Annotated in this window: 39 protein-coding genes and 1 pseudogene (1 of these 40 cut by a window edge); 12 read left to right on the top strand and 28 right to left on the bottom strand. The window is 63.7% G+C overall.

Annotated elements, in window-relative coordinates:
* Positions 1–328: 328 nt before the first annotated feature.
* Positions 329–1,105, top strand: coding sequence for a (Fe-S)-binding protein (locus tag C0617_RS17040; RefSeq protein WP_365888980.1), 777 nt, complete (start codon positions 329–331; stop codon positions 1,103–1,105).
* Between the two features lie 192 nt (positions 1,106–1,297).
* On the opposite strand, the gene C0617_RS06430 is transcribed toward C0617_RS17040, so the two are convergent.
* Positions 1,298–1,429: a hypothetical protein gene (locus C0617_RS06430; RefSeq protein WP_291316190.1), complete on the bottom strand. Its 132-nt coding sequence runs from the start codon at positions 1,427–1,429 to the stop codon at positions 1,298–1,300.
* 889 nt (positions 1,430–2,318) lie between these two features.
* Positions 2,319–3,536, bottom strand: coding sequence for a Fic family protein (locus tag C0617_RS06425; RefSeq protein WP_291316189.1), 1,218 nt, complete (start codon positions 3,534–3,536; stop codon positions 2,319–2,321).
* A gap of 645 nt (positions 3,537–4,181) precedes the next feature.
* Here C0617_RS06425 and C0617_RS06420 point away from each other — a divergent pair.
* From C0617_RS06420 to C0617_RS06405, 4 genes are all read left to right on the top strand, one after another.
* Positions 4,182–5,096, top strand: coding sequence for a transposase (locus C0617_RS06420; RefSeq protein WP_291316188.1), 915 nt, complete (start codon positions 4,182–4,184; stop codon positions 5,094–5,096).
* 304 nt (positions 5,097–5,400) lie between these two features.
* Positions 5,401–7,884 carry a YncE family protein gene (locus C0617_RS06415; protein ID WP_291316187.1) on the top strand — a complete coding sequence of 828 codons (2,484 nt, stop codon included), beginning with the start codon at positions 5,401–5,403 and terminating at the stop codon, positions 7,882–7,884.
* Positions 7,885–8,078: 194 nt separating this feature from the next.
* A complete protein-coding gene (locus C0617_RS06410; protein WP_291316186.1) occupies positions 8,079–8,555 on the top strand; it encodes a hypothetical protein in 477 nt (158 codons plus the stop codon).
* Between the two features lie 57 nt (positions 8,556–8,612).
* Positions 8,613–9,359, top strand: a complete 747-nt coding sequence (locus C0617_RS06405) for a DnaJ domain-containing protein (RefSeq protein WP_291316185.1) — start codon at positions 8,613–8,615, stop codon at positions 9,357–9,359.
* A 29-nt stretch (positions 9,360–9,388) separates the two neighbouring features.
* Here the strand turns inward: C0617_RS06405 and C0617_RS06400 are convergent, their stop codons facing one another.
* Positions 9,389–10,996, bottom strand: a complete 1,608-nt coding sequence (locus C0617_RS06400) for a PAS domain S-box protein (RefSeq protein WP_291316184.1) — start codon at positions 10,994–10,996, stop codon at positions 9,389–9,391.
* A gap of 292 nt (positions 10,997–11,288) precedes the next feature.
* On the opposite strand from C0617_RS06400, the gene C0617_RS06395 reads away from it, so the two are divergent.
* From C0617_RS06395 to C0617_RS06380, 4 genes are all read left to right on the top strand, one after another.
* Positions 11,289–11,885 carry a deaminase gene (locus tag C0617_RS06395; protein WP_291316183.1) on the top strand — a complete coding sequence of 199 codons (597 nt, stop codon included), beginning with the start codon at positions 11,289–11,291 and terminating at the stop codon, positions 11,883–11,885.
* 93 nt (positions 11,886–11,978) lie between these two features.
* Complete coding sequence (locus tag C0617_RS06390) at positions 11,979–12,695, top strand: DUF481 domain-containing protein (protein WP_291316182.1); 717 nt, start codon at positions 11,979–11,981, stop codon at positions 12,693–12,695.
* 408 nt (positions 12,696–13,103) lie between these two features.
* Positions 13,104–14,486: an MFS transporter gene (locus tag C0617_RS06385; RefSeq protein ID WP_291316181.1), complete on the top strand. Its 1,383-nt coding sequence runs from the start codon at positions 13,104–13,106 to the stop codon at positions 14,484–14,486.
* Positions 14,487–14,659: 173 nt separating this feature from the next.
* Positions 14,660–16,480 (top strand): chloride channel protein, encoded by a 1,821-nt coding sequence (locus C0617_RS06380; protein ID WP_291316180.1) that lies wholly within the window; start codon positions 14,660–14,662, stop codon positions 16,478–16,480.
* Positions 16,481–16,493: 13 nt separating this feature from the next.
* On the opposite strand, the gene C0617_RS06375 is transcribed toward C0617_RS06380, so the two are convergent.
* The 3 genes from C0617_RS06375 to C0617_RS06365 are packed head-to-tail and all read right to left on the bottom strand — an operon-like array spanning position 16,494 to position 19,091.
* Entirely contained in the window at positions 16,494–17,084 is a 591-nt protein-coding gene (locus C0617_RS06375) for a transglutaminase family protein (RefSeq protein WP_291316179.1), read from the bottom strand.
* A 20-nt stretch (positions 17,085–17,104) separates the two neighbouring features.
* A complete protein-coding gene (locus tag C0617_RS06370) occupies positions 17,105–17,710 on the bottom strand; it encodes a TetR/AcrR family transcriptional regulator (RefSeq protein WP_291316178.1) in 606 nt (201 codons plus the stop codon).
* A gap of 22 nt (positions 17,711–17,732) precedes the next feature.
* On the bottom strand, positions 17,733–19,091 hold the full coding sequence (locus C0617_RS06365; protein ID WP_291316177.1) for a radical SAM protein: 1,359 nt from the start codon (positions 19,089–19,091) through the stop codon (positions 17,733–17,735).
* A 327-nt stretch (positions 19,092–19,418) separates the two neighbouring features.
* Here C0617_RS06365 and C0617_RS06360 point away from each other — a divergent pair, with 327 nt between their 5' ends.
* The gene (locus C0617_RS06360; RefSeq protein ID WP_291316176.1) at positions 19,419–21,188 is read left to right on the top strand and encodes a diguanylate cyclase; all 1,770 of its coding nucleotides are present in this window, start codon (positions 19,419–19,421) and stop codon (positions 21,186–21,188) included.
* 469 nt (positions 21,189–21,657) lie between these two features.
* The gene (locus C0617_RS06355; protein ID WP_291316175.1) at positions 21,658–21,924 is read left to right on the top strand and encodes a cytochrome c3 family protein; all 267 of its coding nucleotides are present in this window, start codon (positions 21,658–21,660) and stop codon (positions 21,922–21,924) included.
* A 92-nt stretch (positions 21,925–22,016) separates the two neighbouring features.
* On the opposite strand, the gene C0617_RS06350 is transcribed toward C0617_RS06355, so the two are convergent.
* From C0617_RS06350 to C0617_RS06320, 7 genes and pseudogenes are all read right to left on the bottom strand, one after another.
* The gene (locus C0617_RS06350) at positions 22,017–24,326 is read right to left on the bottom strand and encodes an FAD-dependent oxidoreductase (RefSeq protein ID WP_291316174.1); all 2,310 of its coding nucleotides are present in this window, start codon (positions 24,324–24,326) and stop codon (positions 22,017–22,019) included.
* 77 nt (positions 24,327–24,403) lie between these two features.
* Positions 24,404–24,775: pseudogene (locus tag C0617_RS06345) on the bottom strand (glutamate synthase-related protein); the annotation flags it as partial.
* Between the two features lies 1 nt (position 24,776).
* Positions 24,777–26,020, bottom strand: a 1,244-nt coding sequence (locus tag C0617_RS06340) for a glutamate synthase-related protein (protein ID WP_365888976.1), incomplete at its 3' end; no start/stop codon positions are given.
* Positions 26,008–27,114 (bottom strand): glutamine amidotransferase family protein, encoded by a 1,107-nt coding sequence (locus tag C0617_RS06335; protein ID WP_291316173.1) that lies wholly within the window; start codon positions 27,112–27,114, stop codon positions 26,008–26,010. The genes C0617_RS06335 and C0617_RS06340, both read right to left, overlap by 13 nt.
* Before the next feature lie 305 nt (positions 27,115–27,419).
* Positions 27,420–28,697 carry an ammonium transporter gene (locus C0617_RS06330; RefSeq protein WP_291316172.1) on the bottom strand — a complete coding sequence of 426 codons (1,278 nt, stop codon included), beginning with the start codon at positions 28,695–28,697 and terminating at the stop codon, positions 27,420–27,422.
* 416 nt (positions 28,698–29,113) lie between these two features.
* A complete protein-coding gene (locus C0617_RS06325; RefSeq protein ID WP_291316171.1) occupies positions 29,114–30,181 on the bottom strand; it encodes a branched-chain amino acid aminotransferase in 1,068 nt (355 codons plus the stop codon).
* A 158-nt stretch (positions 30,182–30,339) separates the two neighbouring features.
* Entirely contained in the window at positions 30,340–30,516 is a 177-nt protein-coding gene (locus C0617_RS06320) for a hypothetical protein (RefSeq protein WP_291316170.1), read from the bottom strand.
* A 243-nt stretch (positions 30,517–30,759) separates the two neighbouring features.
* On the opposite strand from C0617_RS06320, the gene C0617_RS06315 reads away from it, so the two are divergent.
* Complete coding sequence (locus tag C0617_RS06315) at positions 30,760–31,047, top strand: J domain-containing protein (protein ID WP_291316169.1); 288 nt, start codon at positions 30,760–30,762, stop codon at positions 31,045–31,047.
* A 160-nt stretch (positions 31,048–31,207) separates the two neighbouring features.
* On the opposite strand, the gene C0617_RS06310 is transcribed toward C0617_RS06315, so the two are convergent.
* The 15 genes from C0617_RS06310 to C0617_RS06240 form a co-directional block, all read right to left on the bottom strand.
* Positions 31,208–31,831: a carbonic anhydrase gene (locus C0617_RS06310; protein ID WP_291316168.1), complete on the bottom strand. Its 624-nt coding sequence runs from the start codon at positions 31,829–31,831 to the stop codon at positions 31,208–31,210.
* 227 nt (positions 31,832–32,058) lie between these two features.
* Positions 32,059–33,177, bottom strand: a complete 1,119-nt coding sequence (locus C0617_RS06305; RefSeq protein WP_291316167.1) for a PAS domain-containing sensor histidine kinase — start codon at positions 33,175–33,177, stop codon at positions 32,059–32,061.
* Between the two features lie 117 nt (positions 33,178–33,294).
* A complete protein-coding gene (locus tag C0617_RS06300; protein WP_291316166.1) occupies positions 33,295–34,056 on the bottom strand; it encodes a ComF family protein in 762 nt (253 codons plus the stop codon).
* A 42-nt stretch (positions 34,057–34,098) separates the two neighbouring features.
* Positions 34,099–35,634, bottom strand: a complete 1,536-nt coding sequence (gpmI, locus tag C0617_RS06295) for a 2,3-bisphosphoglycerate-independent phosphoglycerate mutase (protein ID WP_363324346.1) — start codon at positions 35,632–35,634, stop codon at positions 34,099–34,101.
* Positions 35,635–35,642: 8 nt separating this feature from the next.
* The gene (locus C0617_RS06290; protein WP_291316164.1) at positions 35,643–37,007 is read right to left on the bottom strand and encodes a tetratricopeptide repeat protein; all 1,365 of its coding nucleotides are present in this window, start codon (positions 37,005–37,007) and stop codon (positions 35,643–35,645) included.
* A 56-nt stretch (positions 37,008–37,063) separates the two neighbouring features.
* On the bottom strand, positions 37,064–37,417 hold the full coding sequence (locus C0617_RS06285) for a TraR/DksA C4-type zinc finger protein (protein WP_291316163.1): 354 nt from the start codon (positions 37,415–37,417) through the stop codon (positions 37,064–37,066).
* 34 nt (positions 37,418–37,451) lie between these two features.
* Positions 37,452–37,928, bottom strand: coding sequence for a 23S rRNA (pseudouridine(1915)-N(3))-methyltransferase RlmH (locus C0617_RS06280; RefSeq protein ID WP_291316162.1), 477 nt, complete (start codon positions 37,926–37,928; stop codon positions 37,452–37,454).
* Complete coding sequence (rsfS, locus tag C0617_RS06275; protein ID WP_291316161.1) at positions 37,925–38,305, bottom strand: ribosome silencing factor; 381 nt, start codon at positions 38,303–38,305, stop codon at positions 37,925–37,927. The genes C0617_RS06280 and rsfS overlap by 4 nt, the downstream gene beginning before the upstream one ends.
* 4 nt (positions 38,306–38,309) lie before the next feature.
* Positions 38,310–38,966, bottom strand: coding sequence for a nicotinate-nucleotide adenylyltransferase (gene nadD, locus C0617_RS06270; protein WP_291316160.1), 657 nt, complete (start codon positions 38,964–38,966; stop codon positions 38,310–38,312).
* Positions 38,967–39,024: 58 nt separating this feature from the next.
* On the bottom strand, positions 39,025–40,281 hold the full coding sequence (locus C0617_RS06265; RefSeq protein ID WP_291316159.1) for a glutamate-5-semialdehyde dehydrogenase: 1,257 nt from the start codon (positions 40,279–40,281) through the stop codon (positions 39,025–39,027).
* Positions 40,282–40,316: 35 nt separating this feature from the next.
* Positions 40,317–41,438 (bottom strand): glutamate 5-kinase, encoded by a 1,122-nt coding sequence (proB, locus tag C0617_RS06260; protein WP_291316158.1) that lies wholly within the window; start codon positions 41,436–41,438, stop codon positions 40,317–40,319.
* Between the two features lie 79 nt (positions 41,439–41,517).
* Entirely contained in the window at positions 41,518–42,561 is a 1,044-nt protein-coding gene (gene obgE, locus C0617_RS06255; RefSeq protein WP_291316157.1) for a GTPase ObgE, read from the bottom strand.
* 113 nt (positions 42,562–42,674) lie between these two features.
* The gene (gene rpmA / locus C0617_RS06250; protein WP_291316156.1) at positions 42,675–42,929 is read right to left on the bottom strand and encodes a 50S ribosomal protein L27; all 255 of its coding nucleotides are present in this window, start codon (positions 42,927–42,929) and stop codon (positions 42,675–42,677) included.
* An 11-nt stretch (positions 42,930–42,940) separates the two neighbouring features.
* On the bottom strand, positions 42,941–43,249 hold the full coding sequence (rplU, locus tag C0617_RS06245; protein WP_291316155.1) for a 50S ribosomal protein L21: 309 nt from the start codon (positions 43,247–43,249) through the stop codon (positions 42,941–42,943).
* 87 nt (positions 43,250–43,336) lie between these two features.
* A protein-coding gene (locus tag C0617_RS06240) for an Rne/Rng family ribonuclease (RefSeq protein ID WP_291316154.1) crosses the window boundary here: on the bottom strand, positions 43,337–43,845 show its 3' end. It continues 1,000 nt past the right edge of the window; only the last 509 of its 1,509 coding nucleotides appear in the window; its start codon lies off the right edge, out of view — the gene reads right to left on this strand; its stop codon occupies positions 43,337–43,339.

Here is a 43,845-nt window from a genome sequence, read left to right as displayed (position 1 = left end):
CGCCATCGGTATCATCCTCACCGCTTTCTACCACGGCCTGGACAAGGCCGCAGAGCTGGTGCGGGCCTGTATCGGCTGCCGCGCCTGCGTCGCGGTCTGTCCGAGCCAGATCGACCTCGAGTCGATTATTCTCCACCTGCGTGAGACGGTGGGGGACGAAGAGGGGATCGGCGCCGGCAAGTCGATCGTCTTCCGCCGGGTGATGCGCAACCGCAAGCTCTTCCACTCCCTGATCCGCGCCGCCAGCCTGCTGCAGAAANCCCTCTTCTTCTCCTCCCTCACCGAGTGGCGGGCCCTGCCTGCGGTAGCCGACACGCCCCTGCGCGACATGTGGAAGGAGATTCCCCAGGAGGTGGAGAAGCCCCGCTACCGGGTCGCCCTGTTCGGCGGCTGCGCCAACGACTTCCTCTACCCCGGGCTCGGGCGCGACCTGGTCAAGGTGCTGAACCGGCTGGGGGTGGAGGTCTCCTACCCGATGAAGCAGAACTGCTGCGGCATCCCCGCCCTCTACTCGGGCGACAAGGAGACCGCCGTGGAGCTCGCCGAGCAGAACGTCGCGGCGATGCTCGAGGGGAATCCCGACTACGTCGTCACGACCTGCCCGACCTGCACCATGGCCCTGCAGCGGGACTTCGTCGACCACCTCAAGGACAACCCGGTCTGGGCCGAGCAGGCCGAGCGGCTGGCGGCCATCACCGTCGATATCTCGGGCTTCCTCGTCAACCAGCTCGGGGCCGGGGAGATTTTCAAGGGGCTGGCCTCCCCCGAGAAGGTCACCTATCACGACTCCTGCCACCTCAAGCGCGGCGCCGGGGTCTGGCGGGAGCCGCGCCAGCTGCTCGCCGCCTCGGGGCGGGAGCTGGTGGAGATGGACCACGCCGACCGCTGCTGCGGTTTCGGCGGCTCCTACTCTTTCACCAGTCACCCGGACATCGCCCGCAGCATCCTCGCCGACAAGCTGGCCGACATCGAGAAGAGCGGCGCCGCCTGCGTCGCCATGGACTGCCCCGGCTGCATGCTGCAGATCCGCGGCGGGCTCGAGAAGCAGGGCATCGCCGTGCGCGCCGCCCACACCGTGGAACTGCTGGCGGAGATGTTCGACTAGCCTTTTTCGAAAGAGCAGCTCTCTTCTTCGCCCCGGCCTCGGCCGGGGCGTTTTTTAATAGTGCAGTGGGTAAGATGATAGACGCGAGCGTCTAGGGCGCTTGCCAAGGTGATAAGAATTTGCTTTTTCGGGGTCGGCGCTGAAAGTGGTTGGCGAGCAGTGCCCAGGCGTAACAATCGGTTTCAGTCTCTTTCAGGAGAGAGGAGAGCGCAGGAGAAATCCTTCCCGGTCCTGGTCCTCACGAAAAATGTCGCGTCGCTCGATGCCTCTGACGATGACATGCTGCAACAGGCCGGGGCTGTCTATGCGGGCATTGCGTGGCATGGGATCCTGGCACCAGGAAAAGTAAAAATTTCAAGAACGTCCCCTTTTGCCTTTCCCAGTGCTCGTAGCACAGTCTTGCAAAAAAGGACTAACCTCGCTGACGACCCTATAAATGTAGCAGGGTTGTCTAGATACAAGTCCTGCACGTTTGTCACTTCGCCTGCAAAACCTGAGATAACACACAAAAAAACGCCTCAGGACCGTAAAGGTTCCGGAGGCGTTCTATTTGACTTTGGGCTCGCAGAAACGGGATGCGAAGCCGATGTAGCTTATGGGGGGAAATGGTCGGAGCGAGAGGATTTGAACCTCCGACCCCCTGCTGAGAGATAGGTATTATGTCCCCCGGATTTCGACCCTAGAAACCCTCCGATAATCAGTCGGGCCGGTTAGTCCGGTTAGTCAACAACGTCCCCTCAGGGTCCCCTGGTCTGAAAAATCGGCTTGGAAAAAATGTCACCCAACAGCTGCACCGCATACGGAGATCGCATCAGCGGGGCGAACTTCCCCTCATGTCATCCCATACCGTCCCATGATTTTTTTGACCTTGATACTGTTCTGTTTCGCCAGCCCCCTGCCGGCTGTTGGCACCAATTAAAGGCCTCTTTTTACCCCTAAAAAGGGGCATTTAATGCCAAAATCCACCTATTTGTCGGCCCATTTTAAAGTGATTCCAAGAGGTTGGCTCCGTCCGCCCCTAGAAACCGTCCAGCTTCTTCCGTTCGTCACTTCCGATTCTCAGACAGAGCGGCCAGCGGGGCAATTTCGGAGACATCCATGAAAAGTAAAGTTAAGAGAAAAATAGGGGGGGTGGCTTGCCCTCGCGGATGTCCCCCTAATAATGGCAGGGCTTCCGGGTCACTGCCGGGTCTTTCTGGCAATTTCGAAATGGTCATGATTCAGTCATCTCCACCCCCTCTGGGTAGAGTTGTGGGAAATAGTATCCAGCGACTTTGGTCGGGAATCCCAAGCGGACCGGAGCTCTTTCCGAATCCGAAGTTAGGAGTTTCTTTTCGAGCAAATCTTTGAGAATGCGGCGTGCACTTCGGTCGGGCTTACCAGTAATGCGTGCAACTTCTCCCCTCGGGACTTCTCCGCGAAGAAAAGCGTCTTGTAGTAAGTAGCCTGATTCCGGCTGCAATTCCCCAAAGCTTACCTGCCGTCCCACGTACCCATCTAAGCGACGCAGAATCCCATCCAACTCTAGGCGCCCTGACATGAACGAAATCTGGTCTAATGCTGTCTTTAGAAAGAAGATACAGAAATCGAGCAAGCCCTTGTTAGACAGATTTCCTCTACCATCCAAGTCGCCATGTCGGTGTTCGTCAGCTCCAGCCAAGGCTGCCATATAAGCACTTCGGTTTCGTGCAAGCCCTCTTGAAGCTGTCCACAAGCCATGGCCATCTATGCGTGCCTTGACTAGGTAGGCATGTGTGAAGAGGCGCGTCACTCGACCATTGCCATCGAGAAAAGGGTGAATCCAAGCTAGACGATGATGCGATGCTGCCGCCGCTATTACCTTTCGTATCTCTCCCAGGGTGACACTCCCGTAACATTCCTCGAAACGCTTCAAAAAAGACTCAAGGGTTGCGTAGGTAGGGGGAATGTGACGGCCAACTTCGACTTCGTCTTCGCGCAATTCTCCTGGAATAACCGTTTTGGTTTTTCCATTTGGGGTCTTGACCTCCCTGAATTCAACAGGAAGTCGATCATAAAATTCCTGGTGAATCCTGCACAAAAACGCAGGAGAGCATATAGTTTCATCCGGGTTTTCGAAGAGCCTTCGTTCGATTAAGCGCTGAACTTCTATATGGGCAACACTCTCCATTTGTAGAGCGCGCTTTGCGGGCTCATGTGAATAGTCGTGGTCCATGGCCCGTTCGATATCAACCGGATGGGTATTGTGTCCTTCAATCAGGTTAGAGTAGTAGCTGTTCATGGTGCGCACAAGCTCTACAACTCCCCTGCGAGTCACTGGATGGAGGCCTCCTCCCAGTGCTGCTGACTGACGGATGACCTCAACAGCAAGGTCGTTCAGCTCTTCACCCACGGCGGCGGGAAACATTGGTTCCATCTGTTGAATTTTCGTGTAACGAACATCTGGGGCCACAATGAGCTCCTTTCTCGGTTGCTGTCATCAATGTGACGGAAGCATAGCATGCAAAAACAGATTTGGCCAGCAGCTTGGCCACTAGCTTGGCCACTAGCCTGGCCACTAAGCCTGGCCACTAAGCCTTAGCTGTCTCACTTGTAGTCTTTTGGAATAAAACAAAAAACAAAGCTAGGCGCAACTAACCTTGTGATTCTGTGTCCATCTTGGCCACTAGATTGGCCACTAGATTGGCCACTAGATTGGCCACTAGATTGGCCACTAGATTGGCCACCAGATTGGCCACTAAGAATTAACTTAGCCGCCTATCGCTTCATCTCTCCCTTTTTCACGGCTCTCACCTCAGCGGGAATGGGAACAGGTTCCGCCTTCTCTGTAACCCAGGATGTCTGCTTACGTTAAACAAGGTGGCCCTCCAGCCAGCAGAGATGGCCAGACCGTCTTGTTTTTTGCTCCAGAATGATTCATTGCTGATCGCTGGTTATTTTCGAACGTTTCTTACTGTCCCTGCATTATGAGAAAAGGCCACTTGATCTGGTGATCAAAATGGCCCTGAAATATCTTCAAAATGTGGTGTTCGCCGAACATGAGGAGTACCAAAGGGTACGTTCTTGATATTTGTACATTTGAAGCTGTTCTTACCCCATGCCCCGCCATGCTCGCATAGATATTCCCGGCCTGCTGCAGCACGTCATCGTCAGAGGGATCGAGCGCAGGCCTGTCTTTCGTGATGAGCAGGACCGGGAGGGTTTTCTCCTCCGCCTCTCCACCCTCCTGAGGGAGACCGAAACCGACTGCTACGCCTGGGCACTGCCCGACAACCATTTCCATTTGCTGCTGCGCCCCCGCGGCGGCAAGTTGGGCGGACTGATGCGCCGCCTGCTCACCGGCTACACCGTGGTCTTCAATCTGCGCCACAACCGCTCTGGGCACCTCTTTCAAAACCGCTACAAGTCCATTGTCTGCGACGAAAACCCCTACCTGGTCGAACTGGTGCGGTACATCCACCTCAACCCCCTGCGCGCCGGGAAGGTCAAGGACCTCGACGGCCTCGACTATTTCCCCTGGTGCGGCCATGCCGAATTGCTGGGGAGATCGCCCCGCAATCTCATCCGGGCCGACGATGTCCTGGCCCTCTTCTCTCCCCGCCGCATTGTCGCTCGGGATCAATATCGATCCTTTCTGGCTGATGGCTGCCCGAAGGTCAAGCTGTTGCGGGGCGGCAGGGGCGTCAGCCGGGTCCTCGACCCTTCGCTGGCGAAGGATGCCATATTTGACGATCGGTGCCTCTGCGGAGGCGCGTTTGTAGAGCGGGTTTTGGAGGGGGAGGAGGGGGAAGCGGGGCGGAAGAGGCCTTCTCTTTCCGACTTGGAACGAGTGGTGGCCGAGCATTTCCAGATTCCCCCCGCTGTGCTACGCCGTCCCAGCAAGGAGCGCCCCGCTTGCCCGGTCGGCGTGGGGCAGGCAACCGGCGACTGCGTCATATCCCCCACAGTCGGCACAGTTTCTGCCCACGGGGCACGGCCCGCTCGCGCACCGTCAGGCTTTAAAATAAATTAATTATTTTATTCCTTCCGTTCGGGAACTCTACTAATCCGCTTGTTTAGAAGAAGGGTCGGCGACGGTTCAGATGCCCCTCTGCCGTGAGACAAGGGGTCGGTTTTTAGGTATGTGGGAGCTTGGAATGTAATTTGCTTATATTTTTCTTATTATAATGCGACCATTGATTGGTGTGCGATGCCCTCTTCGGGCTCTGCGGTTTCCCTTTCACATCATTGCGATGCACTTCAAACCGGGACGTTCCTCCGGAACGTCGCCCCAGCGGCCTGCCGTCAGGCAGGCCTTGCGAGAAGGAGGAGGTATCATGCGAGGAACAACCTGGAGAGTGCTGGCCGCGCTCTGCGCCTGCGGCCTGCTGTTGGCCCAAAGCGCCCTGGCGGCGCCCTTTCTCTACGTCGGCAACGAGGCGGGTGACTCCCTCTCGGTGGTCGACCTGGCGAGCAACACCGTCTCCGAGACCATCAGCGTCGGCGACGGTCCCTTCAACCTGATGACCAGCCCGAACGATCGCTGGGTCTACACCATCAACGCCGGCGACGGCACCCTCTCGAAGGTCGACACCGAGACCAACCTGGTGGTCGACACCATTGTCCTCGGCGTGGAGTTCCCCAAGAGCGCGGCGATGACGCCCGACGGCACCCACCTCTACGTCACCTACGGCTTCAACACGCCGCGCGGCGTCGCCCAGGTCAACCTGGGTGACAACAGCGTCACCCTGATCGAGATCGACGGCTTCCCGCGCGACCTCAAGGTCACCCCCGACGGCAAGAGCGTCATCGTCGGCAACAGCCCGCTGGTGGTGATCGACCGCACCAACGGCAATGCCGTCACCACCTACGACATCGGCGCCCCGACCTCCGGGGTCGTCGTCGACGCCGCGCGCAACAAGGTCTACCTCGCCAACGACGACGGCGGCCCGCCCTGGATGGGCGACGGCCCCGACCGGCAGACGGTGACGGTGATGGACTACGACCCGCTCACCCAGGCGCTGAACAACGCCCGCACCATCGCAGTCGGCGCCCTGCCGCGCTTCATGGTGCTCAGCTCTGACGGCCTGAAGCTCTACGTGGTCAACGAGGGCGACCAGACCCTGGCGGTGATCGACACCACCACCGAAAGCGTCGAGAACACCGTCGCCTTCGGCGACCTGGCGATGGGCGCGGTCATCTCCGACGACGGCGCCACCCTTTACCTGCCGAAGGCCAACAGCAACGCCGCGGCGGTCTTCGACACCGCCACCCAGACCTTCCTCGCCGACATCTCCAACATCGGCAGCGTCCCGAGCTGCGTCACCTACGTCGCGCAGGTCGGCAGCCTCTACGACCAGGAGTACGCCTACGTCGGCAACACCCAGGACGACACCGTCTCGGTGATCGACCTCGGCAGCCAGACGGTCGACACGGTGATCCCGGTCGGCGACGGCCCCTTCTGGATGGTGCCGGGCCCCGACGGCCTGTTCGTCTTCAGCGTCAACGCCAACGACGGCACCGTCTCCCGCATCGACACCGACAGCAACGCCGTGGTCTCGACCATCGACCTCGGCGTCACCTTCCCGCGCGCCGGCGCGATCAGCATCGACGGCGCCCTGCTGGCGGTCACCTGCGACATCGACCAGTCCACTACCGGCGTCGCCCTGGTCGACGTGCTTGCCGAGACCGTCGAGCTGGTGCCCCTGCCGACCGTTAACTTCGCCCGCGGCGTGACCATCAGCCCGGATTCCTCCGCCGTCATCGTCGGCGGCATGCCGCTGGCGGTGATCGATCTCATGGACAACAACGCGGTCACCACCTACGACATCGGCAAGGACGGCGCCGGGGTCGCCCTCAACCCGACCACCAGCCAGCTGTTCGTCGCCAACGACGAAGCGCCCTTCGACAACACGGTCACGGTCATGGATTTCGACCCGGAGACCCGCGTGCTGAGCAACCCGCAGAGCATCACGGTCGGCAACCAGCCGCGGCGCATGGCGCTCAGCCCCGACACCGCCAAGCTGTACGTCAGCAACGAGGGGGACGCGACCTTCTCGATCATCGACACCGGCACCCTGGCGGTGGACGACACTATCGCCATCGGCGACATCTCCGGCAGCCTCGCCTTCTCCACCGACGGCGCCCGCCTCTACCTGACCAAGCTGACCAACGACAGCCTGGCGGTGTTCAACGTCGGCACCAAGAACTACATCGCCGACCTGCCGGTGGGCGACGGGCCGGACGCGGTCTGCACCATCAACAAGAACCGCCCCGACGAGGGCTTCGCCATCGAGGGCACGGATGTCACCGTCAACGCCGAGCCGACCGATCCCGGTTCGCCGCAGACCGAGCTGGTCTTCGACGAGGTCACCGACCCGGGCATCATCACCGTCGAGCCGGTGGCCGCGCCGTCCGCGCCGGACAACTTCGTGCTGGTCGGCGACAAAGCCTTCGACATCACCTCGACGGCGACTTTCTTCGGTTCGGTCACCGTCTGCCTCGACTACGACGAGGCCGACCTGCCGCAGGGCACCGACGAGGCCAGCCTGCGCCTGCTGCACCACGACGGCCTGAGCTGGGTGAACATCACCACGGTCGGCAGCGTCGACAACCCGAACCCGGACACGGTCAACAACACCATCTGCGGCGAGACCGCCTCCCTGTCGCCCTTCGGCGTCGGCGCCCCGCAGACGTCCGACGACACCCCGGTGTCTTCCGTCGGCGCCAGCAGCCCGGCCAGGGTGCCGGTCCTGCCGGGCGCCTGGGGCCTGTTCGCCGCGCTGCTCGGTTGCGGTCTGATCGCCCGCAGGCGGCGGTAACCTCGAACCCCTGAGCAAGGCCAGGAGGGCTGGACGCAAAACGCGTCCAGCCCTCTTTCTGTTCGGCGATTGTCTGCGACGAAAATCCCTACCTGCTGGAGCTGGTCGGGTACATCCACCTCAACCCCTTTCGCGCCGGGAAGGTCCGCGACCTTGACGCCCCCGACAGCTTTCCCCGGTGCGGCCATGCCGAATTGCTGGGAAATTCATCCCGGAATCTCATCCTGAGCGACGCGGTCCTGGCCCTCTTTTCCCGCCGCCGCAATGCCGCCCGAAAACTCAATCGATCGTTTCTGGCCGACGGTTGCCCGAGGGTCAAACTGTCACGCGGCGGTAAGGGCGCAAGCCGAGCGCTTGATCCCTCCCTGGCGAAGGATGCCCTGTTTGACGACCGGTTTCTCGGCGGCGGCGCGTTTGTGGAACAGGTCTTGGCGGGGGATGACCACGATGCCCGGCAGAAACGGCCCTCACTTTGCGACTTGGAGCGGTTGGTGGCCGAAGATTTCCAGGTCCCTCCCGCAGTGCTGAAGCGTCCAAGCAAGGAGCGCCCCATCGTGCGGGCCAAGGCGGTCATCTGTTATGTTGCGGTCCGAAGGTTGCGGATCAAGGGGGCGATGGCCCTGCTTACGATAAGGATTAAAATTATTGAAGGTCTTCCGGGGGCATGTTAATAATATCCTTCGGGATGCCGGGCCGGCAGCGGCCTGCTTTTTGGGAGGCGGGGTGGGATGGACAGGGGCAGTGGAAGGGATAATCGACCGGATTACTACCAGGTGCTGCACGTCCAGGCGGACGCCCCGACGGAGGTGATCCGTTCCAGCTACCGGACCCTGATGCTGAAGCTCAAGGCGCACCCGGATCTGGGGGGCGAGGGAGAGAGCGCCGCCCTGCTCAACGAGGCCAACCGGACCCTCTGCGACCCCGTCCTGCGGCGGGAGTACGACCTTCAGTCGGGGTCTGACGGAGAAGGGCGGGGTGCGGGGAGGCGAGAGGGAAAGGGGGGGGATGCGCCCGGCAGCACCGGGCGGCGCGCCCTGACACGACCCGAATACCGGGCCGGGGCGGTCTGCCCCTTCTGCGGGTTCCCGACGGCCGATGGGGACGAGGAAAGGCCGGACCTTTTCTGCCAGGGGTGCCGGAGCCCCCTCAGTCCGGCCGAGAAAATACGCCTCGAAGCCGAACAGCGGGCCGTCCGGCGCATGGCGTGCCGGGAGGCGTTAACCTACCATGCGAAATGGCCCGGGGAGAGGATGCCCGGGCGCATTCGCGATCTTTCCCCCATGGGGCTGTGCATGGCTGTCGATGCTCCCCTGCCGCAGGGGCAGGTGGTCAAGATTGACAGCGCCATCCTGAGCGCCACTGTCTGGGTGGCCAGCTGCCGAGCCGCCGATGGTTCGGACCATGCCGTCGGCGTGGAGTTCATCACTCTTCATTTTCACCGTCCCCAGGGCATCTTTCTCTCTTGCTCCATCTGAAAATTCCTGCAGGCTCTCCCGTCCCGGGTTCAGGGTCGCGGCTGTCCAAGGGGGAGCCTGACCGTCACCTCGGTCCCTTCTCCGGGGGCGCTCCTGACGTCGATATCGCCCCCGTGGCGCTTGATGACCCCGTAGCCGACCGAGAGTCCCAGGCCGGTGCCCTGCCCCACGGGGCGGGTGGTGAAGAAGGGGTCGAAAATCCTCGGCAGGTGGTCCGGGGGGATGCCGCGGCCGTTGTCTTTGATCGTTATTCGCACCAGGTCCGCTTCGTCGTCGGGGGTCTTTTCGAGGCGGGTGGAAACTTCGATGCTCCCTTCTCCGGGAAGGGCCTGCCGGGCGTTGAGCAGAATGTTTCCGAGTGTCTGGAGAAGCTGGACCGGGTCCGCCTCGAGGGGCGGCAGGTCGGGCTGCAGGTCTGTGGCGATATCGACCTTGCCTTCGGGTGAGCCCAGGGTCTGCAGGGCCTCGGCAAGCACCTGGTTGATGCACACAGAAATAAAGGGAAACATCGACTGCTCGGAGAGCCCCTTGAGGTCCTCGACGATGCTCTGGCAGCGAAGGGCCGCCTCCTCGATGGCCTCCAGCCAGGCCATGTCGTCTCCGGCCGAGCCGCCGGGGCCCGGGTTGCGGCCGGTTTTCAGGACCTGGAGGGCGTTGAGAATGCCCCCGAGGGGATTGCTCAGTTCGTGGGCGGTGCCGGAGACCAGGCCTCCGACCATGGCCATTTTTTCGGTGCGGATCAGTTTGGTCTGGGCCTCCTCCAGTTGGCGGGTGCGCTCTTCGACGGTTTCTTCCAGCTGCCGGTTCCACTCCTTGAGAACCTTCTCCGCCCGCTTGCGGGCGCTGATGTCGCGAAAGATGCCCCGCGAGGAGACCGGCTGACCCTCGACCATGTTGATGTTGACGCTCCCCTCCACCACGAGGGAGCGACCGTCCTTGGTGACGAAGGTGGTTTCCAGGCGGTCGAAGTTGTCCCCGTTCAGAAGCTGTCTGAAGACCTCCTGGCAGTGGCCGAGGCAGTCGGGATGGATGATGTCGGCGATGGTCAGTCCGGCCACCTCTTCTTCGCTGTAGCCCAGGGTCTCCCGCCAGCTGCGGTTCACATACAGCAGCGAGCCGTCGGGGGCCACGCTCTGGATGAGGTCGTTGGCGTTGTCCAGCAGGTCCCGCAGGCGCTCTTCGCTCTCCCGCAGGTCCTTGTCGGTCTGCTTTTGCCGGCTGAGATCGAGAAAGCTCTCGACCAGGTGGGGCTGGCCGTCCAGCAGGACGGTGGCGACGGTCTTGAGGATCGGGATCCGTTCCCCCCGCAGGGTGAGCAGTTCCCGTTCCGAGTTGTCGATGCACTGGTTGAGGTAGGTGATGGGGCAATGCCCCTCTTCGGCGGGGCAGATGAACTTGTGGCAGACCGAGCCGATCACCTGGTCCCGCAGGGCGCCGATCATCTCCAGGGCCTTGGGGTTGGCGTCGACGATGCGGTGGGTCTCGATGTCTATGACCAGGATGCCCGCCGGCAGCGTGGTCAGGACGGTGGTCAGCCGCTCCCGGCTCTCCTTGAGGGCGCCGGCCATGCGCCGGTGCTTTAAGAGGGCATCCGGGGAGGCGCTGACGGAAGTCGTTTCTGCTGGGGTCTCGGACATGGTCTTGTGCGATCGGTCTTTTCTGTGGCTGTTTCCCCCGGGTACGGCCGAGGATCGGATTCTCGCAAGCTTAAAATAAGCAAGAAGACTGCCAAAAAGGCCTTGAGGCGGGTGCTCTTCTCCCGGTGGGCGCCCCGAGGGGGGGGGATGGCCCCGTTATCGGCTGATTTTTCTTGGTTCTCTGGAGACAATGGGGGTATGTTGGGTGCCCGGAAACGGACCTCATGGCGGGTCCTTTAATGGGGGGCGATTGGGTTGATGTGGGGTATATCCCCCAGTTGAAAGGCCGTTTATGCGTTTTTTGCACGTTCAGCTGCAGCTTCCCGGGTGGGTCGAGGCCGCCCTTCCGGCGCCGGAGCACGTCTTTGCCTCGGAGGAAGAGCGCATGGGCCTCGTGGTGGAGTTGGCCCGGGAGAACGTGCGGAAAGGGACCGGCGGGCCCTTCGCGGCGGCTGTCTTTGACCGGCGCCGCGGCACTCTGCTCGCTCCGGGGGTCAACCTGGTCGAGCCGGCCAACTGCTCGGCCGCCCATGCCGAGGTGGTGGCCTGCATGGTCGCCCAGCAGATGGTTGAAAATTACGACCTCGGCGGCGAGGGGCCGCCCGGCTACGAACTGGTGACCAGTACCGAGCCATGCACGATGTGCCTGGGTGCGGTCCTCTGGTCGGGGGTCAGGCGCCTGGTCTGCGGCGCTCGCCGCGAAGATGCCGAGGCCCTCGGGTTCGACGAGGGGCCGCGGCCGCAGGACTGGGTGGAGGAGCTTGCCCGGCGGGGCATCGCCGTCCGCCGCGAGGTGCTGCGGGAGGAGGCGGCCGAGGTGCTGCGCGAGTACGCCCGCGCCGGCGGGACGATCTACGGTCCCCGGGACGGCCCCGTCCCGCGGCAGTGAGCCCGAGTCGCTCCCCCGCCAGTCCGGGTTTGCAGGGCGAGTCGATTGTGGTAGCATCCCCGGCTCACATTATTTATTCCAAGGAGGAAGACCATGTACCGCATCTGCATTGCTCTTGTCGTCGGATTGTTGCTCGCCACAACCTGTTTCGCCGAAGAACCGCGGCTGAAGGACCAGGCCGAAATCGCTTTCGTCAGCACCTCGGGCAACTCTGAGGTGACCACCCTGGCGGCCAAGAACACCCTGACCTACGCCTTTTCCGAACGCTTTCTGGTCAAGTGGAAGCTCCTCGCTCTCTACTCGGAGAGCGACGGCGAGACCGAAGCAGAAAGCTACGCTACCCAGCTCCGGGGGGACTACCTCCACACCGACCGGCTCTACTCCTATGCCAGCGTTGGCTGGCTCAAGGATCGATTTGCCGGTCTCGAGGCGCGCTACACTCTGATCGGCGGCGCGGGCTACAAGTTCCTCCTGGGTCCGAAGCATTTCCTGGCCGGCGAGGCCGGCCTGACCTACACCACCGAGAAGCTCAAGGACGATGCGGACCGGGGTTATCTGGGCGTACGGCTGTTCGGTCAGTACGATTACGTCTTTTCCGAGACGAGCAGGTTCTCCCAGTCGGTGGAGTGGCTGACCGATTTCGACGAGACGGAGAACTGGCTGCTGATCTCCGAAACCGCCCTGGTGACCGCCCTCAATAGCCACCTGTCCCTCAAGACGAGTTACGTCGTTAATTACGACAACCTGCCTGCCGATGATTTTGACGAGACCGACACCGTTCTCGGGGTGACCCTGGTGGTCAATTTCTGATCGCTTCCTTTTTCCACGTTTTCGTTATCGAGGGGCCCTCCGGGGCCCCTTTTTTGTTTACTCGAGTGGCATTCGGGTGTGCTGCAGAAACTGGCCACATTCCAGGGCACCATGGGGGATTGAAATCAAAATCGGCCTCTCGCCCGTCCGCTTCGCTCTCTCAAGTCGCTAAGCCGCAAAGGGAATCGTTGAGGCCCGGGGTGTTGCCCTCCATGGCGCCGTAGCGGCTTTGCGTGAGAAGCTGTCTTGGTTTTGCGGCAAATCGTCATTCTCATTCATTGTTGCTGGACCCGGGCTCATAAACTCGATCCCGGACTCCCTCCCGCCTACCTGCCGCTGGACTCAAGGCTCCAAAAGGCGTATGGTATCCACCTGTTGTCCCGCATCCGCAAACGCCCCGGGGGTCTCATGTCCCAGCCGCCGCAAGGGGCTGCGGAGCGCCCCTTTGCCCGGCGCCTCGTGGCCCTGCTCTGCTTCACCGTCTTCTTCTCGGTCCTCAACGGCACCATGTTCAACGTGGCCGTTCCGGACATCGCCCGCCAGTTCGCCCTGAGCCCCACCGAGGTCAGCTGGGTGGTGACCGGCTACATCGTCGTCTTCGCCCTCGGCTCGGTCACTTTCGGCAAGCTCGCCGACCTCTATCCGCTGAAAAACCTCATCACGCTCGGCCTCCTCCTGTTCAATGCGGGGGCCCTGATCGGCTTTTTCGCCTCCTGGTACCCCTTGCTGCTGGTCGGGCGCCTGGTTCAGGCCAGCGGCGGTTCGGCCATCCCAGCCCTGTCGATGATCGTCGCCACCCGCTTCGTGCCTCCCGAGCGCCGGGGCCGGGTCATGGGGGCGGTGGCCTCCACCGTCGCCTTCGCCGCCGGGGTCGGGCCGATCGTCGGCGGCTACATCGGCGGCGCCCTGCACTGGCGCTACCTGTTCCTCCTCTCCACCGCCACCCTGCTGGCCGTGCCCCTGTACCGTCGCCTGCTCCCCGCCGAAAAGAAGGGGCCCGACGGCTTTGACTTGCCGGGCGCCCTGCTGCTCGGCGGTGGCGTCGTCTCCCTGCTCCTCTTCGTCTCCGAGCTGCTCTGGTGGGCGGCGCCCCTGGCCGTCCTCCTGCTCCTGCTCCTCGTGCGCCACCTGCGGCGGGCCGCCAGCCCCTTCGTCCATCCCGGCCTGTTCCGCGACCGGCGCTACCTCGCCGGCCTGGTGGCCGCCTTCCTCGCCGTCGGCACCATTTTCGGCATGATGTTTCACGTCCCTTTGCTGTTGCGCGCCCAGAACGGCCTCGGGACCGAGGCCATCGGCCTGGTCATCTTTCCCGGGGCGATGAGCGCGGCGGTCCTTGGAGCGGTGGCCGGGCGGTTGGCCGACCGCAGGGGGAGCGTGCCGGTCGTCCTGGCCGGGATGGTCATTCTCGTCGCCGGCTACCTGCTTCTCGCCGCCTGCACGGGAAGCTCTCCGGCCCTGATTGCCACAGTGCTGGTGGTGGCTTATAGCGGCTTCGCCTTCGTTCACGCCTCCCTGGCCAAGACCGTCTCCCTGGTCCTCCCCCCGGAGCGGGTCGGCATCGGCATGGGTTTTTACAACCTCACCTTCTTCATGTCCGGCTCCTTCGGCGCCGCCATCACCGCCCAGCTTCTGGAGATGCTCCGGTCCCTGCAGCCGGTTGCGCCCTGGGTGGGGCCGGCGGCCGCGGCCAGCAGCAACATCTTTCTCGTCTCGGCGGCCACCGTCCTGGCGGCGGCCCTTCTTTTCCGCGGCGCCTTTGCCGAATGGGCTCCAAAGGGAGAGAAATCCTGACAAATTCTTGATAAGTTAGACGGGGTGGTATACCCTCCCGGGGTTGCCGGGTGCGCCGGCAACCGTCTCCCGGCCACGGCATCGCCACGGGAGGCGGATTCCCCGGATGGAACGGGGGCAGGCAATGAATCGAAACGGCCGTCACTGCCCGCAGCCGCGGGCCGGAGAAGGGCATGAATTTTCCTGATCGGCTCGGGGCCGCCCTGCGGTCCCTGGACGTCCGCGCCCTGGGGCGCCCCCTCGCTCTCAGCGCCCTGGTGGGGCTGGTGGCCGGGCTGGGGGCTCTGGCCTTCTATTTCGCCGTGAATGCCGCCGAAGACCTCTTTCTTCACGGGCTGGCAGGGTACCACGGGCCCGGCGAGGGGGCAGAAGCGGTGGCTCACCTCGGCGAGGGGATGATTGACACCCTGCACGCCGAATACCGCTGGTTCCTCTTCCTGATCCCGGTCATCGGGGGTCTGGTCTCGGGCTGGCTGGTCTTCACCTTCGCCCCCGAGGCCGAGGGGCACGGCACCGACGCGGCCATCGACGCCTTCCACAACAAGGGGGGGCTGATCCGCTCCCGGGTGCCGATCATCAAGGCGGTCGCCTCGATGGCCACCATCGGCACCGGCGGGTCGGCCGGCCGCGAGGGCCCCATCGCCCAGATCGGCGCCGGCTTCGGCTCCTTCCTCGCCACCAAGCTGAAACTTTCCTCCGCCGACCGGCGGGTGCTTCTGCTCGCCGGGATGGCCGGGGGCATCGGCGCGACCTTCCGCGCCCCTCTCGGCGGGGCCCTTTTCGCGGTCGAGGTCCTCTACCAGGACCCCGAGTTTGAGCACGAGGGGTTGATCCCCGCCATCATCTCCTCCATCGTCGCCTACTCCCTGTTCGGCGCCGTCACCGGCTGGAAGCCCCTGCTGGCCACCCCCCTGTTCCGCTTCGAGAACCCCCCGGAGCTCGTCTTCTTCCTCCTGCTCGGGGTGCTCTGCGCCGGTTTGGGCAAGGTCTACGTCCACACCTTCTACGGCATCCGCGACCGCTTCCATCAGTGGGACTTCCCCCAGGTGCTCAAGCCCGCCGTCGGCGGGCTGATGCTCGGCCTGCTCGCCATGGTCGTGCCCCAGGTGCTCGGCTCGGGCTACGGCATGGTCCAGGCCGCCCTGTACGGCAAGGTGGCCCTGTGGGTGATGCTCCTCGTGGCCCTGGCCAAGATCCTGGCCACCAGCCTGACCATCTCCTCGGGGGGCTCCGGCGGGGTCTTCGCTCCCAGCCTGGTCATCGGCGCGATGCTCGGCGGGGCCTTCGGGGCCACCGCCGAGGCCTTCTTCCCGGCCCTTGTCCAGGACCCCCGGGCCTACGTGCTGATCGGCATGGCCGGCTTCTTCGCCGGTGTCTCCAACACCCCCGTGGCGACCCTGATCATGGTCAGCGAGCTGACCGGCAACTACGGCCTGCTCGCACCCCTGATGCTGGTCTGCGTGGTGGCGATGCTGGTCTTCCGCAAGAACACCATCTACCAGAAGCAGGTGCCCGGCCGCATCGATTCCCCCGCCCACCTCGGCGACCTGGTCATTGACGTGCTCGAGGGAATCCACGTGGCCGATCTCGCGGAGCACGGGCGAAGGCCCCACCCCATCCCCGAGGACATGCCCCTGACCCGCATCCTCGAGGTGATCGCCGACGCCGAAGGGGCCTACTACCCCGTGGTCGACGGCGACGGCAACCTGAAGGGGATATTCTCGGTCAACGACATCCGCCGCATCCTCGCCGAGGACTTGCCGCCGGGTCTGGTCCTCGCCCGCGACATCGCCAACGCCAAGGTCATCACCACCCGTCCCGACGAGACCCTCACCGAGGTGATGCGCAAGCTCACCAGCCGGGGGCTCGAGGAGATCCCGGTCCTCGACCTTACCGATCCGCGCAAGGTCCACTTCATGCTTTCGCGGCGGGCGGTGCTGGCCAAGTACGCCAGTGAGTTGGAGAAAAAGAAGGGGGCCTACGCGGAGGTCTGAGAAGGCAGGGCGTTCAGCCGGAAACGGCCCGGATGATCTCAACGTCCGGCAGGCCCTGGTAGACTTCGAGGTAGGTATTGCACCGGGTCAGCGCCGTTACCACGGCCGGCAGCGGTTCGGGCCAGATCTCCGGAAGGTCCGCTTCCATCTTGTCTGCAGTCGAAAAGGCCAGTTGCTCCACCGGAGGTGTGAACCGGGCATCCACCCCGGGCTTGTTTCCCCTGGCGTCGACCCTGTACCAGCCGTGCCCCGGCAGATGGACGGCATTCATGCCATGCAGGCAGTAGGGGGCGCTATCGCCCTTCAGGCTCAGCCGCTGGTAGCAGAAGCCTGCCGGGATGCCGCGGGCGCGCAGCAGGGCCGCTAGAAGGTGGCTCTTTGCATCACAGTAGCCGGTGCCGTGGCGCAGGACCTCCGAGGCCCTGCAGGTGACGGGGTTCAGCCGGTAGTCCCAGCTGTGGCGGATCTCGTCGCGCACCCATTCGAAGCAGCGTCCTGCGACCTCCTCCGGTTCAGTTTCTCCCCCCGCCAGCTCCGCCGCCAGGCGCAGGATGGCCGGGTCCCGCCAGTCGATGATCTCCGTCTCTTTCAGGTAACGCTCCATTCTGCCCCCCCCGTCCCGGTTCATCTCCCCGCCGCGAAGCCGCGCACCAGCAGGCGGATCATGGCGATTCCCCGCTCCAGCCCCTCATCCGTATCGCCGTCACCGGCGACCTCCAGGTAGTTGGGCCAGAAGAGGGTCAGCATCCAGCTCATCTCCGCCAGCAGCTGTTGTTCCCCTTCCTCCAGAGGCCTCAGCGCCCCACCGGCGACGGCTCCGTCGATCAGAGCTCTGATCAGGCCGAGGGTCTCCCGGTGGACGGCCTGAAAGCCCTCCTTCAACTCTCGATCGCGCATCAGCAGGGTCGGCAGTTCCCGCTTGAAGAAGCGGAAGCGCCGGTTGAACAGCTGGATGAAGCGGAAGGTCTCTTCGAAGGCCTCCAGCCCCATGGACGGGGCGCCGGCGGCGATGGGGCCGAAGCCCTCGCGGCTTTCGGCCTCCATCAGGGCGAAGATGCCTCGGACGATGTCCTCCCGGTTGCGGAAGTGGTAGTAGAGGTTGCCGGGGCTGATGCCGATGGCGGCGGCGATGTGGTTGGTCGTCACCGCCCCCGTCCCCTTTTCGTTGAAAAGGGCAAGGGCCCCTTCCAGGATCCTGTCGCGCGTCTTGGTCTGGCCTTTTGCGATCATGGGCGGCATTGTAGCCCGTTTCTCAGTCGTGGTCCAGATGCCCCTTGCGCATGGCCGCCATCGCCTCGCCGAGCAGCCGGAAGACACCCGGCAGGCGCCGCAACCCGTAGCGGGAGAAGGTCTTCAGGGCCCGGTGGGGCGGGACAGCCCTCTGCCAGAGGCGGGCGAATTCGGCGTAGAACTCGGCCAGGGGGAGGCGGGTCGGCAGCACCGTGTGGATGAAGTCGAACAGCTCGGGTCGGTAGGGGAGTAGCTCCCCCTGCCGCTCCTCGTACAGGGCGGTGCCGGGCAGGGGGGTCAGGACCGAAAAGGAGGCGTGGTGCAGCTTCAGGCGGCGCACGTAGGCGGTCAGACAGCGGAAGTCTTCCCGGGAGAAATCGGGGTCGACCACGAAGGAGGCGTAGAGGAGGATGCCGATTTTTCTCAGGATGCGCACCGCCTCTTCCTGCTGGGCCACGGTGACCCCCTTGTTCATCCGCTCCAGGTTGGCGTCGGAGAAGCTCTCCATGCCGACGAAGACCTGCTGCAGGCCGACATCGCGCCACTTGGCGAAAAGCTGGGGGTGGCGCACGATGGTATCGACCCGGGCGTAGAGGAAGTACTTCTTGCGGATGCCGCTCGCGGCAATGAGCTCGGCCAGCCGGTCCATGCGTCCCACGTCGCACATCGACTCGTCGTCGCAGAAGAAGACGTTCTCCTCTTCGATGCTCCGCAGTTCCTCCACCACCTTCTCCGGCTGCCGTCTCAGGTACTTGGCGCCGGTGAGCGACCATAGCGCGCAGAAGTTGCAGCGGGCGGTGCAACCCAGCGAGGTGCGGACCGAGGCCAGGGGGCGCAGCCACTCGCTGAAGTAGTGGTCGCGGTAGCGGGCCGAGAGGGTGCGGTCGGGCAGGGGGAGCTCGTCCAGGCCGGGATGGGGGCGCGCCGGGGTGAAACGCATCTCCTCCCCGGGGATGGCCAGACCGTCGATGGTCTCGAAGCCCCCTTCCCCTGCCAGCTCCCGGGCGATCTGCCGCAGGGCCGTCACCCCCTCGCCGACCACGACCAGGTCGATGGCGGGGACGTTGAAGTCGGCCGGCCGGACCGTGGCGTGGTGGCCGCCGACGACCACGGTGGGGGCGGGGTCAAGGGCCTTGAGTTGCCCGGCCAGTGCCTTGACGATGTTCGCCTGGCTGGTGTATCCGGTCAGGGCGACGACCTGCGGTCGGTAGCCCCGGGCCGCGGCGAGCACGTCCGGGTCGATGCGGGCGTCGTGCAGCATGACCTCGTGTCCGTCGAGCTTCAGCCCCGCCCCGAGGTATTCCAGGGCGAGGGGCTCGTGCATGTAGACCCGGTCGATGAAGCCGATGCTGCTCGGTGGGTGGATGAGCAGAATGCGCATGGTGTTCTCCCTTGAAAGCGATCGGATGGGATATGCTCAAGAGAGAGTGTAGAGTAATTGCTCTACGCTCGTCAAGTGAAATGAGGAGGCAGTCACCTTCCTTTTACATGAGCGGTCAAAATGACGCGGGGAAGGGTCTGTATCCTGAGCGACATCGGTGGCTTCTGGGGCGGGCCATGGAGATTCCGTTTAATGGTGACCATCTTTCCTGATACCGATGGTATGAATACAGGCAATTTTGGGCTATACCTTTTAAGGGGAAAGTTTTATCTTTTGAGAGCGGCCCCATTGAACCGGGACAAAGGCCTAATCTCTCAGGCGATGAAATTGAATACCGGCCCCGACATATCCCCTTCCCCCCAGGCGTCCTTCGCCGTGGTGTTGGAGGCGAGCGAGGAATGGCTGATCGACCGGATCCTGGCCATCGCGCGGCAGCGCAACTACATCCGCTACACCTCCACCTTGCGCGAGGCCTGGCGGCTGTCGATCGCATCCCTCTCCGAGCAGCTTCTGGGCGCCCTGGCGATCTGCCCGGAGATTCCCGAGCTGAGCCCCGACACCGATTTCGCCGCCTCCCCGGGGGCGGCCTTTGCCGTGGAGGAGGCCCGCCGGCACAGGGCGCGCGGCATCGACCTGTCCCTCTTCCTCGGCCTGATGAAGTACTACCGGCAGAGCTACGTCGACCTTGTCGACGAGCGGAGCGAGGTGCTGGAGGATGCTCAGTGGTGCCGGCGTTTCGTGGACCGCTTCTTCGACCGCATCGAGATCTGTTTCTGCGCCGCCTGGGCCGAGGGCGGCGAGGACGAGCGGATCGACGAGATGCGAGGGGCCAACCGGCACCTGGCCAACGAGAAGAACAAGTACCTGACCATCTTCGAGAGCCTCGCCCCGCCGGTTATCCTGCTCGACACCGAGGGGCGGGTGGACAACCTCAACTTCGCCGCCGCCCGCCTGTTCAGGAAGTCGGCTATCCCCGGCAGCGCCTACTACGGCGGCGAGAATGAACAGGGGGTGTTCGCCTGGCTGGAGGAGGAGCTGGAAGCCTTCCTGCCCGGGGAGGGCACCGACCTGGTCCTGGAGAAGTCCCTGGAGGACGGCGACCACGAACTGGTCTTCGAGGTGAGGCTCCAGCGGATGCTCGATGTCAGCGGCAAGTTCACCGGCATCGCCGTCACCCTGAACGACATCACCGCCCGCAAGGCCTCGGAGAGGGCGGTGCGGGAGCGGGACTCCCAGTACCATGCCCTGTTCGAGAACAACCACTCGGTGATGCTTCTGATCGATCCCGCCAGCGGAGCGATCGTCGATGCCAATCCGGCCGCCTGCACCTTCTACGGCTACGACCACGCGGCCTTGACCGCGATGAACATCGACCAGGTCAACACCCTCGACAGGGAGGAGCTCCGCATCGAGCTGGAGCGGGCCAGGGGGGAGGAAAAGAGGGTTTTTCACTTCCGCCACCGGCGCTGCGACGGCGAGGTGCGGGACGTGGAGGTGTTCAGCGGGCCGATCAGAGTGCGGGGCAGGGGGCTGCTCTATTCCATCGTCCACGATGTCACCGAGCGGCGCCGCCTGCAGGACGAGATTTGGCACCAGGCCAACTACGACGCCCTCACCGGGCTGCCCAACCGCTCGCTCTTTTTCGACCGCCTGGGGCAGGCCATCGCCCAGGCCCGGCGCAACGGCTCGAAGGGCGCCCTGCTCTTTATCGACCTCGACCACTTCAAGGCGGTCAACGACACCCACGGCCACGCCGGGGGAGATCAGCTCCTCCGGGAGGCGGCCCGCCGCCTCGCCGCCTGCGTCCGCCAGAGCGACACCGTGGCGCGCATGGGGGGGGACGAGTTCACGGTGCTCCTCGCCGAGGCCGCCGAAGAGGAGGCGGTCGAGGAGGCCTGCCGCAGAATCCTTCAGCAGCTTTCGCGCCCCTTCGAGGTGAGCGGCCAGGAGGCCCGCGTTTCGGGGGCGGTCGGCATCGCCCTGTTCCCCCTCCACGGTGAGGATCCCGCGGTGCTGCTGCAAAGGGCCGACATGGCCATGTACACCGCCAAGGAAAAGGGGCGCAACGGGGTCTGGCTCAGCGGTATCCCAACGTAATTACGTGGGGCTGACAAAGGGTGAAGCTGAAGGCAGGTCGGAGGCGAGCCTGCCTTTTTTCGGTCTTTGGGAAAATGCCGGGCGCCGGGATCTTTCCTCCTGGGGCGTCTTCAATGCCGGGGGGGCGCATGAAATATAAATGTGGGGCTCTTGGCCGTCTTACGGCTTTTGGGTTCCTCTTTCCCTTTTGGGCCCCGTTCCCTCCGCTGCATCGCAATTTTAAGATATAAGAGTAACCCCATTTGTGGCCTCCAATAAAATAGTGTATAGTCGTGCTCGCTTTTGTTTGTTTCATTCCGGGAGGGAATCGATGAAGTCGAACGGCAATGCGGCACTTTGGTTGTTTCTTTTTTCCCTTGTTTTTCTATGTTCCCATGAAGGTCATGCCCGATCGTGCCTCTCGGGAAACTGTCATGCGACCCTCTCGGGGGCCCGGTTTCCCCACGGGCCGGTGGCGGCGGAGGCGGTTGTGGGGGGCAACTGCAGGGTGTGCCATGAGCAGGCCGGGCCGGGATGCACCAAGAGCACGGGGGGAGAGTTCCGGCTGAAGTCGGCCAGGCTCTGCCAGTCCTGCCACGGCCAGGAGTACGCCACCAAGCACACGGCCGTCGCCTCCGATTGCCTGTCCTGCCACGATCCCCACTGCTCCGATTCCAGCCCCTTTCGCCTGCGGGCGGCGGTCGGACTGAAGGGGGTGGATGCCCCTTCCTCGACCGCGGTCGAAAGGTCTCTCTGATCGCCCCCCCTCGAATTTTCCGAGTCTGAACAAACAAAAAGGCGGGACCGATCGGTCCCGCCTTTTTGTGTCAAGAATGGTGTTGGGCTGTCCTACACCACCAGCTCCATGGCCCATATTCCGCAGGGGCAGATGCCGGAGCAGATGCCGCAGCCGATGCAGAGGTGGTCGTCGGAGACGTATTCGTACTCTCCCCCATCCTTCTCCACCCGCCGGATCGCCCCCTCGGGGCAGGCCTCCAGGCACATGGAGCAGTCGCGGCAGGTGCCGCAGGAGAGGCAGCGGTTGGTCTCCGTTTTGGCGTCGACGACGCAGAAGCGGCCGCGGTTCTGGGGCTTGAAGAGCTCCTTGCTGAGGCAGCTCTGGGGGATGGTTTCGAGTTTTTTCCGGGGCACCAGTTCGGCCCCGGAGAGGAAGGTGTCGATATGCTCGGCGACCTCCCGGCCGTTGCCGATGGCGTGGGTTAGAAGGCCGGGCTGGATGGTGTCGCCGATGGCGAAGACGCCGGGGGCTCCGGTCACCTGGCGGCAGGCGTCGACGTCCATCATCCCCTTGTCGGAAAGCCACTCGCGGGGGACGTAGGAGAGGTCGGGGCGCTCGCCGATGGCGATGATGACGGTGTCGGCCGCGATCAGCTCGCCGTCCTTGGTGACCAGTCCCTTGTCGGTGATCTTCTCGGTGAAGACGGGCCAGCGGATTTCGCCGCCGAGGGCCTTGACATGGTCGATCTCGTGCTTGTAGGCGGCGGGACGCTGGATGTCGACCGCCGTGACCTGCTTGGCGCCCATTGCGTAGGCGCCGAGGCAGACGTCCATGCCGGCGTTGCCGGCGCCGAGGACGACGACCTTCTCGCCGACGGAGGGGCGCTTGCCGGAGTTGATCTCCTTGAGGAAATAGAGCCCTTTGACCATCCGCTCGTGTCCCGGGAAGGGGATGACCACCGGGTTGTGGGCGCCGCTGGCGATGACCACGGCGTCGCTTTGCTCGCGGATGGTTTCGAACAGGGGCGCGTCGACCGGGGTTTCGGTCTTGATGTCGACGCCCATCTTGCGGATGCGGGCGATCTCGGTCTTGAGGAGCTCCCGGGGCAGGCGTTCGTCGGGGATGACCTGCATCAGCTTGCCGCCGACCTCCTTGTCGGCCTCGTAGACGGTTACCTGGTGGCCGAGCAGGCGCAACTGCCAGGCCGCCGACAGGCCGCCGGGGCCGCCGCCGACCACGGCCACCTTCTTGCCTGTGGCTTTTTTCGCCTTGGGCGAGGCGGCATCGAGGGAGAGCTTGCCGAGTTCCTTCATGGCCACGGGGTGGTCGAGGTATTGGCGGGTGCAGGCGTCCATGCACAGGTTGGGACAGACCTCGCCGCAGACCGAGCCGGGGAAGGGGGAATACTGCAGCACCAGTTCGAGGGCCTCCTGCGTCTTGCCCTGGCGCAGCAGGTTGATCCGGTCCTGGGTCTGGATGGCGCTCGGGCAGGAAACCTGGCAGGGGGCGCCGTAACGCTTGTCCTGCCAGTGCGGCACCTTGAGCCGGTCGTCGCCGGCGTTGACCAGGCCGGCGATCTGGTCGTAGTCGTCCTGGACGACGTCGCCGAAGATGCTCCCCTCGACCCACTTGTCGAGACGGTACTCGCGCATGGTGATGCGGCTGTGGACCCTGCGCTCCTCGTAGGTCTTGGCGACGACCTTCTTCCACTGGGAAAAGTCGGTCAGCGTCTCCAGCAGCTGCGTGCGGTCGACCTTGTCGAGGAAGACGGGCATGCCGGCCCGGAGAAATTGACGGTCGGCGTCGTCGAGGTCGAGCAGCCAGACGTCCTCGGACAGCCCCTTGACCGGGCCGCGCACGTAGATGGTGCCGCCGACCATGCCCATGCAGCTACGGTCGCCGAGGATCGAGTAGAGGTCCTCGCAGCCGTAGCCGCAGACCACGGCGATGCCGCCGCCGGCGAACTCGAAAGAGAAGGACCCGGTGTTCTTCATCACCCAGAACTCGGGGGGCTCGTAGGCGGGGTCGTGCTTCATCAGCGACCCGGAGCGGGTGCCGACCCGGCCGGCGACGTAAATCTTGCCGGCGGCGGCGCAATGGGCGGTGGTGTCTCCGCCGTCGCCCTTGATGGTCAGTGTGGCGCCGGCGTTGAGCCAGCCCGCGTCGGCCGGGGCCGGGCCCTCGACGACGATCTCGGTGCCGTCGAGGCCGAAGGAGCCGACCCTCTGGCCGGGGTTCCTGACCGTGAAGCGCAGGGGGGTGCCGTCCTCGGTCCACAGGGGACCGCCGATGTTGTGGTGGCCGGAGGAGAGGACCTCGAACTCGGTCTGTCCCTCTTCCAGGGCGGCGTAGATCTGCTGCAGCAGTTTCTGGGTGGATATACGCTTATTATCTTCGAAACCGATAATCTGGGCTGGCATTTCTTCTCTCCTGTCTGGAGTATGGGGCGAGGGGGGGAGGGATAAAGGCTTTGCGCCTCACGCCTGACGCCTCACACCTAACAGACGTATTGAATCTGCAGTCGCTCGGCCACGGCCTGGTCGGTGGAGACGAGGGCGTCGGAGCGGCCCACCGGCAGGGAGGAGTTGCCGATGGGGGCCATGAGCTTTTTCAGTTCCGTATCCATGGCGAGGAAGTAGTTGACGATGTTCTGCGCCACTTTCTCGGGGTCGAGGCGGTGCACCAGGGCCGGTTCCTGAGTGGTGATGCCGACCGGGCAGAGGACGGTATTGCAGGCGTTGCAGCGCCCCTGGTAGTTGCCGACGCATCCGGCCATCTGCAACACCAGCTTGCCGGTGAAGACGCCGTTGGCGCCGAGGCACATCATCTTGAAGGCGTCCGCGGCCAGGTCGCCGGTCTTGCCGAGGCCNTGGCGCCCCTGGGTGACGGCGGCCAGGTAGCAGTCGCGCAGTTTGCTGACAATGGGGTGACCGGTGTGGTCGAGGCTGACCTCGTGGGCCGCGCCGGTGCCGCCGTCGATGCCGTCGAGGAAGAAGCCGCCGACGATGTTGTAGGGGTCGCGCACCAGGTTGTTGAAGACCGAGACGCTGGTCGCGCTGGCCGCCACCTTGATCGCCACCGGGACGCGGAACTTGAAAGCCGCGTTGAAGGAGAGGAACATCTTCTGCACGCTCTCCTCGATGGAGTAGAGCCCCTGGTGGTTGGGGGGCGACAGGAGGTCGGCCTTGGGAACGCCGCGGATCGCCTGGATGTGCTCGGCGACCTTGCCGGCCATGAGCAGGCCGCCGTCTCCGGGCTTGGCGCCCTGGCCGATCTTGATCAGGATGCCGGCGGGGTCTTCGACCATGTGGGGCATCGTCTTGACAATGCGGTTCCAGCCGAAGTGCCCGGAGGCGATCTGCAGGATCATGTACTTGAGGTGCTTGCTCTTGAGCAGGCGAACCGTGACGCCCCCCTCGCCGGAGCACATGCGCACCGGGATGCCGCACTCCTCGTTGAGGTAGGCGGTGGCCATGGCGATCGCCTCCCACATGCGCCAGGAGAGGGCGCCGATCGACATGTCGCCGAGAATGACCGGGTAGATCCAGCGCACCGGCGGGGTCTGACCCTCGGCCTGGAGCAGGCCCTCGGGGCCGACGCCGAGAGGCAGCTTCTTGGGCGGCAGGATGCGCCCGAAGGGCGCCAGCAGGTCGAAGGTGTGGCGCTGGGCGTCGAGGCTCGGGTCGGTCATCTGGGAGATGCGTCCGACCCGCAGCTTGTCCAGGGTGCGCGTGCTTCCCTCGAGGTTCTTGCGGCCGCCGCGCTTGATCGAGTCGCCGCCGAGGCAGCGGGTCACGATCGGATGCCGGGTGTCGGGGTTGCGCAGCGGGCCGATGGCGTCGTTGGGGCAGACCTTTTCGCAGATACCGCAGCCGCGGCAGTAGTTTTTGATCGAATGGGTCTGGCGGATCACCGGGACCGCGGAGAAGCGGGTCTTCGGCTCGGGGAGTTCCCCCTCCGAGAAGACCATGCGCCGGCGTTCGACCTTGGGCTCGATGGCCCGAAAGGAACAGGCCGCCACGCAGGAGCCGCACAGGGTGCAGCGGCTGGCGTCGTAGCGGATCTTCCAGGGCAGGTCGTTCGGAGTCACATCCTGGACTCTCATTGTTTCCATCGCTGAACCTCCAGGTTGCTATCGATAGCCACGATCTCGCGCTCGTGGGGATAGATGTCGGTCTCCCAGTCGCGGTCCGGGAGGACTTCGTTGATGCAGCACACCTCCGAGGAGATGACCACGGTGTCGTCGGAGCGTCCGACCACCACCGGGCGCAGCTTCTTGGCGTCGCAGCAGGTGAACATGGTGTTGTCGGGCAGCACCCCGATAATGGTGTTGGGCCCGTTGATTTCCAGGTGCGCCAGGGACTGGCGGATGGACAGCAACTGGTCCTTGTCGTCGCGCCGCTCGATCTGCTCGAAAGGCAGCGGCGTCACCACGTGCTTGTAGTACTTCAGCGGCCAGCCGAGTTCGCGGTGCACGTAGTGCAGGGTGTAGAGGAAGCACTGGGAGTCGGACTCGAAACCGATGTAGCCGCGGTGCAGCTTGCGCTGGAGTTCCACGTTCTTGAGGTAGAAGGTGTTCTCGCCGTTGGCCAGAGCCGTGTATCCCTGAAGGAAGAAGGGGTGGGCGGCGTAGCGGACGATGTCGTAGTTGGTGTTCTGCCGGCACTGGGCGGTGATCACCTTTGCGGTGAACTTCTCGTCAGGCTCCCAGAGGTTGAAGTAGGTGCCGATGTCGCGCGGGTCGCCGATCTCCTTGAGGGTGACCACGTCGGGCCAGAAGGAGTAGGCGAAGCCCATCTCGTCCTTCTCCAGGGCGGCGCGAAGTTTCAGGCGCATGTCGAGGAGCAGCTCTTCCTTCTCCTTTTGCTCTGCCTTCTTGTAGTGCTTGGGGTAGTCGTAGGTCTGAAAGACGTAGTTGGGCATGGCATTGATGTCCAGCCCCGGTTGATCGTTGGTTTCGGGAACCCACTGCATGACCCGCTGGAAGCCGGCGGCGTGCATCATGTCTTCGGCGATCTTCACCCCCTCGTCGGTGCAGGCCAGCGACAGGGTGGGCAGATGCTTGTACCCCTCGAAAATCCCTCCGAGATCGTGCATGACCATGGCAAAACCAGAGTTGTCATGGCCCTTTTGCTGCGACTGCATGAGCAGAAGGGCTTGGCTCGGATGGACGTAGTTCAGACTTTTTATGGCTCCAATGCGACACATGTTCGGTCACCTCCAGGTTTGATTGTCCTGGCGCCCTTCCCGTGGGGTTGCACCAGGACTTTAACTCATATGCAATCTTGGTGCCCCTGTGGGGATGTGCGGGAGGAGTTTTGTGTTTTTTTTGTAAACACCTGTTGTGTGGTGCTTTGTGGGGCGTTTGGGCCGCGCCGCAGCGGGGTGATCGTTCCGTGGAGATGTCGCAGGGGATGGTTGGATGACTGTTTGATACACAGTTGTGTATTCAGGGTACACGAAAAGCGCCCCCGCTCGGGGGGCGCTTTCGGTTTTTCAGGTGCGGGCCAAGATCAGAAGTTGTAGCCCGTTTCGGAGTGGGCCGTCTGGTCGAGTCCGATGATCTCGTCTTCCTGCTCCACACGCAGGCCCATGGTGGCCTTGAGGATCGTCAGCAGGACGTAGGTGACGACGACCGCATAGGCGCCGGCGGCCAGCACGCCGACAAACTGAATCCAGACCTGCATGGGATTGCCGGCGATCAGGCCGGTCGCCCCGACGGAGGCGAAGACCCCGGTGGCGATGGCGCCGAAGGCGCCGCCGACGCCGTGAACGCCGAAGGCGTCGAGGGAGTCGTCGTAGCCTAGCTTGTGCTTCAGCATTACCCCGCTGTAGCAGACCAGGCCGGCGAGCAGACCCATGATGAGGGCCGCACCGGGGGTAACGAACCCGGCGGCGGGAGTGATGACCACGAGCCCGGCGACGATGCCCGAGGCGACGCCCAGGGCGCTCGGCTTGCCGACCCTGATCCACTCGATCAGCATCCACGACAGGGCGCCGGCCGCCGCTGCGGTCTGGGTGGTTGTGAAGGCGAGGGCGGCGTTGCCGTCGGAGGCGAGGGCGCTTCCGGCGTTGAAGCCAAACCAGCCGAACCAGAGCAGGCCCGCGCCGAGCAGGGTCATGGGGAGGTTGTGGGGGAACATGCGCTCGACCGGGTAGCCCCTGCGTTTGCCGAGCATCAGGGCGGCGACCAGGGCCGTGATGCCGGAGGAGAGGTGGACCACCGTGCCGCCGGCGAAGTCGAGGTCGCCGTGAGAGGCGAGCCAGCCCCCGTCACCCCATACCCAGTGGGCCAGGGGGTCGTAGACGAGGGTCGACCAGAGCAGGATGAAGACGCAGTAGGTGGAGAATTTCATCCGTTCGGCCACGGCACCGGAGATGAGGGCCGCGGTGATAATGGCGAACATCCCCTGGAACATGACGAAGACATAAGTCGGGATGGTTCCGGAGAGGCTCTCGGGGGTGATTCCCGCGAGCATGACGTTGGCCAGGCCGCCGATGAACTTCCCCTCCCCGCCGAAGGCGAGAGAGTAGCCGATCACCACCCACTGCACGCCGATAATGGCCATGGCGGCGAAGGTGTGCATGCTGGTGGAGAGGACGTTCTTGGAGCGAACCATCCCGGCGTAGAAAAGTGCCAGGCCCGGGAGCATCAGCAGCACCAGGGCCGAAGAGACGATCACCCAGGCGGTATCGCCACTGTCGAGTCCCTCGCCGGCAAGGGCGGGGGAGGCGAAGAGCAGAAGCAGGAGCAGGGGAAGGCAGGGGAAGATGGAACGAGGTCTGGGCATCTTTGCACCTCCGGAAAGAAAGCGTCATTGCTTTGAGTCGGGTCAAGTTTAGTGGCTCTGGATGGAATAGCAAGGCCTGTGCCGTTCGATACGGTCCAGTTTTTTCGGGGGCTTGGAGTTTTCGGGGAGGGGGGCGCGGGAAGGGCCTGCCTAAAGAATGGACAGGTTCTGCTGGCAGAAGAGGCGGTCCTGAATCTGAATCCGTGAGCGCCTGGCGGACCATAGCGCAAGCGATAGGGTTCCCCAAGGGTTCAGGAAGTTCTTGGCGAACCTGTGGGAGCCTCAAGTGTTTTATTTCACCGGTTCAGGCCGGCCGAGGACACCCTTTTCTTCTCCGGAGTCCAACGGGTCATGGTTGAAAAAAAGAAAGCCCCCGCCGGAGGGCGGGGGCTTGAGGTCGGGAAATTGGGGGGCGGTCAGAGGGTTTCGACCCAGCCGTGGGGATCGGGAACGCGGCCGTACTGGATGTCGGTCAGGGTGTCGTAGAGTTTCTTGGTGAACTCGCCGGTGGTCTTGCCGTCCCCCAGGACGACTGTTTTGTCCCGGTAGGTGAACTGGCCGATGGGGGAGACGACGACGGCGGTCCCGGTGCCGAAGGCTTCGGTCAGTCGGCCGCTCTCGGCGCCGGCGAAGATCTCGTCGATGGAGAGGGCCCGCTCCTCAACCTCCCGGCCCATCTCCCGGGCGAGGGCGAGGACGGAACGGCGGGTGATGCCGTCGAGGATGGTGCCGTGCAGGGGGGAGGTGACCAGTTTGCCGTCGTAGAGGAAGCAGATGTTCATGCTGCCGACCTCCTCGATGTATTTCTTCTCCTTCGCGTCGAGCCACAGGACCTGGTCGTACCCCTTGGCCGCCGCTTCCCTTGCGGCGTAGAGGCTGGCGGCGTAGTTGCCACCGGTCTTGACCTCGCCGGTGCCGCCGTGGGCGGCGCGCACATGGTGGTCGGATATCCAGATCTTGACCGGGGCCAGCCCCCCCTTGTAGTAGGCTCCAACGGGGGAGAGGATGACGTAGCAGTAGTACTGGTCGGCGGGTCGCACCCCGAGCATCGGCTCGGTGGCGATCATGGTCGGCCGGATGTAGAGGCTGGTTCCCTCGCTGCGGGGCACCCACTCCTCCTCGATCTTGACCAGCTTCTTGATGGCCTCCAGGAAAAAGGCCTCGTCCACTTCGGGCATGCACATGCGCCGGGCGCCGCGGTTGAAGCGGGCGACGTTGTCCGCGGGACGGAACAGCGCGACGGTGCCGTCTTCCCTGCGGAAGGCCTTGAGCCCCTCGAAAATCTCCTGGGCGTAGTGCAGGACCATGGCCGCCGGGTCGAGGATGAAGGGGGCATAGGGCTTAATCCGGGCCGAATGCCAGCCGCGACCGGTCTGGTATTCCATGAGGAACATCCGGTCGGTGAACTCCTTGCCGAAGACGAGACTCGACTCGTCTTTGGGGAGAGGTTTTTTCTCGGTCAGGGGAAGGATTTCCATATCCATGGTCAAACACCGCCTCCGGTTGAATTGTTGCTGTCCGATGGGTGTTTGTAGCACAGAAAAGGCTGGCCAGGCAAGGGGCTTGGAGGGTCGGACGGTGCCAAAAGAGATCGGCCCCGCTGCTTGGGCAGGGGGCCGGACGATCTCCTCGGAGGGGGAGCTTACTCGGAATCGTTTGGGGTGTTGCGGCAGAAGGGGATTCGGCCGAAGAGGAGGTTCTCCCGGTTGGCTTTCTCTTCCTCCCGGTGGAACCTATTCACGAGGCGGTCGTACTCGGCCCGGTCCGCGATGTCGCCTAGGCGGTACCCTATCTTGCGGACTTTCCAGAGGTCTTCCATGGCTGTTCTCCTTTGGGGACGTCAGCGTCTTCGGCTCAGGAACGAAAATAGGATAACAGCCTCCACTGGGAAGTCAAGGTAAAAAATACCATTAATAGTATAACGGCGTTATGAAAGGGGGCCTGTCGTGGCTCCCGGGTCGGTGGTGAGCGGGGGGGGAGGCGTTGCCGCGGAAGGAAGGGCGTGATAAAAGGGGTGGAAATATCGCCTGGCGGCGGGAAAATCTATCCCTCGGAGCTGAAAATGACCTTTGAAGTGCTGCAGCAGGCCCTGAAGACCTTCGGGCTCTCCGACCGGGTCTCATTGCGTCAGATCAAAACCAGGCACCGTGAGCTGGTCAAGCGCTTTCACCCCGACGGCGGCGACCCGGATGACCCTGAGCAGATCCGGCGCATCAACGCCGCCTACCAAGTTCTTTCGGAGTACTGCTCCGGCTACAAATTCTCCTTCTCCCGGGAGGAGTTTTTCGAACAGATACCTGAGGAGCGACTGCGCGAGCAGTTCTCCAGCGATCCGTGGGGAACCCGCTAGGCGGGTGGGGGCTTGCCGTGTGCGGAGGGTCTTTCCTTTTACATCTGGTCCATAGGGATGTCGGCCCCGTTCTCTTTTCCAGGGGCTGAAGCCAGACCTGCGATGCCGAGCCCTGATCGGCCCCGGCAGCCCCCATCCCCTGGCTGGCCGCCCGGAGCTCTTAGGAAATCAGCTCGAAGCAGGCATTCTCATCGTTGAAGTTGTAGATCTCGCCGGTTTCGATGATGTAATACCAGCCGAAAATATTCAGTTTGCCATCCTTGAATCTTTCCTGAACATAGGGGTAGGTCAGCAGATTCTTCATTTGCACCAGAATGTTGATCTGCTCGGTGAGCCACTCGCGCTCCTCGGGTGAATCGCTGGTGATCAGGTTGTCGACGCGCCCCTTGACCTCATCGGAGGCCTCCAGCCATTTGCGCACGTGCGGTATATGTTCCAGGGAGTCGGCCGGGGCATTTAGCGCGGCGCAGCCTCCGCAGTTGGAATGGCCACAGACCACAATGGTATCGACATTGAGGACCTGAACGGCATATTCGACCGCCGACGTTGTGGCGACGTACTCTTCGGTTATTCGGTAAGGGGGGACGATGTTGGCGATATTCCTGACCGTGAAGAGCTCTCCGGGATGGGTCTTGGTGATCAGGTTCGGAACCACCCGGGAGTCGGAACAGCCTATGAAGAGAGTATGCGGCTGCTGAGTCCTGCCAAGTTTTTTAAACAAATCGCGGTGAGCCTCGAAATCTTCCAGCTGGAACTTTGTGATTCCCCTGAAGAGCTTCTCCATCGCTTCCTCCCTTTTGCCTCGTAAAAACATGGACCGTTCGAAAGTGGTTGGTCCGAGACCGCATTGTTACCCCAATTCGTGGTGGTTTTTCAAACAAAAACGGAGGGGGGCGGGTTCTGTGGAGCTCGGGGCGGAATGGGCAGGTGGCAATGGTCTGCGGCGAGGAAGTGGGGGACCCTTCGGGCCCTGGCTTCGGAAGATGCCCGGGTTTGTCGCGGCACAGGGGGTCAGTCCGAGGTGGGCGAACCCTGGCGGCCTTCTCGGTGAGCAGGGGGAGAGTCGCAGGGCAGCTCCATCCAGAATGTGCTGCCACCGCCGGGCGTTTCGTCCACCCAGACCCGGCCGTTGAGCAGCCGGACGATCTTGCGCACCGTGGCCAGCCCGACTCCCGTACCCTTGTTTGCGCCGGCGGTGGTTCCGCGGTAGAAGAGGTCGAAGATGCGGCCGCGTTCCTGGGGGGGGATTCCGGGGCCGTGGTCCCTGACAAAGAAGCGCGTGGCGTCGCCGCAACGCTCGGAGCCGACGACCACAGGCCGGCCCGGGCCCGCCCCGTACTTGAGGGCGTTGGCGATCAGGTTGGTAAAGACCTGGCTCAGAAGGGGTTCGGGGGCCAGGACCCGGTCCAGTTTCTCCGTTCGCACCTCGGCGCCTGTCTCGCTGATCTGCTCCTCGATGTCATGCAGTACTCCGGAGATGATCCGCCCGGTATCGACCGGCACTGTGGGGGTGGGCAGGCTCCCGAGGCGGGCCAGGACGAGCAGGTCCTCCATCAGGGTATGCATTTTCAGTCCCTGGGTTTCGATCTCCTGCAGGATGTCGAGAACCTGACTGTCCAACCGGTCGCGGTACTCGTCTTGGAGAAACTCGGCGAAGCCGATGATGGGCGTGAGCAGGGTGCGCAGGTCGTGGGAGACGGTGTAGGTAAAGGCGTCCAGCTCCTGGTTGACTTCCCGGAGCCGCCTCTCGGAGCGCTTGCGCTCGGTGATATCCCTGAAGACGGCCAGCTTGTGGAGTTCGCCGCCGGTATCCCGGAGGGGCGAGTGGATGATCTCGTAGGTGCGGGGCGGCGTGGGAAGGGAGCGCTCCTCGCGGACCGTCTCCCCGGCCCGGACCCGGGGCAGGGGGCACCAGGAGCAGGGGGCGGAACAGCCGAAAAGGGCCGTGTAGCAGGTTTCGCCGACCTGATCGCCGAAGGTCTCGATCATGGCCCGGTTCATGTACTCCACCCGGAAGTCGTTCGAGGCGATGTAGGCGAGGTCGCTCATGGCGTCGAGAACCGAACGCAGGCGGGAGTTGTCCCTCTCCAGTGCGGCACTCCTTGCCTTCGGGTCGGTCTGCGGGGTCACTCGTTCGGCCTCCTGGCACCGGGAGCCAGGCGACGATGGCTCTACGGAGGGGATGGGTTAATGGGGCTCAAGATTGCAATTCTACCATAAAAAACCATATCCGTTCGGGCGGGAGCCTCATTGAAGGTGGCGGCGGGCGCGTCCCAGCACCGCGACCCCCACCGCGTCGGCTCCGCCTTTCAGCAAAACGGCCGAGCATTCGCGGGCGGTGGCCCCGGTGGTCATGACGTCGTCGATAAGCAGGATCCGCCGCCCGGCCAGCGGTCGGCGCAGGGCGAAGGCGCCTTTCAGGTTGCGCCGCCGCTGTCTGGCGTCGAGGCCCTGCTGGGCGGGGGTGGGGCGGGTGCGCTCCAGCAGGTCTGCCGCCGCCGGGACGTCCCAGCGGCGGCCCAGGGCCCGGGCCAGAAGGAGCGCCTGGTTGAAGGTGCGCTGGCGCAGCCGGCTCCGGTGGAGGGGGACCGGCACCAGCAGGTCGGGGCAAAACCGCTCCCTATCACCCTGCAGGGCTTGGGCGAGGAGGTGGGAGAGGGCACGGTCCAGGTAGATTGCCCCCTCGTACTTGAAGCGCTGCACGGCTCGCCGCAGGCTGTCCTCGTAGAGGCCCGCGGCCCTGACCCAGGCGAAGGGAGGGGGCTTGCGAATGCAGGCTTCGCAGTGATGGTCGCTTCCCGCGTCGGAGGTGAAGGGCAGGGCGCAGCGGGGGCAGCTGGGAGAGACGAGAGGGTGAATGCCTTTCTGGCAGGCGGAGCAGAAGGGGGCCGCCGGGCCGCCTGACTGCAGCTGTCTTCCGCACAGGGGGCAGGCGGGGGGCAGAAGGAGGTCGAGCAGTCCCGAGCATTCCGCACGGAGGGCGTGGAGCAGCGATGCGGCAGATCGCATGGGCGAAAAACGCCAGGGCTGTGGGACCCTGCGCCTTTTGGGTCAGGTTGTCAGCAGGCTGTCTCCGGTCATCTCCGCGGGCTTGTCCAGGCCGAGCAGTTCGAGGAGGGTGGGAGCGATGTCGGCCAGGATGCCCGGCCGCACTGTGGCCTTCCGGCGCCGGGGATCGACCAGGATCAGCGGCACCGGGTCGGTGGTATGGGCGGTGTGGGGCTGTCCCTCGTCGTCCACCATCTGCTCGCAGTTGCCGTGGTCGGCGGTGATGAGCAGGGCGCCCCCGGCCTCCAGAACCGCATCGACGACCCTTCCGACGCAGGTGTCCACCGTTTCCATCGCTTCGATTGCGGCGTTCATCACCCCGGTGTGGCCGACCATGTCGGGATTGGCGTAGTTGAGGACAATGAGGTCGTATTTGCCCGAGGTCACCCGGCCCACGACCTCGTCGGTCACCTTGGGGGCGCTCATCGCGGGCCTCAGGTCGTAGGTTGACACGTCCTGAGGCGAGGGGATGAGAACCCTGTCTTCGCCGGGCGCAGGGGTTTCGTTGCCGCCGTTGAAGAAAAAGGTGACGTGGGCGTACTTCTCCGTCTCGGCGATGCGCAACTGGGTCAGGCCGGCCCGGGACACCACGTCGGAGAGGATGTTGGGGTAGGCATCGGAAGGGAAGGCGATCGGAAGGCCGAAGGTCTCGTCGTACTCGGACATGCAGACGTAGGCCGCCAGGGCGGGGGCTTTGGCACGGGCGAAGCCCCGGAAACCCTCTTCGGTGAGGCTCCGGGTGATCTCCCGGGCGCGGTCAGAGCGAAAATTGAAGAAGATGACGGCGTCGCCGTCATCGACGGTCCCGGGGGCGCTTCCCGGGGAGAGGATGACCCTCGGCTCGACGAACTCGTCGGTCTGTCCCGCCTGGTAGGCTTCCTGAATGGCCTCGGCGCTCGAGGCGGCGGCAATGCCCTCGCCCTCGGTCAGGGCCCGGTAGGCCTTCTCGACCCGGTCCCAGCGGTTGTCCCGGTCCATGGCGAAGTAGCGTCCGGTGATCGTCGCCACCCGCCCCGCACCGATCCTCTCCAGCTCCCCCTCGAGTTCTTCGAGGTAGCCGGCCCCGCTCTTTGGGGGAGTGTCCCGGCCGTCGAGAAAGGCGTGGATGCAGACCTCGGAGATGCCGCGGCTCTTGGCCATTTCCAGCAGGGCGTAGAGGTGGGTGTTGTGGGAATGGACGCCTCCGTCGGAGAGCAGGCCCATGAGGTGAAGCTTGCCGCCGGTGGCGAGGGTCTTGTCCATGGCTTGGACGAGGGCCGGGTTGTCGAAGAAGTCTCCGTCGATGATGGCCTTGGTGATGCGGGTCAGGTCCTGGTAGACGACGCGGCCGGCGCCGATGTTGAGATGCCCGACCTCCGAGTTTCCCATCTGCCCCTCGGGCAGCCCGACATCGAGGCCGGAGGCTCCCAGGCGGGTCGAGGGGTAGTCACGGAAGAGGCCTTCCAGTCGCGGGGTGCGGGCCTGGCAGACGGCATTGTCGGTACAGGACGGGTTGATGCCCCAGCCGTCGAGGATGATCAGGGTCAGGGGTCGGGGGATGCTGGGGGTCATGCGCTTCTTTCTCCGTGATAGATCTCCCGCATTTCGGCGGGGCGGGCCTTGGTGATCGCCTGGCGGCCGGCGAGGGCGAAACTGCCCCAGGTGCCGCATGTCTGGCAGCGGCTTTCCCACTCGGAGACTGGTTCCGTGCACGATTCGCAGACGTAGCCGAAGCGCAGCTGGCGGTCGGCTCCCAAGGCCTTCTTGTATTCCTCGATGGCTTCCTCGATGCGGTCGCGGCGGCGGCTCGCCTCTCCCAGAAGCAGATGGAGCTGTGGGGTGTCGACCCCGGCGCCCTCCACGACATGCAGTTGATCGAGGGCTTCGTCCACCATCTCCAGGCGCAGGCAGAGTTTGCCGTAGAACAGCCGGAACATGAGGTCGTCGCCGCGCTCGGCGACGGCTGTGCGGTAGAAGCCAAGGAGGGAGGCGGGATCCTCTGCATCGAGGTAGAGATCCTCCAGGCGCGACAGGAAAACGCTCTTTCCGAGGGCCAGGTAGCCTTCCTGCCAGACCCGGGCCGCCTCATCGGGCCGGCCCTGAGTCCGGTAGGCGTCCCCGAGGGAGACCCGGGCCGGGGTGAAATCGCTCGCATGCTTGGCGATGTCCTGGAGTTCCTTGATCTCGGCCTTGCCCGGCTCTTCGCCGAGGGCCTGGCGGGCGATTTCATAGCGCAGGCAGAGCAGTTTGTGTTTCTCCTCCTCCAGGCGCGCCCCGCTGGGGCCTGCCTTGAGGACCCGTTTCTGCAGTTCCATGGCCTGCGGCCAGTGCCCGAGCCTGACGTGCAGGTCGCGCAGGGAGCGCAGCGCCTTGCGGTTGCCGCTATCGATGTTCAGGATGTCCTCGAAGGCCTGTTCCGCGCTTTCGTCCTGATCGGCGGCCAAGTAGGTTGTGGCCAGCTTGAACAGAACCTCCAGGTTTTTTGGCTCGATATCCCGGGCCTTGAGCAGGACGTTGATCCCGTCCTGGGGATTGCCCTCGTGGAGATGGACACTGGCCAGGGCGATGTGGATGTCGACCCGCGAGGGATCGCGCTCGAGGGCCTTCTGCAACAGGGAGCCGGCCTTTTTCACGTCTCCGGAGAGGAGCCTGCCGACCCCTTCGCGGTAGGTGGCGGTGATGTCACGGGCTTTTTTATCCACCCGGTCCCGCTTCCAGTGCTTCACCAGGTGGCGCATGCTGCTGAAGATGTGAGCCATGTAGCCGATGGACAGCCCGATCAGTATGCAGGCCACAAGCAGGACCGTCAGCGAGGTGGTGAGGGTGTGGTCGGAGAAGTAGACGATCGAGATGTCCTGGGGGTTGAGGTCGGAGAAATAGATGAAGAAGGCTAGAAAGAAGATGATCAGCAGCAGAATGGACATGATCGTCATGGTTCTCTCCTGGGGCAGGGGCCCGAATGAAAAGGGCAAAGAAAAAACCGAAAGTGCTATTCGCCGAACTTTTCCACTTCGGTCTTGCAGTCCACGCAGTAGCGGGAAAAGGGACGTACGTCCATGCGCTTTGGGGGGATTTCCTCTTCGCAACGAACGCAGATGGCGTATTCCCCGTTGGCGAGCCGATCGAGGGCCGCATCGATGTCGCGCAGCTTGCGCTGCTGGGTTTCGCTGAGGTTGAACAGAACGTCCCTGCTGTAGGTGGTGGCGGACATGTCGCCGATGTCCGGTACGCCGTCCTGTCCCAGTTCCCGGCAGGCGGCATACGCCCCCTGGACATCCTGGATGACCTCCTGGCGCATCTGCAGCAGACGCTGCTTGGCATCTTCCAACTGCTGATTGTCCATGCTTGGTTGCCCCTCCATGAACCCCGGCGCAACTCTAGGTGTTGTGGTATGGTTCGTTGCGCAGGATGGTCAGTCCCCGATAAATCTGCTCCAGCAGGAGCAGGCGGGCCATTTGATGAGTAAAAGTCATGGCGGAGAGGGAGAGGACCAGGTCGGCCCGCTTCTTCACCGCATCATTCAAGCCGTAGGCGCCGCCGATAACGAAGACCAGTTCCGGGGTCCCCTGCACCATGTGGCGGTCGATAAGGCCGGCCAGTTCTTCCGAGCGGAGGGCCTTGCCCCCCTCGTCGAGGACCACCGAAAAGGCGCCCCGGGGGATCTTCTCCAAAATCCGCTCCCCCTCTCGGTCGCGGATATAGCGGGGGTCGGCTTTTTTCCCGCCCCCCTTCTCCTCCTTGAGCTCCGCTTCCCGAAAGGGAAGGTAGCGCCGGATGCGCCCGGAGTAGTCCTCGGCTCCCTTGCGAAGATAGGGGGCCGAAAGTTTGCCAACGCAGAGCAGGGCCAGTTTCACCCGGCTTCTGCAGCCTTGCCCGGGGACTCTTCCTCGGGCAGGGGGACCTCCGGGGCTTCGCTCCAAAGGCCGTCGAGGTCGTAGAATTCTCGCACAGGTTCCTGAAAGATGTGGACCATGACGTCCCCGTAGTCGAGGAGGACCCAGCGGCCTTCGCTCACGCCCTCCACCGCCAGGGGCGATGTCTTGTGCTCCTCTTTCATCCCCAGTCGGATCGATTCGGCGATGGCCTGCACCTGACGGTCCGAGCGGCCGGAGGCGATAAGGAGGTAGTCGGTCAGGGTCGAGATCCCCGTCACTTCCAGGATGCGGACGTTGAGGGCCTTCTTTTCAAGGGCGTAGGCGGCGCAAAGCAGGGCCTGTTTCTTTGACTGCAAAATACTATGACCTTTCCCGGCCCCGGTAAAGACCGTGGCTGGCGATGAAGTCGGCGACCGCGGCGGGGACCAGGTAGCGAATCGAACGGCCCACGGCAACCAGTTGACGGATGTGGGTGGAGGAGATGTCGAGTTGGGTTTCCTCCAGGAATTTCACAGACCTGCCGCTTCGATGACGTAACGATTTTGAGGAATAATCATAACAGAACTCCCCCTGCATGGCAACGGGGAGCAAGGAGGGCGGGTCTTTGTCGCTCGCCCCGGGACGCATCGCCACGACCAGGTTGGCAAGGTCGAACAGCCGGGGGTACTGGTGCCAGGAGGCGAGGTCGCGGAATGAGTCCATTCCGATGATGAAGAAGAGCTCGTCGCCGGGGTTCTCGCGCTGCAGAATCTCCAGGGTCTGCACCGAGTAGCTCTTGCCCTCCCGGCGGGCCTCCAGATCCGAGGCGGCGAAGGAGGGGTTGTCGGCGATCGCCAGGCGAACAATCTCCAGGCGCCGGGCGAAGGGGACGTCCTCGGCTACGGACTTGTGCGGGGGGGCGGCCGCCGGCAGAAACAGTACCCGGTCCAGTCCGCAGACCTCGCGCACCTCCTCGGCGATGCGCAGGTGGGCCAGGTGGACCGGGTTGAAGGTGCCGCCGAGTATGCCTGTTTTCATGGCGAAAGTCAGAATCCAGAGGCCGGAAGCCGTCAGTCGGATGCCGGGATTATGATTGCTATTGCCTGATCTGTCCCTCTCCCAGGACCACGAACTTGCGGGTGGTGAGATCCTCGAGGCCCATCGGGCCGAAGGAGTGGAGCTTGGTGGTGGAGATGCCGATTTCCGCACCGAGGCCGAACTGGTTGCCGTCGGAGAAGCGGGACGAGGCGTTGACCATGACAACGCTCGAGTTGACCTCGCGCAGGAAGCGCTGGGCGTTGCCGTAGTCGCGGGTGACGATGACCTCGGTATGCAGGGAGCCGTATCGCTGGATGTGATCGATGGCCTCTTCCAGCCCGTCCACCACCCGCACCGCGAGGATCAGCTCGAGGTACTCGGCGTGCCAGTCTTCCTCCGTGGCCTTCTTGACCTGGGGGGCGAACTCCCGGGTGATGGAACAGCCCCGAATCTCCACGCCCTCGTCGCGCATCGCATCGACGATCTGCGGCACGAAGGTCTCGGCGATGTCCTTGTGGACCAGCAGGGTTTCCATTGAGTTGCACACCCCGGGCCGCTGGGCCTTGGCGTTGATGCAGATTCTCTCTGCCATGGCGAACTCGGCGCTGGCATCGACAAAGGTGTGGCAGACCCCCTTGTAGTGCTTGATGACCGGGATGCGGGAGTTCTCGCTGACAAAGCGGATCAGCCCTTCGCCGCCGCGGGGGATGATCAGGTCGATTTCCTCCTCCAGCTTGAGCAGTTCGAGCACCGCCTTGCGGTCAGTCGTTCTGACCACCTGGACCGCAGCCTTGGGCAGGCCCATGCGCTCGAGCTCGCCCTGCAGGATATCGCCGATGGCGCTGTTGGAGAAGATGGCCTCGGAGCCGCCGCGCAGCACCACCGCGTTGCCGCTTTTGAGGCAGAGGCCTGCGGCGTCGGCGGTGACGTTGGGGCGGGATTCGTAAATGATGCCGATGACCCCGAGGGGGATGCGCATGCGCCCGACTTGGATGCCGTTGGGGCGGCGCCACATGCCCGTCACCTCTCCCACCGGGTCGGGCAGGGCGGCCACTTCGCGCAGGCCGTCGGCCATGCCGCCGATCCGTTTCTCGTCGAGCACCAGGCGGTCGATCATGGCGGGGGCCAATCCCTTGTCTCGGGCGGCGGACAGGTCCTTCTCGTTTTCGGAGATGATCCGGTCCGCGTTTCCTTCCAGGGCGGCGGCCATGTTCTTGAGCAGTTCGTCCTTGACGGCGGTGGAAAGGTTGGCAATCACCCGGCCCGCTTCTTTGGTCTGGCGGGCCAGCAGCAGCATCTCATCGTGAATGCTCATCGTTGTCTCCTTCGGCATCAGCGGCCTGCCGGCAGCTATTTTTTCAGCACCAGGTTGTCCCGGTGGATAACCTCGTCGCCATACTTGTAGCCGAGGACCTCCTCGATCTCCGAGGTCCTCTTGCCCATGATGCGCAGCAGTTCCGCGAGGGCGTAGTTGATGACCCCCTTGGCGATTTCGTTCCCCTCGAGGTCGCACAGGCGCACAGCGTCGCCTCGGTCGAAGCCGCCTTCGACCCCCTTGATGCCCGAGGGAAGGAGGCTTTTGCCCCCCGTTACCAGGGCCTGCTTGGCTCCTTCGTCGACGAAGATCTTGCCGCGGGGTTTCTTGGTGAAGGCGATCCAGTGCTTCTTGGCGGCCATAGGGTGGCGGGCGGGGAAGAAGTAGGTTCCCAGGTCCTCACCGTCGAAGAGCCGGGTCAGGACGTTGGGCGTGCGGCCGTTGGCGATCACCGTGCCGACCCCGTAGAGGGTGGCCCGCTTGGCGGCCTTGATCTTGGTGGTCATGCCGCCGGTGCCCAGCGTCGACCCGCTTTCGCCGGCCATCGTCTCGATCTCTTCGGTGATGCGCTCCACCTCGGGGATCAGTCGGGCCCCGGGGTCCGTGCCGGGGTCGCGGTCGTAGAGGCCGTCGACGTCGGAGAGGATCACCAGCAGGCTGGCTTCGACCAGGTTGGTCACGAGCGCAGAGAGGTTGTCGTTGTCCCCGAAGCGGATTTCGTCCACCACCACCGTGTCGTTTTCGTTGATGATCGGAGTCACCCCGTATTCCAGGAGGGTCATCAGGGTGTTGCGGGCGTTGAGGTAGCGGCGGCGGTTGGCGAGGTCGTCCCGGGTGAGCAGGATCTGGGCTACCTTGCGCTCGCGGGGAAGGAAGTTCTCCTTGTAGGCCCGCATCAGTCGGCTCTGGCCGATGGCGGCTGCGGCCTGTTTGAGAGGGATGTTGCGGGGGCGGCCCTGGATGCCGAGATCTCCCTTGCCGGCCGCCACGGCCCCGGAGGAGACGAGGACGACCTCATGGCCGCGATCGAGCAGTCGGCAGATGTCGGCGGAGATCGCCTCGATCATGGGCAGGGCGAGGCCGTTGGCGTCGGAGATGACCCCGCTGCCGACCTTGATGACCACCCGCTTGACATGGCTTAGAAGACTTTTGCGCATTGAGGAGTAGGCAGATATGGAAGTTGTTAAAATTTAAAGGGAAAAGAGGCGCCAATCTTACCCCGAGAGGCATGCCTTGTCAAGGCGAGGCGGGGTCCTCGTCGGGCGAGGCCTGTCTCTCCCGGAGCTTTTCCAGCTCATCTCCGACGGCGTGGACCAATTCCTTGACCCCCTCGCCGGTGACGGCGGATATGAAGAGGGTACGGTAGCCGCGGGCCTCGAAGGCGGCCCGGATCTCTCCGGCCCGCTCGCGGACCTCGGTGATGTCGGCCTTGGTCAGGACCACCAGCTGGGGTTTTTGAAGCAGATGGGGGTTGTGCTGCTCCAGTTCCCGGTTGATGGTCTCGAAGTTCTCCACCGGGTCGCCCGGCTGGATCTCCGAGAGGTCGACCAGGTGCAGGAAGAGATCGGTGCGTTCGACGTGCTTGAGAAATCGCGTACCCAGACCGTGCCCTTCGCTGGCGCCCTGGATCAGGCCCGGGATGTCCGCCATGACGAAGCTCTTGAAGCCGCCGTAGGGGACGACGCCGAGGTTGGGGACGAGGGTGGTGAAGGGGTAGTCGGCGATCTTGGGCCGGGCGGCGGAGGCGGCTGAGATGAGGGTCGATTTGCCTGCGTTGGGCAGGCCGACCAGGCCCACGTCGGCCAGCAGCTTAAGCTCCATGCGAAGCCAGCGCTCCTCGCCTGGCAGGCCCGGTTGGGTGTGGCGCGGGGCGCGGTTGGTGCTGGTTGCGAAGCGTGCGTTGCCCTTGCCCCCGAGCCCGCCTTTCAGCAGCAGCATCCTTTGGCCCGGATCGACCAGGTCGGCGAGCAACTCTCCGCTCTCGGCATCGTAGACCAAGGTGCCGGGAGGGACGGAGATGGTCAGCGCCTCGCCGCTTTTCCCGTGGCGGTCCTTGCCCATGCCATGGGCGCCGTTTCCGGCCTTGTAGTGAACCTTGTAGCGGAAGTCGAGGAGGGTGGAGAGGCCGGAGGCGACCTGAAAGAAGACGTCCCCCCCGTGGCCGCCGTCGCCCCCGTCCGGTCCCCCGCGGGGGATGAACTTCTCGCGTCGGAAGGAGAGGCAGCCGCGGCCGCCGTCGCCCGCCTTGATGTGGATTTTGACCTCGTCGATGAATTTCATTGGTCCAGAATCCAGAAGCCGGGAGTGGGTTTGAGTTGCCACGAAAAAGCCCGAAGTTCATGGCGAACCTCGGGCTTTTGCCGTTGTGTCTCTTCGCCGGGCGGGCCGGACGATCAGGCGGTGTAGACGCTGACCTTCTTTTTGTCCTTGCCCTTGCGCTCAAAAGTGACCACACCGTCGATGAGGGAGTAGAGGGTGTAGTCCTTGCCGCAGCCGACATTGTTTCCGGGGTGGATGGTGGTGCCCCGCTGCCGGACCAAAATGGAGCCGGCGGTCACGGGCTGCCCGCCAAAGCGTTTGACGCCGAGGCGTTTGCCGGCGCTGTCGCGACCGTTCCGGGAGCTACCGACGCCTTTTTTGTGTGCCATGGGGAGTCTCCTTAAGCCTCGATACCGGTAATCTTCAGACGTGTGATGGGTTGGCGGTGTCCGTAGGTCTTGCGAAAGTTCTTGCGCCGCTTGGAGCGGAACACCAGGATCTTCTTGTCCTTGCCCTGCTCGACGATCCTGGCAGTGACTTTCGCATTGGGCAATAGAGGTGTTCCGACTTTAACCTCTTCTCCGCCGACCATGAGGACTTCGATCAGCTCGATGGAATCCCCCACCGCGCCGTCTATCTTCTCGACCTTTAACAGGTCGCCTTCGGAAACTTTGTACTGTTTACCTCCGGTCTTGACCACTGCGTACATCCGACTTCACCTCGCTCTCTTCTTGGAATCTCGCATTTTGCGAAGTAGGCAATATATGTCCGGCTGGTCGACCTGTCAAGGAAATTCTCAGCCGACCATGATTTCGTACTGCTCCAGGTGGAAATTGGGGCGGGCGTTTATGCCGATCTGTTTTTCGAAGCGCCGTTCCAGATCCTCCACGCTTTGGCGCTCCTCGTCGTAGAGCACTCCCGCGATGTCGGGGTTGACGAGGAGGGAGACCCGGTAGCCGGGCAGGTCGCGCATTTCCCGCTGCAGGTCTCGGAAGATTTCGTAGACGATGGTGGTGCGGCTCTTGACGTATCCCTTGCCTTCGCAGTAGGGACAGGGCTCGCAGAGGGTGCGGCCGATGCTCTCGCGGACCCTCTTGCGGGTCATCTCGACCAGGCCGAGTTCGGATATCTTGAGAATGTTGGTCTTGCTCTTGTCGCTCTTGAGGGTCTCTTCCAGGGCCTGGTGCACCTTCTCCCGGTGAAGCTCCTTTTCCATGTCGATGAAGTCGATGATGATCAGTCCGCCGATGTTGCGCAGGCGCAGCTGGAAAGCGATCTCCTTGACCGCCTCCAGGTTGGTCTTGA

Source organism: Desulfuromonas sp. (assembly GCF_002868845.1).
Classification (GTDB): domain Bacteria; phylum Desulfobacterota; class Desulfuromonadia; order Desulfuromonadales; family BM501; genus BM501.
Note: the sequence above shows the minus strand (reverse complement) of the source record. Positions and strands in the feature narration are given on the sequence as shown.

Excerpts from the sequence above, each read along its gene's own strand:
- C0617_RS06415 (WP_291316187.1), top strand. The coding sequence starts at position 5,401 with ATGCGAGGAACAACCTGGAGAGTGCTGGCCGCGCTCTGCGCCTGCGGC.
- C0617_RS06265 (WP_291316159.1), bottom strand. The coding sequence starts at position 40,281 with ATGAGCATTCACGATGAGATGCTGCTGCTGGCCCGCCAGACCAAAGAA.
- C0617_RS06385 (WP_291316181.1), top strand. The coding sequence starts at position 13,104 with ATGTCCCAGCCGCCGCAAGGGGCTGCGGAGCGCCCCTTTGCCCGGCGC.
- C0617_RS06400 (WP_291316184.1), bottom strand. The coding sequence starts at position 10,996 with ATGTCCGAGACCCCAGCAGAAACGACTTCCGTCAGCGCCTCCCCGGAT.
- C0617_RS06335 (WP_291316173.1), bottom strand. The coding sequence starts at position 27,114 with ATGTGTCGCATTGGAGCCATAAAAAGTCTGAACTACGTCCATCCGAGC.
- rpmA (WP_291316156.1), bottom strand. The coding sequence starts at position 42,929 with ATGGCACACAAAAAAGGCGTCGGTAGCTCCCGGAACGGTCGCGACAGC.
- C0617_RS06375 (WP_291316179.1), bottom strand. The coding sequence starts at position 17,084 with ATGGAGCGTTACCTGAAAGAGACGGAGATCATCGACTGGCGGGACCCG.
- C0617_RS17040 (WP_365888980.1), top strand. The coding sequence starts at position 329 with ATGTGGAAGGAGATTCCCCAGGAGGTGGAGAAGCCCCGCTACCGGGTC.
- C0617_RS06300 (WP_291316166.1), bottom strand. The coding sequence starts at position 34,056 with ATGCGATCTGCCGCATCGCTGCTCCACGCCCTCCGTGCGGAATGCTCG.
- C0617_RS06370 (WP_291316178.1), bottom strand. The coding sequence starts at position 17,710 with ATGATCGCAAAAGGCCAGACCAAGACGCGCGACAGGATCCTGGAAGGG.
- C0617_RS06285 (WP_291316163.1), bottom strand. The coding sequence starts at position 37,417 with ATGGACAATCAGCAGTTGGAAGATGCCAAGCAGCGTCTGCTGCAGATG.
- C0617_RS06330 (WP_291316172.1), bottom strand. The coding sequence starts at position 28,697 with ATGCCCAGACCTCGTTCCATCTTCCCCTGCCTTCCCCTGCTCCTGCTT.
- C0617_RS06310 (WP_291316168.1), bottom strand. The coding sequence starts at position 31,831 with ATGGAGAAGCTCTTCAGGGGAATCACAAAGTTCCAGCTGGAAGATTTC.
- obgE (WP_291316157.1), bottom strand. The coding sequence starts at position 42,561 with ATGAAATTCATCGACGAGGTCAAAATCCACATCAAGGCGGGCGACGGC.
- C0617_RS06390 (WP_291316182.1), top strand. The coding sequence starts at position 11,979 with ATGTACCGCATCTGCATTGCTCTTGTCGTCGGATTGTTGCTCGCCACA.
- C0617_RS06290 (WP_291316164.1), bottom strand. The coding sequence starts at position 37,007 with ATGACGATCATGTCCATTCTGCTGCTGATCATCTTCTTTCTAGCCTTC.
- proB (WP_291316158.1), bottom strand. The coding sequence starts at position 41,438 with ATGCGCAAAAGTCTTCTAAGCCATGTCAAGCGGGTGGTCATCAAGGTC.
- C0617_RS06430 (WP_291316190.1), bottom strand. The coding sequence starts at position 1,429 with ATGCCACGCAATGCCCGCATAGACAGCCCCGGCCTGTTGCAGCATGTC.
- nadD (WP_291316160.1), bottom strand. The coding sequence starts at position 38,966 with ATGAAAACAGGCATACTCGGCGGCACCTTCAACCCGGTCCACCTGGCC.
- rplU (WP_291316155.1), bottom strand. The coding sequence starts at position 43,249 with ATGTACGCAGTGGTCAAGACCGGAGGTAAACAGTACAAAGTTTCCGAA.
- C0617_RS06320 (WP_291316170.1), bottom strand. The coding sequence starts at position 30,516 with ATGGAAGACCTCTGGAAAGTCCGCAAGATAGGGTACCGCCTAGGCGAC.
- C0617_RS06365 (WP_291316177.1), bottom strand. The coding sequence starts at position 19,091 with ATGCGCATTCTGCTCATCCACCCACCGAGCAGCATCGGCTTCATCGAC.
- C0617_RS06380 (WP_291316180.1), top strand. The coding sequence starts at position 14,660 with ATGAATTTTCCTGATCGGCTCGGGGCCGCCCTGCGGTCCCTGGACGTC.
- C0617_RS06420 (WP_291316188.1), top strand. The coding sequence starts at position 4,182 with ATGCCCCGCCATGCTCGCATAGATATTCCCGGCCTGCTGCAGCACGTC.
- C0617_RS06350 (WP_291316174.1), bottom strand. The coding sequence starts at position 24,326 with ATGCCAGCCCAGATTATCGGTTTCGAAGATAATAAGCGTATATCCACC.
- C0617_RS06315 (WP_291316169.1), top strand. The coding sequence starts at position 30,760 with ATGACCTTTGAAGTGCTGCAGCAGGCCCTGAAGACCTTCGGGCTCTCC.
- C0617_RS06395 (WP_291316183.1), top strand. The coding sequence starts at position 11,289 with ATGCGTTTTTTGCACGTTCAGCTGCAGCTTCCCGGGTGGGTCGAGGCC.
- C0617_RS06405 (WP_291316185.1), top strand. The coding sequence starts at position 8,613 with ATGGACAGGGGCAGTGGAAGGGATAATCGACCGGATTACTACCAGGTG.
- C0617_RS06325 (WP_291316171.1), bottom strand. The coding sequence starts at position 30,181 with ATGGATATGGAAATCCTTCCCCTGACCGAGAAAAAACCTCTCCCCAAA.